Source organism: Mesorhizobium sp. RIZ17 (assembly GCF_051127865.1).
In the GTDB taxonomy this organism is placed as follows: domain Bacteria; phylum Pseudomonadota; class Alphaproteobacteria; order Rhizobiales; family Rhizobiaceae; genus Mesorhizobium; species Mesorhizobium humile.
Genome location: NZ_CP147861.1, coordinates 5,520,733 through 5,578,263 on the forward strand (window position 1 = coordinate 5,520,733; position 57,531 = coordinate 5,578,263).

Annotated in this window: 49 protein-coding genes, 2 tRNA genes and 1 pseudogene (2 of these 52 cut by a window edge); 22 read left to right on the plus strand and 30 right to left on the minus strand. The window is 63.3% G+C overall.

All coding sequences use genetic code 11. From position 1 onward, the window contains the following. On the minus strand, positions 1-151 hold the 5' portion of the coding sequence (locus WDX12_RS26890) for an NADP-dependent oxidoreductase (protein ID WP_434725716.1). Its footprint begins 767 nt before the window's first position; the window shows 151 of its 918 coding nt (coding positions 1-151); it begins with the start codon at positions 149-151; its stop codon lies beyond the left edge, outside the window. Positions 152-374: 223 nt separating this feature from the next. On the opposite strand from WDX12_RS26890, the gene WDX12_RS26895 reads away from it, so the two are divergent. Both WDX12_RS26895 and WDX12_RS26900 read left to right on the plus strand, forming a co-directional pair. Further along, entirely contained in the window at positions 375-1,250 is an 876-nt protein-coding gene (locus tag WDX12_RS26895; protein ID WP_434722619.1) for a LysR family transcriptional regulator, read from the plus strand. Between the two features lie 58 nt (positions 1,251-1,308). Then, the gene (locus tag WDX12_RS26900) at positions 1,309-1,701 is read left to right on the plus strand and encodes a Rid family hydrolase (RefSeq protein ID WP_320295599.1); all 393 of its coding nucleotides are present in this window, start codon (positions 1,309-1,311) and stop codon (positions 1,699-1,701) included. A 19-nt stretch (positions 1,702-1,720) separates the two neighbouring features. Here WDX12_RS26900 and WDX12_RS26905 read toward each other — a convergent pair whose 3' ends face one another. The 7 genes from WDX12_RS26905 to WDX12_RS26935 form a co-directional block, all read right to left on the minus strand. After that, positions 1,721-2,539 (minus strand): MBL fold metallo-hydrolase, encoded by an 819-nt coding sequence (locus WDX12_RS26905; RefSeq protein ID WP_434722620.1) that lies wholly within the window; start codon positions 2,537-2,539, stop codon positions 1,721-1,723. A gap of 3 nt (positions 2,540-2,542) precedes the next feature. Then, positions 2,543-3,337: a TatD family hydrolase gene (locus tag WDX12_RS26910; RefSeq protein ID WP_434722621.1), complete on the minus strand. Its 795-nt coding sequence runs from the start codon at positions 3,335-3,337 to the stop codon at positions 2,543-2,545. Next, entirely contained in the window at positions 3,337-4,884 is a 1,548-nt protein-coding gene (gene metG, locus WDX12_RS26915; protein ID WP_434722622.1) for a methionine--tRNA ligase, read from the minus strand. The genes WDX12_RS26910 and metG overlap by 1 nt, the downstream gene beginning before the upstream one ends. Before the next feature lie 90 nt (positions 4,885-4,974). Further along, positions 4,975-6,030, minus strand: a complete 1,056-nt coding sequence (locus tag WDX12_RS26920) for a DNA polymerase III subunit delta' (RefSeq protein WP_434722623.1) — start codon at positions 6,028-6,030, stop codon at positions 4,975-4,977. After that, positions 6,027-6,701, minus strand: a complete 675-nt coding sequence (tmk, locus tag WDX12_RS26925; RefSeq protein ID WP_320295604.1) for a dTMP kinase — start codon at positions 6,699-6,701, stop codon at positions 6,027-6,029. The genes WDX12_RS26920 and tmk overlap by 4 nt, the downstream gene beginning before the upstream one ends. Before the next feature lie 72 nt (positions 6,702-6,773). After that, positions 6,774-7,952, minus strand: coding sequence for a D-alanyl-D-alanine carboxypeptidase family protein (locus WDX12_RS26930; protein WP_434722624.1), 1,179 nt, complete (start codon positions 7,950-7,952; stop codon positions 6,774-6,776). Between the two features lie 128 nt (positions 7,953-8,080). Further along, positions 8,081-9,346 carry a septal ring lytic transglycosylase RlpA family protein gene (locus WDX12_RS26935; RefSeq protein ID WP_434722625.1) on the minus strand — a complete coding sequence of 422 codons (1,266 nt, stop codon included), beginning with the start codon at positions 9,344-9,346 and terminating at the stop codon, positions 8,081-8,083. 608 nt (positions 9,347-9,954) lie between these two features. Between WDX12_RS26935 and WDX12_RS26940 the strand changes: the two genes are divergently transcribed. Both WDX12_RS26940 and WDX12_RS26945 read left to right on the plus strand, forming a co-directional pair. Further along, positions 9,955-10,044 (plus strand) — tRNA-Ser (locus WDX12_RS26940). Positions 10,045-10,189: 145 nt separating this feature from the next. After that, positions 10,190-10,789 (plus strand): hypothetical protein, encoded by a 600-nt coding sequence (locus tag WDX12_RS26945; RefSeq protein ID WP_434722626.1) that lies wholly within the window; start codon positions 10,190-10,192, stop codon positions 10,787-10,789. 12 nt (positions 10,790-10,801) lie between these two features. Here WDX12_RS26945 and WDX12_RS26950 read toward each other — a convergent pair whose 3' ends face one another. After that, positions 10,802-11,362: an autotransporter domain-containing protein gene (locus WDX12_RS26950; protein ID WP_434722627.1), complete on the minus strand. Its 561-nt coding sequence runs from the start codon at positions 11,360-11,362 to the stop codon at positions 10,802-10,804. Between the two features lie 295 nt (positions 11,363-11,657). Between WDX12_RS26950 and WDX12_RS26955 the strand changes: the two genes are divergently transcribed. The 3 genes from WDX12_RS26955 (at position 11,658) to rimO (ending at position 14,415) form a co-directional block, all read left to right on the plus strand. Further along, positions 11,658-12,065, plus strand: coding sequence for a DUF930 domain-containing protein (locus tag WDX12_RS26955; protein ID WP_320295610.1), 408 nt, complete (start codon positions 11,658-11,660; stop codon positions 12,063-12,065). A 168-nt stretch (positions 12,066-12,233) separates the two neighbouring features. Then, complete coding sequence (locus tag WDX12_RS26960) at positions 12,234-12,920, plus strand: TerC family protein (RefSeq protein ID WP_320295611.1); 687 nt, start codon at positions 12,234-12,236, stop codon at positions 12,918-12,920. A 181-nt stretch (positions 12,921-13,101) separates the two neighbouring features. Continuing rightward, entirely contained in the window at positions 13,102-14,415 is a 1,314-nt protein-coding gene (gene rimO / locus WDX12_RS26965) for a 30S ribosomal protein S12 methylthiotransferase RimO (RefSeq protein ID WP_434722628.1), read from the plus strand. Between the two features lie 83 nt (positions 14,416-14,498). Here the strand turns inward: rimO and WDX12_RS26970 are convergent, their stop codons facing one another. The 8 genes from WDX12_RS26970 to WDX12_RS27005 all read right to left on the minus strand — a co-directional run bounded on the left by WDX12_RS26970 (position 14,499) and on the right by WDX12_RS27005 (position 22,924). Continuing rightward, positions 14,499-15,566 (minus strand): BMP family ABC transporter substrate-binding protein, encoded by a 1,068-nt coding sequence (locus WDX12_RS26970; protein WP_320295613.1) that lies wholly within the window; start codon positions 15,564-15,566, stop codon positions 14,499-14,501. A 51-nt stretch (positions 15,567-15,617) separates the two neighbouring features. Beyond that, positions 15,618-16,538, minus strand: coding sequence for an ABC transporter permease (locus tag WDX12_RS26975; protein WP_320295614.1), 921 nt, complete (start codon positions 16,536-16,538; stop codon positions 15,618-15,620). Next, complete coding sequence (locus WDX12_RS26980) at positions 16,538-17,668, minus strand: ABC transporter permease (protein ID WP_434722629.1); 1,131 nt, start codon at positions 17,666-17,668, stop codon at positions 16,538-16,540. Before WDX12_RS26980 ends, WDX12_RS26975 begins: the two co-directional genes overlap by 1 nt. Continuing rightward, positions 17,665-19,230 (minus strand): ABC transporter ATP-binding protein, encoded by a 1,566-nt coding sequence (locus WDX12_RS26985; protein WP_434722630.1) that lies wholly within the window; start codon positions 19,228-19,230, stop codon positions 17,665-17,667. Before WDX12_RS26985 ends, WDX12_RS26980 begins: the two co-directional genes overlap by 4 nt. 247 nt (positions 19,231-19,477) lie before the next feature. After that, positions 19,478-20,455 (minus strand): quinone oxidoreductase family protein, encoded by a 978-nt coding sequence (locus WDX12_RS26990; protein WP_434722631.1) that lies wholly within the window; start codon positions 20,453-20,455, stop codon positions 19,478-19,480. 135 nt (positions 20,456-20,590) lie between these two features. Next, on the minus strand, positions 20,591-21,409 hold the full coding sequence (gene pcsA, locus WDX12_RS26995) for a phosphatidylcholine synthase (RefSeq protein ID WP_434722632.1): 819 nt from the start codon (positions 21,407-21,409) through the stop codon (positions 20,591-20,593). Continuing rightward, positions 21,406-22,020 (minus strand): DUF1326 domain-containing protein, encoded by a 615-nt coding sequence (locus tag WDX12_RS27000; RefSeq protein WP_434722633.1) that lies wholly within the window; start codon positions 22,018-22,020, stop codon positions 21,406-21,408. Before WDX12_RS27000 ends, pcsA begins: the two co-directional genes overlap by 4 nt. A gap of 13 nt (positions 22,021-22,033) precedes the next feature. After that, positions 22,034-22,924 carry a DUF2182 domain-containing protein gene (locus tag WDX12_RS27005; RefSeq protein ID WP_434722634.1) on the minus strand — a complete coding sequence of 297 codons (891 nt, stop codon included), beginning with the start codon at positions 22,922-22,924 and terminating at the stop codon, positions 22,034-22,036. Positions 22,925-23,025: 101 nt separating this feature from the next. Between WDX12_RS27005 and WDX12_RS27010 the strand changes: the two genes are divergently transcribed. Next, positions 23,026-24,237, plus strand: coding sequence for a UbiH/UbiF family hydroxylase (locus WDX12_RS27010; protein ID WP_434722635.1), 1,212 nt, complete (start codon positions 23,026-23,028; stop codon positions 24,235-24,237). Here WDX12_RS27010 and WDX12_RS27015 read toward each other — a convergent pair. After that, a complete protein-coding gene (locus WDX12_RS27015) occupies positions 24,214-25,176 on the minus strand; it encodes an AEC family transporter (protein WP_434722636.1) in 963 nt (320 codons plus the stop codon). The genes WDX12_RS27010 and WDX12_RS27015 overlap by 24 nt on opposite strands. 310 nt (positions 25,177-25,486) lie before the next feature. Between WDX12_RS27015 and hspQ the strand changes: the two genes are divergently transcribed. Further along, a complete protein-coding gene (gene hspQ / locus WDX12_RS27020; protein ID WP_164772605.1) occupies positions 25,487-25,810 on the plus strand; it encodes a heat shock protein HspQ in 324 nt (107 codons plus the stop codon). A 94-nt stretch (positions 25,811-25,904) separates the two neighbouring features. On the opposite strand, the gene WDX12_RS27025 is transcribed toward hspQ, so the two are convergent. After that, the gene (locus tag WDX12_RS27025) at positions 25,905-26,525 is read right to left on the minus strand and encodes an invasion associated locus B family protein (RefSeq protein WP_320295623.1); all 621 of its coding nucleotides are present in this window, start codon (positions 26,523-26,525) and stop codon (positions 25,905-25,907) included. Positions 26,526-26,819: 294 nt separating this feature from the next. On the opposite strand from WDX12_RS27025, the gene WDX12_RS27030 reads away from it, so the two are divergent. Next, positions 26,820-28,640 (plus strand): extracellular solute-binding protein, encoded by a 1,821-nt coding sequence (locus WDX12_RS27030; protein ID WP_434722637.1) that lies wholly within the window; start codon positions 26,820-26,822, stop codon positions 28,638-28,640. 107 nt (positions 28,641-28,747) lie between these two features. Continuing rightward, positions 28,748-29,428 carry a DsbA family oxidoreductase gene (locus tag WDX12_RS27035; RefSeq protein ID WP_320295625.1) on the plus strand — a complete coding sequence of 227 codons (681 nt, stop codon included), beginning with the start codon at positions 28,748-28,750 and terminating at the stop codon, positions 29,426-29,428. Between the two features lie 379 nt (positions 29,429-29,807). Here the strand turns inward: WDX12_RS27035 and WDX12_RS27040 are convergent, their stop codons facing one another. Then, a complete protein-coding gene (locus tag WDX12_RS27040) occupies positions 29,808-29,945 on the minus strand; it encodes a hypothetical protein (RefSeq protein WP_434722638.1) in 138 nt (45 codons plus the stop codon). 253 nt (positions 29,946-30,198) lie between these two features. On the opposite strand from WDX12_RS27040, the gene WDX12_RS27045 reads away from it, so the two are divergent. The 3 genes from WDX12_RS27045 to mgtE all read left to right on the plus strand — a co-directional run bounded on the left by WDX12_RS27045 (position 30,199) and on the right by mgtE (position 34,580). Next, entirely contained in the window at positions 30,199-30,600 is a 402-nt protein-coding gene (locus WDX12_RS27045; protein ID WP_320295627.1) for a DUF6252 family protein, read from the plus strand. 356 nt (positions 30,601-30,956) lie between these two features. Then, complete coding sequence (locus tag WDX12_RS27050; protein WP_434722639.1) at positions 30,957-32,846, plus strand: ABC transporter ATP-binding protein/permease; 1,890 nt, start codon at positions 30,957-30,959, stop codon at positions 32,844-32,846. A 369-nt stretch (positions 32,847-33,215) separates the two neighbouring features. Beyond that, on the plus strand, positions 33,216-34,580 hold the full coding sequence (gene mgtE / locus WDX12_RS27055; RefSeq protein WP_434722640.1) for a magnesium transporter: 1,365 nt from the start codon (positions 33,216-33,218) through the stop codon (positions 34,578-34,580). A 175-nt stretch (positions 34,581-34,755) separates the two neighbouring features. Here the strand turns inward: mgtE and gor are convergent, their stop codons facing one another. The 3 genes from gor to rpiA form a co-directional block, all read right to left on the minus strand. Further along, the gene (gor, locus tag WDX12_RS27060) at positions 34,756-36,144 is read right to left on the minus strand and encodes a glutathione-disulfide reductase (RefSeq protein WP_434722641.1); all 1,389 of its coding nucleotides are present in this window, start codon (positions 36,142-36,144) and stop codon (positions 34,756-34,758) included. 117 nt (positions 36,145-36,261) lie between these two features. Continuing rightward, positions 36,262-36,879: a DUF2059 domain-containing protein gene (locus WDX12_RS27065; protein ID WP_320295631.1), complete on the minus strand. Its 618-nt coding sequence runs from the start codon at positions 36,877-36,879 to the stop codon at positions 36,262-36,264. A gap of 21 nt (positions 36,880-36,900) precedes the next feature. After that, positions 36,901-37,596, minus strand: coding sequence for a ribose-5-phosphate isomerase RpiA (rpiA, locus tag WDX12_RS27070; RefSeq protein ID WP_434722642.1), 696 nt, complete (start codon positions 37,594-37,596; stop codon positions 36,901-36,903). Between the two features lie 176 nt (positions 37,597-37,772). On the opposite strand from rpiA, the gene WDX12_RS27075 reads away from it, so the two are divergent. Together WDX12_RS27075 and WDX12_RS27080 are read left to right on the plus strand one after the other, a co-directional pair. Beyond that, a complete protein-coding gene (locus WDX12_RS27075; protein WP_434722643.1) occupies positions 37,773-38,453 on the plus strand; it encodes a phosphoglycolate phosphatase in 681 nt (226 codons plus the stop codon). Positions 38,454-38,581: 128 nt separating this feature from the next. Further along, positions 38,582-38,656: transfer RNA gene (locus tag WDX12_RS27080), tRNA-Val, on the plus strand. Positions 38,657-38,746: 90 nt separating this feature from the next. Here WDX12_RS27080 and WDX12_RS27085 read toward each other — a convergent pair. The 3 genes from WDX12_RS27085 to WDX12_RS27095 form a co-directional block, all read right to left on the minus strand. Then, positions 38,747-38,917: a hypothetical protein gene (locus WDX12_RS27085; protein ID WP_320295634.1), complete on the minus strand. Its 171-nt coding sequence runs from the start codon at positions 38,915-38,917 to the stop codon at positions 38,747-38,749. Between the two features lie 99 nt (positions 38,918-39,016). Continuing rightward, positions 39,017-40,540, minus strand: a complete 1,524-nt coding sequence (locus tag WDX12_RS27090) for an MBL fold metallo-hydrolase (RefSeq protein ID WP_434722644.1) — start codon at positions 40,538-40,540, stop codon at positions 39,017-39,019. Then, positions 40,533-44,123 carry a S8 family serine peptidase gene (locus WDX12_RS27095; RefSeq protein ID WP_434722645.1) on the minus strand — a complete coding sequence of 1,197 codons (3,591 nt, stop codon included), beginning with the start codon at positions 44,121-44,123 and terminating at the stop codon, positions 40,533-40,535. The genes WDX12_RS27090 and WDX12_RS27095 overlap by 8 nt, the downstream gene beginning before the upstream one ends. A 665-nt stretch (positions 44,124-44,788) precedes the next feature. On the opposite strand from WDX12_RS27095, the gene WDX12_RS27100 reads away from it, so the two are divergent. Then, the gene (locus tag WDX12_RS27100) at positions 44,789-45,472 is read left to right on the plus strand and encodes a Crp/Fnr family transcriptional regulator (RefSeq protein WP_320295637.1); all 684 of its coding nucleotides are present in this window, start codon (positions 44,789-44,791) and stop codon (positions 45,470-45,472) included. Between the two features lie 126 nt (positions 45,473-45,598). Here the strand turns inward: WDX12_RS27100 and WDX12_RS27105 are convergent, their stop codons facing one another. Both WDX12_RS27105 and WDX12_RS27110 read right to left on the minus strand, forming a co-directional pair. After that, the gene (locus WDX12_RS27105) at positions 45,599-49,825 is read right to left on the minus strand and encodes a cytochrome P450 (RefSeq protein ID WP_434722646.1); all 4,227 of its coding nucleotides are present in this window, start codon (positions 49,823-49,825) and stop codon (positions 45,599-45,601) included. Positions 49,826-49,945: 120 nt separating this feature from the next. Further along, entirely contained in the window at positions 49,946-51,727 is a 1,782-nt protein-coding gene (locus tag WDX12_RS27110) for an adenylate/guanylate cyclase domain-containing protein (protein ID WP_434722647.1), read from the minus strand. A gap of 420 nt (positions 51,728-52,147) precedes the next feature. Between WDX12_RS27110 and WDX12_RS27115 the strand changes: the two genes are divergently transcribed. The 3 genes from WDX12_RS27115 (at position 52,148) to WDX12_RS27125 (ending at position 53,811) form a co-directional block, all read left to right on the plus strand. Then, positions 52,148-52,405, plus strand: a complete 258-nt coding sequence (locus WDX12_RS27115; protein ID WP_320295640.1) for a PepSY domain-containing protein — start codon at positions 52,148-52,150, stop codon at positions 52,403-52,405. A gap of 91 nt (positions 52,406-52,496) precedes the next feature. Further along, a complete protein-coding gene (locus tag WDX12_RS27120; RefSeq protein WP_434722648.1) occupies positions 52,497-53,225 on the plus strand; it encodes a lysozyme inhibitor LprI family protein in 729 nt (242 codons plus the stop codon). A 106-nt stretch (positions 53,226-53,331) separates the two neighbouring features. Beyond that, complete coding sequence (locus WDX12_RS27125) at positions 53,332-53,811, plus strand: hypothetical protein (protein WP_434722649.1); 480 nt, start codon at positions 53,332-53,334, stop codon at positions 53,809-53,811. 64 nt (positions 53,812-53,875) lie between these two features. Here WDX12_RS27125 and WDX12_RS27130 read toward each other — a convergent pair whose 3' ends face one another. Further along, positions 53,876-55,759: a L,D-transpeptidase family protein gene (locus WDX12_RS27130; protein WP_434722650.1), complete on the minus strand. Its 1,884-nt coding sequence runs from the start codon at positions 55,757-55,759 to the stop codon at positions 53,876-53,878. Positions 55,760-55,980: 221 nt separating this feature from the next. Continuing rightward, positions 55,981-56,265 (minus strand): annotated as a pseudogene (locus tag WDX12_RS27135) (SDR family oxidoreductase); the annotation flags it as partial. Between the two features lie 232 nt (positions 56,266-56,497). On the opposite strand from WDX12_RS27135, the gene WDX12_RS27140 reads away from it, so the two are divergent. Both WDX12_RS27140 and plsY read left to right on the plus strand, forming a co-directional pair. Further along, positions 56,498-56,899, plus strand: coding sequence for a rhodanese-like domain-containing protein (locus tag WDX12_RS27140; RefSeq protein WP_434722651.1), 402 nt, complete (start codon positions 56,498-56,500; stop codon positions 56,897-56,899). A 37-nt stretch (positions 56,900-56,936) separates the two neighbouring features. Then, positions 56,937-57,531, plus strand: the 5' portion of a protein-coding gene (plsY, locus tag WDX12_RS27145) for a glycerol-3-phosphate 1-O-acyltransferase PlsY (RefSeq protein WP_434722652.1). It continues 95 nt past the right edge of the window; 595 of the gene's 690 nt are visible here — the first part of the coding sequence; its start codon is at positions 56,937-56,939; the stop codon falls past the right edge of the window.

Genomic DNA, 57,531 nt, shown 5'->3' on the forward strand with positions numbered 1-57,531 from the left:
AGGTCGAAGGCCACTCTAGTTCGGTGTTGACGAATCCCGCCGCATGAACCTGAACGACGACGTCGTTTATCGCGGCTTGCGGCTCGGGCCGCTCCACCAGTTTCATCCCGGCCGTTCCCGAAGCCTGCTCCGTGACAACGATTGCTTTCATCGGAATTGCCTTTTCTCTGGTCTGTCTCTTCGGTGGAAATGCTGCCCGCTGGCCGGTATGAATGGCATGCGGGTTGCGTTCATTGATGATTTCGACTGTCGCAGCACCGGATAGAAATTGCCAATAGCCGGCATGTATAGTTTCCATGCCGGTTGGTAATTGTTTCGCGCGATGGCGCTGGCTCGCTCGGAAGCGGCACAGGGAGAGCGGCGAGGGCAGAACAATGGAACTCAACCAGATTCGATATTTCCTGAACCTGGCGGACACTCTCAACTTCACCGAAGCCGCCATGCGCAGCGGGGTCTCCCAGCCCACGCTCACCCGCGCGATCCAGCGACTCGAACAAGAGCTGGGCGGAACATTGGTGTATCGCGATGGGAAAGACAGTCGACTGACAACGCTTGGCCGCGACATCCGATCCGAATTCGTTGCGATCGCGGACAGCGAACAGCGGATTCGTGCGATATCGCTGAACAGGGTTCGCGGCCGCCGCGAGACTTTGACGCTGGGCATCGTGAACACGATCGCGCCAGCGCTGATCACCGGGTTCGTCTCGCACGCGCTTCAACAGATGCCAATGCTGGAACTGATTCTCCAGCCGATCACGCGCGACGAGGGGCTGGAGCGTCTTCTTAGCGGCCAGATCGATGGCTGCTTCTGCACTGACCCAACCCTCGGAAACACAAAGATCGCCACCGTCGAAATGTTCAGCGAGCGGCTGCTGCTGGCAATGGCACAAGGGTACTGCCTGGCAAGTCGGACTTCGGTTTCGCTTTCGGACCTGTCGGAGCAACCGTACCTCGATCGGCTTCAATGCGAATTCCGCACGCGCGTGCAAAACCACCTGCATAAGCGCGCGATCGTCATGATCCCGCGGCTCCGATCCGAACGGGAGGATTTGATCCAACAGGCTGTGGCAGAGGGCGCAGGTGTCTGCATGTTGCCTGAGCGCTCGGCAATCGTGGGCGGTCTGACGCTACGTCCGGTCGATACGCTGGAGCTGTCTCGCACCGTCGCATTCCAGTCCATTTCGGGGTCGGGAACAGCATCGGCGTTGCAGCAATTCCGCATGCTGATCGAGCACCATGCGTGGACGTGAGAAAGTCGCATAAGATATATTATGGAACTGACGCATTGGCCGGAAGTGGCGGAAGCACATGGGAAAGAAGGCAATTATCCCATCAGGGATGGAACCGCTCTATCGCGACTGGAGAATGTCGCCCGGACTGGAGTGCAGTGGGTTCGTGTTTCTCACCGGGTTCAATGGAATACGGTTGGACGGCACTCTGTCAGCTGACCCCTCCGAGCAGATATGGGACGCTTTCATCCAGGTGCAGATGGTGCTCCAAGAAGGCGGGCTCACGTTCGGAGACGTTGTCGAAGTCACTTCGTATCACGTCGGGCTTCGCCATCATCTGGAGCAATTCAAGTCGATATGGGCGCAATTCGTGCGCGAACCTTACCCTGCATGGACGGCGATTGAGGTCGCGGGTTTTGCCTCCGATTCCGTGGTGATCGAGTTAAGGGTCGTGGCGCATCGCTCTGGCTGACCGCTTTCCGTCGACCGTCTCAATCTCGCTCGTAAGCGATTTCGATCATCATGCCATCATAGGCCGGTACCACATGCTCCGGCGTTTCTGCCATCACCACGGCGTAATCCAGCGGCACGTGCATGTGCGTCAGCACAGCGTTCCTGGGCGCCAGCCTTTCGATCCACTCCAGCGCCTGGCCGAGCGACAGATGGCTGGGATGCGTGCTGTACTGCAACGCGTCGATGACCAGCATGTCGAGGCCGTGCAAACGTTGCGCGGTAGCGGCCGGAAAGTCGCTGATGTCAGGGCAATAGGCGAGCCCGCCGACGCGAAAGCCCAGCGAAATGATGTCGCCATGGATCTGCGGCAGCGGCTCAAGGGTGAGGGGACCCCCCTCGCCTTCGATCACCACCGGCCTGGCGTGGTCGATAAGATGCGGCTTGACGATTGGCGGATAGGAACTGCCCGGCGGCGTCTCGAAGCAATAGCCGAACGCCTGGCGCAACCGCAGCATGGTCGGCTCGTCGGCATGGACATCGATGCGATGGCGTTGCTCAAGCACATAGCCGCGCAGATCGTCGATGCCGTGGATATGGTCGGCATGCGGATGCGTGTAGACGACCGCGTCGATGCGCTTGACGGAGGCCAACAGCATCTGCTCGCGGAAATCCGGCCCGGTGTCGATGACGACCGTGGTGCGCGCGCCGTTGCCGGCAATACGCTCGACCAGCGCGGCCGTGCGCATGCGCCGGTTCTTTGGATTCTTGGGATCGCAATTGCCCCAATCGCCGGTGATGCGTGGCGTGCCGGGCGATGAGCCGCAGCCAAGAACGGTAAAGCGCAGCCGATCGCCCATGCCTCAGCCCGCCGCTATGTCGGGACGCGGTATCTTGGTGAACAACCGAAAGAAGTTCCCGGTGGTGATATCGGCGATCTCGGTCTCGCTGACGCCAATGGTCTCGGCCAGCACCTTCGCCGTGTTCGTCACATAGGCCGGTTCGTTGCGTTTTCCCCGATACGGGATTGGCGCAAGGTAGGGCGCGTCGGTCTCGACCAACAGCCTCTCGCGCGGGACGTCGGCGGCGATGGCGCGCAGCTCGGCCGAGTTCTTGAAGGTCAGGATGCCGGAAAAGGAGACATAGCCGCCCAGCGCCACGCCGACTTCGGCCAACCTGCGTCCGGACGAAAAACAGTGCAGAATGAAGGGGAAGGCGCCCTTCCCTGTTTCGTCCTCGAGGATCGACGCCATGTCGTCGTCGGCATCGCGCGAATGGATGACCAGCGGCAGGCCGGTCCGGCGCGCGGCGGCGATATGGGTGCGAAAGCCTTGCGCCTGCGCATCGCGCGGCGCCTTGTCGTAATAGTAATCCAGCCCGGCTTCGCCGATCGCCACCACCTTTGGATGGCCGGAAAGCCGCACCAACTCGTCGGCGGTGACGTCCAGTTCTTCCGCGGCATTGTGCGGATGGGTGCCGACCGAGCAATAAACCTCGCTAAAAGCTTCAGCGATTTCAAGGATTTGCTGAAAGCGCTTCACGCGCGTCGAGATCGTGACCATACGGCCGATTCCGGCGGCGAGGGCGCGGGCGACGATAGCCGCCCGCTCCTCGGCGAAGTCCGGAAAGTCGAGATGGCAATGGCTGTCGACCAGCATCAGGCTTTGGCATCCTGCTCGACGTAACGGGGAAACACGCCCTCAGGCGCCGGCAAGGCGGTGCCAGGGACCAGCGCATGGTCGGCATGGACATGCTCGAAACTGCGCTTGTCCGCAGGCACGGCCAACAGATCGAGCAGTTTCGCAGCCGACCCGGGAACGAAGGGCTGGCAAAGCACCGTCACCCGGCGCACCACCTCCGCCGTCGTCCATAGCACGGTTTCCATGCGCTCCGGATTGGTCTTGCGCAGCGCCCACGGCTCCTGCGAAGCGAAATAGCGATCCGCTTCCGACACCACGCCAAAGATCGCCGCCAGCGCCAGGTGGATGCCCTGCTCCGCCATTGCCCTGCGCGCGACGGCAAGCGCTTCCACGGCCTGGTCGAGGATCGCCGTGTCGGCCTCGGTGAGGTCGCCACGCGCCGGCACCTTGCCGCCGCAGTTCTTGGCGATCATCGACAGCGAACGCTGCGCCAGATTGCCGAGGCCGTTGGCGAGATCCGCGTTGGTGCGGTTGACGATCGCTTCGTGGCTATAACTGCCATCCTGGCCGAACGGCACCTCGCGCAGGAAGAAATAGCGCACCTGGTCGAGACCGTAGTGTTCGACCATGGTGAACGGGTCGACGACATTGCCGACCGACTTCGACATCTTCTCGCCGCGGTTGAACAGGAAGCCGTGGGCAAAAACGCGCTTCGGCAGGGCGATCCCCGCCGACATCAGGAAGGCCGGCCAGTAGACGGCATGGAAGCGCACGATGTCCTTGCCGATGATATGCGTGGCCGGCCAGAAGCTCCATTTCTCTGACTTTGTATCGGGATAGCCGGCGGCGGTGATGTAGTTGGTCAATGCATCGACCCACACATACATCACATGCTTGTCGTCGCCGGGCACCGGCACGCCCCACTTGAAGGTGGTTCGTGAGATCGACAGATCCTTCAGGCCGGACTTGACGAAGCTGAGCACCTCGTTGCGGCGTTCCGCCGGGCCGACGAAATCCGGCTGGCTTTCATACAGCTCCAGCAACTTGTCCTGATAGGCAGACAGCCGGAAGAAATAGCTTTCCTCCTCGTTCCATTCGACCGGCGACCCAAGCGGCTCGCGGCGCACGCCATCCTCGCCAAGCGTGGTTTCGCTCTCGTCGAAATAGGCCTCCTGCCGCACCGAGTACCAGCCGCTGTAGCGATCCAGATAGATGTCGCCATTCGCGGCCATCGCCTTCCAGATCGCCTGGCAGGATGCGTAATGGCGTGGCTCGGTCGTGCGGATGAATTCGTCATTCGAGGCGCCGAGGGTCTCGGTCATCGAGCGGAAGATTGCCGAATTGCGGTCGGCAAGCGCCAAGGGCGTGATGCCTTCTTTCTCGGCCGTCTGCTGCATCTTGAGACCATGCTCGTCAGTGCCCGTGAGAAAGAACACGTCCTTGCCGTCCAGCCGCTGGAAGCGGGCCAGTGCGTCGCTGGCAATAACCGTATAGGCATGGCCGATATGCGGCTTGCCATTCGGATAAAAGATCGGAGTGGTCAGGTAGAATTTTTCGCGTGCCATGGATGAAATCGCCATGAATGTCTGAATGGGAAGTGTGGCGGTGGATATCTCATCGAGACGGCGATTGCCATCCCGAGGACAAGGACGCATTCACATTCGCATCGCAGAATTCAGGCGGTCGATCATGGTCAGGGCGTGCTGCTTCTTGTCGAGATTGTAGGTCTCTGCCTCAGATATCGTGTTCAGCGCCTCGTGCCAAGCCTCGGACAGTGTTTTGGCCCTGGCGAGATCGCCGGACAAAGCCGCCTCGCTGGCGGCGGCCGAAAGCAGGTCCAGCGCGCGGCGGTTGAAGATGTCGAACTGGATCGCCTGGTCGCGTCCGGCCACGGCTTCGGCAAGGCGATGGGCGCCGGCGATGTCAGGCTTCCTGGCCGCCACCAGCGTGTCGAGCGCGCCGGCGATCTCCAGCCCGCCATACTGGGTGAGCAGGATCGCGTTGCGGGCGCTGCCCCCTGCCCGCTCGGCAAGCGCCGCGCGCGCGGCCGGATCGTCCGGCGGCGGCGGCTCGACATTCTCCAGCACCGTCATCAGCTCGTCGGCGGCCAGCGGCGCCAGCCGCACCATCTGGCAGCGCGAGCGGATCGTCGGCAACAGGCTGCCCGGCGCGTGCACGATCAGAATGAACAATGTGCGCGCCGGCGGCTCTTCGAGATTCTTGAGCAAGGCATTGGCGGCGTTGGTGTTCATGTCGTCGGCCGGATCGACGATGACGACCCGGTAGCTGCCGTCATGCGAGGTCATCGACAGGAAGCGGCTGACCTTGCGGATCTCGTCGACGGTCAGCACCGTCTTGAAGCTCTTGGTCTTGTCGTTGGCCGGACGGGTGAGGTGCAGCACCGAAGGATGCGCGCCGGTGGCGATCTGGCGAAACAGCGAGGAGGCCGGATCGGGAACGGCAAGCATGTCGGGCGCCGTCTTGAAATCCGGATATCTCAGAAGATGGTGCGCCATGTGAAAGGCCATCGTCGCCTTGCCGATGCCTTGCGGCCCGGTGAAAATCAGCGCGTGCGGCAGCTTGCCGCCGCGGTAGGCGCTCGCAAGCATCCCGGCCGCCGTCGCGTGGCCAACCAGCCGCGCCGTTTCAGCCGGCTCGGGCACGCCGTCCAGCGTGTCATGCTGTTCCGGAGCGATGCGTTCGAAGATCATGCCGGCGCCGTCTCAATCCTTTGCGCCGGCATTCGCTCTTCCAGCGCCGTGAAGACGGCGGCGGTGACGACATTCTCCACCGTATCGGGATCGGCGGAAGCGTCGATGACGATGCAGCGCTCCGGCTCCGCCTCGGCAATGGCAAGGAAAGCCTCGCGCCGTCGCCGGTGAATGGCCAAGGTCTCCTTTTCGAAGCGATCGGCGGCGTCCCCTGCCCCGCGCCGCGCCGTGGCCCGCTTCAGGCCCTCGACCGGATCGATGTCGAAGATCAGCGTCATGTCCGGCATCATGCCGTTGATGGCCACTGCCTCCAGCGCTTTCATGAAATCAGCATCGAGGCCGCCCGTGACGCCTTGGTAGACGCGCGAGGAATCGATGAAGCGGTCGCACAGCACGATCGAGCCCCGCTCGACCGCCGGCCGGATCACCTGCTCGACATGGTCGGAGCGCGCGGCGGCGAACAGGATCGCCTCCATCTTTGGGCCGAACGGCTCGGCCGCGCCCGACAGAAGCACATGCCTTACGGCCTCGGCGCCGGGCGATCCGCCTGGTTCGCGGCTGACCAGCACTTCATATTTCTTGGCGCGCATGCGCCGCGCCAGCCGCTCGATCTGCGTCGACTTGCCTGCTCCTTCGCCGCCCTCGAAGGTGATGAAAAATCCGCTCGCCAATCGAGACTGCCTTTGCCCGTGCTGGCCGCTGTCATAGCTCCCGTCCGACAAAAGGTCCACGAACTTGCCCGATCACAAATGTTTCTGACGCAGCCAGCCGACAGCGAGTTCCTTGGCCGCGTCGAGCGCACGCTGCGGCAGCGTGCCCACTTTCACCGACTCGGCGGCATAGAGCGGCGTCTGCTGGCTCAGCGTATCGCCTATCCAAACGCGCAATTCTCCGACCGGTTGCCCCTCCTCGACCGGTGCCGATACCGGACCCTGGTAGACGATCCTGGCGGTCAGCTTGTCGCGATTGGCGATCGGCAGAAAGATGTCGACCGGACCTTTCGCTTTCAAGGCCAGGCCCGACTTGGCGCCGCCGAAAACCTGCGCTTCGCCGACCACCTCGTCCTGGGCGAATATCTCGGTCTTCTGGAATGACCGCGAGCCCCAGTCGAGCAGCTTGCGCGCCTCTTCGGAGCGTTCGCGGTCATTTGCCAGTCCGCTGAGAGCGGCGATCACCCGCGTGCCGTTGTGGCTGACGGTGCCGACCAGGCCGAAGCCCGCCTGCTCGCTGGCGCCGGCCACGAAGCCGTCGGCTTCGATGCCCATGGCGATCAGCGGATTGCGGTTTCTTTGCGCGATTTTGTTCCAGGTGAAGTCCGGCTGGCTGTAATAGTGGAAGAATTCCGGATAGTCGCGCCACAGATGCAGCGCCAGCATCGTCAACTCCCGCACCGTCGTCTGCTGGCCGTCAGCCGGCAGGCCGGTTGAATTGACGAAGCTCGATTTCTGAAGACCGATCTGGCGGGCGCGATCGGTCATCTGCGCGGCGAAATTCGCTTCCGAGCCGGCCATGCCCTCGGCGAGCACGATACAGCCGTCATTGGCGGCCTGCACGGTGACGCCCTGGATCAGATCCCCGACGCGGACCTCGGATTTGAGCTTGGCGAACATGGTCGAGGTTCCGGACGGCGCGCCGCCGGTGCGCCAGGCGTTTTCGCTGACGACGAAAGTATCGTCGAGCGTGATGCGCTTCGACTTGATGGCGTTGAAGACCATTTCCATCGTCATCAGCTTGGCCATCGAGGCCGGCGGGATCGGCTTGTCGGGATCCTTGGCGAAGAGCACGGTGCCGGTGTCGGCATCGATCATGAACGCCTGCGTCGCCTTGGTCTCGAAAAGCTGCGCGCTTGCCGGGACCGCGCAAAGCAGCGCCAGCACCAATCCCAGAAGGCTGGTGAAAGGCGGAAAAATGCGCAGTTGCATGAAATGTCGACCCAATCTGAGCAACACCGGAGACGTTGAACGGTTTTCGCCCGGAATTGCGCAAAGACTACCCCGCGGCCAAGCTATCAGGGTTTTTTCGGCCGGATCAACGGGCAGCGCGAATTTGATCAGTTACGCACAACCAGCGCGTCCGGCGCGCCATGCGACCAGGCCGCCTGAAGCAGGTCGTCGACGCTACCATGGCCGTCCGGATAGACATTGACCGCATACCAGTCATTGCCGTCGAGTTCGGTGCGCTGGATCTCGGTCCGGCCGAATGGCTCGAGCGCCGTAGCAACGCGCTTTGCCTCCGCGGCTTCGTCGAAGGAACCGGCGGCGACATAGTCGGATGCCGGCGCCTGTTCCTGGCGGTTCGATTTCCGCCACGACTGCAGGACATCGGCAGGCGACATGCCGCCGGCATCGAGCGCGGCAAAGACGTCGGCACGCTGCACCCGCTCATCCGCATAGGACAGCGAAGCCACGGCGAAGGGTGAGTTCGGTGGCAGGGCGAGGTCCGGCCGTACCGGCACGATCGGTCCAAAATCGGGCAGCACGACATCGCTCGCGCCCTGTGTCGAGAACGCCGCTGGTTGCACGGTCGGCTGGTCCGACAGGCCCGGCTGCGCGGCAAAAGCCTGCCCCGAATTGGTCAACTGTCCAGGGAACGGCACGGCGGCCGGCGGCACGCCTGCCGACAAGCTCGGCGACGGGCCGTTCATGGCCACCATCACGCCGGTCGGCAGACCGTCCGACGGATCCGGCCGGTTGTTGCCAGGGTGATAGGAGGCCACCAGATACTGATCGTCGTCACCGTCGAGCGGCGCGCGGCCGACATATTCGACTTTGACCCTGGCCGTGCCGACCTTGTCGTAGTCGAGCATCTGCGCCGCGCGTTCGGAGACGTCGATGATGCGGCCTTCATGGTAGGGACCGCGATCGTTGACGCGCACGATCACCGAGCTGCCGGTCTCCAGATTGGTGACGCGGGCATAGCTCGGCAGCGGCATCGTCGGGTGCGCCGCGGTAAGATGCGTCATGTCGTAGACTTCGCCATTGGCGGTCAAACGGCCATGGAAGGCGTCACCATACCAGGACGCCAGCCCGACCTTGGTGAAGCCCTTCTTATCTTCCTTCGGATAATACCACTTGCCGCGCACCTGGTAGGGCTTGCCGAGCTGGTCTCGACCGCCGCCCCGCCGCATGAACTGCACGCGCGGGCTCGCCTTCACACCATATTCGGACTCGGCGAAATATTCCTTGGAGCGAGCCTTCTTGTAGACCATGCCCTTCGGTTCGGGCTGCGAGGCGCAGGCAGCCAAAATGAGGCCCGAAAGGGCGCACAGAGCGAAAGCAGAAGCGCGACGAAGACGCGGGCGCGCCGGAGTCTGCATGTTCTCGATTATCCCCTACCGTGCTGCCACCCGACGGGGCCAGAAGTCGCCCACCAGGCCAACACCTTGATCCCCAATCCCTTTTGCACCGGAATTGCTTATCACGATGTTAATCGATTATGGCAGCAACAGGGCGAGATTATGGCGAGAATGCCGGGCCATACCCCCGGCAAGCCGCCTGCCCCGATTCCGAGAGGCTACGCCGGCAATATCCGCACCGCCAGGAAGGATCATCGGCGAGCCAAAACCTGCAGGCGAACAGACGCTTGTCCGTTATTGTGGCAGTGCGGACGAAGCCTGCTGAGCAGTCGCGCGCGACAGCATCTCGCGCTTCGTTAGGACCGGCTTCTCGTAGTCTTTCTTCACAGCTTCCCCCTGCTTGAAATATTAGCAAGTCGACATTGGCCGACCTTGCGCCGAATTGTCAATGCAGCCGATTCGATGGAATGCCTCGCGGCTCGACGGTGGCCCGCCTGATTGCTTCTTGCGCATGATTGGCTCCTTGCGATTGACAGGTCTTTGCGCGACGCACTAGAGCATGGCGCGCAGTCCTATCGACACAGCCCCTGTGGCCAACGAGACGGAAGCGCCCTCGTGGAAATCACGATGGAGGGATGGCCGAGCGGTTTAAGGCACCGGTCTTGAAAACCGGCGTGGGCGCAAGTTCACCGTGGGTTCGAATCCCACTCCCTCCGCCAGCAAAGCGCCAAAGGCAGCGCTCATGGAAACGCGTCAAAAACAGCGCAAATTACAGCTTACAGACCAATTTCAAATCAGAGCATGAACCGATTGCTCAGGCGCTGCGACCAATGCTCTGAGATGAGAAACGTCTGGAGGCCTGTCATGCAATCGTCGATGGAAAGAACGAGCTTCGGTCGTCCGCTCGTTTTGGCAGCCGGCCTGGCCGTCATGCTCGGCGGACCAGCCGCCGCGAAAGAACTGAGCGATCCGCTTTCACCGCTCACCACAACCAAAGGCTCAGTCCTCTGCTTTGAGCGCGACTACTCCGCCGCGCATCTCGCACAGCACCCCAGGCAGACGACCAAGTCCATTTTCCTGGCCTTCGAGCAGGGCTTCGTCACCATCGTGCTGCGGCCGCGCACGGGCCCGGAAAAACGCATCTATGCGGCCTGCGACTGGCGGCAGGGTGCCGGGATCGACACTTCGGATCACAAGATGATCCCCAACTTCAACGGGCCGGCGGGATTCGACTGCATCGTGACGGAAGACGAGTCCGCCGAGGAAGCCGGCTACGGCCTGATCGACCCGGCGCAGGACGGCCAATCGCTCACGCTTTTCCTGCAGAGCCCGATCTATGTCGAGGGCAACAGCGCCGACGAGGAAAGCCACAGCATGACGCTCGGCAAGGAGGACCGGACGTTTGCGCTGACCCGAACCGACCCAAAGGCATGCGAAACTTACAAGCCGGTCTCGGAGGAGTAGCGCCAATCCGGACTAGGATGACGTTTCGTTGGGTGCCCTGGCCCGAAGGAAATTAAACTTTCCAAGGAGCGATCCGTGATGGCCAGGCAAACACAAGCCTTCGCCTTGGCAATCTTCCTGGGTTCGGCGGCCTTCGCGCACGCCGCCGACTCCGGCGACGCGGGTTGCGCCGCGGGGCCGAAGATGAAGCCTAAATCTGTCATGTGCCTGCCACGCGCCCCGCGCAACTGGATCGTCTGCAGCGGCGTCCCCAATGCCCAGGGCGAAGGATTGTGAAAGGATACGGGCGTTCCCTGCGAACAACCGCCGCCTCGCGATCCGGCGGACTATCGGCCGGTGGCCGCCATAGCTCTGCAAGCCGTCGCCGACTTTGCCGTCGAAAGCGGCGAACATCGAAGTGTTCGAGCTCCAGTTCATTTTCAGGCCCGCATTGACGGCAACCGCATCCTCGGCGGCCGAGGCGCCCTGGATGACGAAGGAGGTGCCCGGAGCCGCCTGGAAACTTGGCTTCACCGAGCGGTCCGGCTCGAACTCGTGCACCCACGCTGCGCCGCCCCATGCCTGCGCATTCACCGGATCGATGTCCCGGTCAGCCCCGCCATGCGAGGCGCGCCACGCACGCGGTCGAATGCGTCCTGGAGCGGCTGACTTTTCTGGGCATATCGCGACCCGATTGAAGGAAGACGCATGAACGCGGCACCTCACATAGACCCGAGTGTTTTCGCGAACATTGGCGATTCTGCAAGCCTAGCCACCGAGAGTTGTACGCCGGGTGCAACGATTGAAGGACCGAATTGTTTTGCGGCGCGCATTGGCGCGCCGGTCAACGGTTGGTGAAGCAGCGTTCATTTGATTTCTCAGACAAAATATGCTGCTTGTCGCGCCCATGAAAAAGCTCTGCCTGATGGTTCTGGCGTCGCTGACGCTGGTCTTGCCGGCCAAGGCGATGGACAATGCGTTGCGCGCCGGCCTGATGAAACTCGACCCGCAGACTCGCCTCGAGCAGCGGTGTGACGCCGAAGTCCTCGACCGGATCAGTCACGACGATCACAACTACAAGGCCGACCGCGTCGTGGCCTACGCCTTCGCCACGCCGCAGATGAGCGCCGATGCCATCAAGAGCTCGGGTGCGGCCTTCCGCAGCAAGGGCCAATGGTACCGGCTGAAGTTCAAATGCCAGACCGGGCCGGACCACATGGAAGTGCTGCAGTTCCGCTACAAGATCGGTGACGAAATCCCGGAATCCGACTGGGCCAAATATAATCTCTACGATTAGTTTTCCGCCCTGCCCGCCTTGCCGACGACTACCCGAAATCCTTGAGGGCTTGCGCCGCCGGCGTTGTTTTCCGGCGATGTCCAAGCCTGTGCCTTGACGCCGATGGACCATGCCTTTAGGGCCGTCTGGATAAGGGCTACGCTCATTTCAGGCAAGGATTTCTAGTCGATGGAAATATTCACTGCCGCAGGCCTTTCAGCTCTCCTCCAGGTCGTTGCAATCGATCTCGCGCTGGCCGGCGACAACGCGATTGTGATCGGCCTCGCGGCAGCCGGCCTTCCTGCGGATCAGCGCAAGCGCGCCATCCTTGTCGGCATCGCGGCGGCCACGGTCCTGCGCATAATCTTTGCCCTGATCACGCAATGGCTGCTGACCATCGGCCCGATGCTGCTGATCGCCGGCGGGCTTCTGCTTCTGTGGGTGTGCTGGAAGATGTGGCGCGAATTGCGCGTCAGCCACGACGACGAGCGCGACGCCACCGAAGCGCTGTCGAACAGCGATTACAACAAGGATGGATCGGTCTCCGGCAAGAGCAAGCGCAAGACCTTCTCGCAAGCCGCTTGGCAGATCGTCATCGCCGACGTTTCGATGTCGCTCGACAACGTGCTCGCCGTCGCCGGCGCGGCCATGAAGCACCCCACTGTGTTGATCATCGGGCTGGCCCTTTCGATCGCGCTGATGGGCTTCGCCGCATCCTTTGTCGCACGCCTTCTGCACAAGTATCGCTGGATCGCCTATATCGGCCTGCTGATCATTCTTTACGTCGCGGTGAACATGCTTCTCGGAGGCGCCGTGCAGCAGTTTCCCGACCATTTTGCCTTCCTGGCACCATGGTTCGGGCCGGGCGGCCACTGACGCTCTTTCTGGCGAGCGTCCGCGCAGCGCCTCTCGTCCTGGCCGGCTGGCAGGTTTGCTTCTGTGCCGAAGCGTGCTATTGCGCCCGCGCGAAATGGCTCAAAGCCGCGCACGTAGATCGATCTTCGGAGCCTGTGGCTCAATCCTCGATCTCGCTCTCATCTCTTGGAAAACAAAGTTTATGTCCGCCCCACGCGTCAGTTTCGTCAGTCTTGGATGCCCGAAGGCGCTCGTCGATTCCGAGCGCATCATCACGCGGCTCCGCGCCGAAGGCTATGAGATCTCACGCAAGCATGACGGCGCCGACCTCGTCGTCGTCAATACCTGCGGCTTCCTCGATTCCGCGCGCGACGAGTCGCTCAACGCCATCGGCTCCGCCCTTTCCGAAAACGGCCGCGTCATCGTCACCGGCTGCCTCGGCGCCGAGCCGGAGGTCATCCGCGAAAAGCACCCCAACGTGCTGGCGATCACCGGCCCGCAGGCCTATGAGAGCGTGATGGCGGCGGTCCACGAAGCGGCTCCGCCCAGCCATGATCCCTATGTCGACCTGTTGCCGCCGCAGGGCGTGAAGCTCACGCCGCGCCACTACGCCTATCTGAAGATTTCCGAGGGCTGCAACAACCGCTGCACCTTCTGCATCATCCCTGCATTGCGCGGCGATCTCGTCTCGCGCCCGGCCGCGGATGTGCTGCGCGAAGCCGAAAAGCTCGCCAAGGCCGGCGTCAAGGAGATCCTCGTCATCTCGCAGGATACCAGCGCCTACGGCATCGACATCAAATACCAGACATCGATGTTTGGCGATCGCGAGGTGCGGGCGAAATTCCTCGACCTCGCCGAGGAGCTCGGCAAGCTCGGCATCTGGATACGCATGCATTACGTGTATCCCTACCCGCATGTCGCCGACGTCATTCCGCTGATGGCGGAAGGAAAGGTCCTTCCCTATCTCGACATCCCCTTCCAGCACGCCTCGCCGCAGGTGCTGAAGAACATGCGGCGCCCCGCGCATGGCGAAAAGACGCTGGACCGCATCCGCGGCTGGCGCGAGGTCTGCCCCGACCTCGCCATCCGCTCGACCTTCATCGTCGGTTTCCCCGGCGAGACCGAAGATGATTTTCAGATGCTGCTCGACTGGCTGGACGAAGCCAGGATCGACCGCGCCGGCTGTTTCAAATACGAGCCGGTGAAGGGCGCCCGCTCCAACGACCTCGGGCTGGAGCAGGTGCCGCAGGAGATCAAGGAAGCGCGCTGGCACCGCTTCATGCAGCGCCAGCAGAAGATCTCGGCAGCGCAGTTGGCAAAAAAGGTCGGCAAGCGCCTGCCGGTGCTGATCGACGAGGCGCATGGCACATCGGCCAAGGGCCGCACCAAATACGACGCGCCGGAGATCGATGGCTCGGTGCACATCCAGTCGCGGCGGCCGCTGCGCGCCGGCGAGATCGTCACAGTCAAGATCGACCGCGCCGACGCCTACGATCTCTACGGTTCGGCGGTCTGACAGCCCACACGAACAAGGCAGCTTCAAAGAAAAAAGGGCGCCCCGGAGGCGCCCTTTTCCGTTTCGGTTCAGCTGCTTGCTGCTTACTGCGGCAGCTTGTCGTCGATGCCTTTGACGTAGAAATTCATGCCGAGCAGCGTACCGTCGTCGGCGACCTCGCCGTCCTTCAGCCAGGGCGAGCCGTCCTGCTTGGACACAGGGCCGGTGAAGGGGTTCCAGCCACCGGCGATCTTCTTCTCGGTCGCTTCCGCCATCGCCTTCACGTCGTCGGGCATGTTGGTGTAGGGCGCAAGCTTGACGGCGCCGTCCTTGATGCCGAGCCAGACATTGTCCGGCTTCCAGGTGCCGTCGAGAGCAGCCTGGACGCGGCTGATGTAGTACGGCCCCCACTCGTCGGTCAGCGAGGTCAGCTGCGCGTTCGGCGCGAACTTGATCATGTCGGACGACTGGCCGAAACCATGCAGCTTGCGCTCTTCGGCGACCTGCAGCGCGGCGGTCGAATCGGTGTGCTGGACGATGATGTCGGCGCCTTGGTCGAACAGCGCCTTGGCGGCGTCGGCTTCCTTGCCCGGATCGAACCAGGAATTCACCCACACGATCTTGACCTTGAAGTCGGGATTGACCGACTGCGCGCCGAGCATGAAGGAGTTGATGCCCATCACCACTTCCGGGATCGGGAAGGAGACGATGTAGCCGGCGAGGCCCTTCTTCGATTCCTTGGCCGCGATCTGGCCGAGCACATAGCGGCCTTCATAGAAGCGCGCATTGTAGATGCCGAGATTGTCGCCGGTCTTGAAGCCGGTGGCATGCTCGAACATCACCTTTGGGAACTTCTTGGCGACCTTCACTTCGGCGTCCATGAAGCCGAAGGATGTGCCGAAGATGATCTTGCACTTCTCGCGCGCCAGGCGCTCGAAAGCGCGGTCGGCGTCCGGACCTTCCGATACGTTTTCGAGATAGGCGGTCTCGACCTTGTCGCCGAGCGCCTTCTCGACCTCGAGGCGGCCCTGGTCGTGCTGGTAGGAATAGCCGAAGTCGCCGATCGGACCCGTATAGACCCAGCACGCCTTGAGCTTGTCGGCAGCTTCAGCGGTTGCCGCCAGCGACAGGGCCGCAGCCGTGGTCATCAACGCTATAAGCAGTTTTTTCATTGTGTTACCTCTCTGAGTTAAGCCTTGGAGCTTCCCGTCTTTTTGTTGTCGTCAACGATCCGGAACAAATGGCTGCCCCAACGAAGCCGGCGTGTTCATCATCGTCAGCCGCTTGTTGCGGGAGATTAGAACGAGAACCACGACGGTTGCCAGATAGGGCAGCGAAGAAAGAAACTGCGAAGGTACCGGAATGCCAAAAGCCTGTGCATGAAGCTGGCCGATCCACACCGCGCCGAAGATGTAGGCGCCGGCCAGCACCCGCCACGGACGCCAGGAAGCGAACACCACCAGCGCCAGCGCGATCCAGCCGCGGCCCGCGCTCATATTCTCCACCCATTGCGGCGTGTAGACCAGCGACAGGTGGCCGCCGGCAAGGCCTGCGCAGGCGCCACCGAACATCACGGCGAGATAGCGGTAGCGGATGACCTTGATGCCGAGCGCATGCGCCGACGTGTGGCTGTCGCCGATCGAGCGCAGCGTCAGGCCGGTGCGCGTCTTGAACAGAAACCACATCACCGCCGCGGTCAGCGCGATCGAGATATAGAAGACCGGATCCTGGCCGAAGATCAGCTTGCCCACAACCGGGATCGAGCTGATCACCGGGATGTCGAGATTTGGCAATCTCACGCCCGGCTGGCCGACGAAGCTGGTGCCGATCATGCCCGAGAGGCCAAGGCCGAGCAGCGTCAGCGACAGGCCGGTCGCCACCTGGTTGGTGGCGAGCGACAGCGTCATGACGGCGAACAGCAGCGAGAACAGCGCGCCGACGATGATCGCGGCAAGCAGGCCGATCCATGGCGACCCGGTGAGGTAGCCGGCGCCGAAGCCGCCGACGGCGCCCATGATCATCATGCCTTCGACGCCCAGATTGAGCACGCCGGAGCGCTCGACCACCAGCTCGCCGATCGCCGCGATCAGAAGCGGCGTTGCAGCGGTCGCGATGGTCAAAAGGATGTTGACGGTGATGTCCATCAGCGGGCCTCCTCGAGCTTGGGCGCTGCTTCGAGTTTCGTCGCGCCATTCGGCTTCGTCAGCGCCATGCCGATCAGGCGAATGCGGTAGTGGATGAGCGTGTCGCAGCCGAGCACGAAGAACAAAAGCATGCCCTGGAACACACGCGCCACCTTGTCGGAGATGCCGAGCGCGCTCTGCACCGCCTCACCGCCGAGATAGGTCAGCGCCAGCACCAGGCCCGCGGCGACGATGCCCAGCGGATTGAGCCTGCCGAGGAAGGCGACGATGATGGCGGTGAAGCCGTAGCCGGGCGAGATCACCGGCTGCAATTGGCCGATGGCGCCGGAAACCTCCGAGATGCCCGCAAGGCCGGCCAGTGCGCCAGACAGAAGGAAGGTGAAGAACACCATCCGGTTGAAGCCGAAGCCGGCGAAGCGGCCTGCCCTTGGGCTTGAACCCAGCACGCGGACCTCGAAACCCTTGAGCATGCGGCTCATCATCAGCCAGACCAGAACGGCGGCCACCAGGGCGAAGACGAAGCCCCAATTGGCGCGGCCGGCATCGGGCATCAGCTCGGGCAGCACAGCGGAATCGCCGAACTGGATGGTCTGCGGGAAGCCGTGGCCTTGCGGATCGCGCCACGGACCGCGCACCAGCCAGTCGAGGAAGAGCTGCGCGACATAGACCAGCATCAGGCTGGTCAGGATCTCGTTGGTGCTGAAGCGCGTCTTGAGCAGCGCCGGAATGGATGCGTAGAACGCGCCGCCGACCATGCCGAGCAGAAGCATCAGCGGGATCACCAGCGGACCTTCGAATTGCGGGAACAGCACCGGGATGATCGAGCCGAAGATTGCGCCGAATATGAATTGGCCTTCGGCGCCGATGTTCCAGATGTTGGCCTTGTAGCAGACCGACAGGCCGACCGCGATCAGGATGAGGGGCGCTGCCTTGATCGCCAGCTCGTGCAGCTGCCAGACCTGGCTGATCGGCTCGACGAAGTAGATCTCGAAGGCGTTGAGCGGATTGACGCCGAGCAAGGCGAACATGATGGCGCCGGCGATGATCGTCAGCGCGAAGGCGATGAAGGGCGACAGCATGGAGAACAGCACCGAGCGCTGCGGGCGTTTGACCAGTTCGATGCGCATCATGCCATCTCCAGGCTGTGTTCGGCGTGCCCGGGCTCGGCGCCGCCCATCAAGAGGCCGATCTTCTCGAAAGTCGCCTCGGCGATCGCCAGCGGCTTGGACAATTCGCCATTGTGCATGACGGCGATCGCGTCCGACAGTTCGAACAATTCGTCGAGGTCCTGGCTGATGACCAGCACCGCCGATCCGCTGCGCGCCAACTCGATCAGCGCCTGGCGGATATGGGCGGCGGCGCCGGCATCCACGCCCCAGGTCGGCTGGTTGACGATCATGACGCTCGGCTTGCGGTCGAGCTCGCGGCCGACGATGAATTTCTGCAGATTGCCGCCCGACAGCGCCGCCGCTTCCGGATCCGGCGCGCTCTTGCGCACGTCCATGGCGGTGATGATGCGCTGGGCGGCGCTGTAGACGGCGCCGTTCTTGACCATGCCGCCCGAGCCGACGAAGGCCTTGCCGTCGGTGGCGTGGCGCGACAGAAGCAGGTTCTCCGAAAGCTTCATGCGCGGCGCCGCGCCATGACCCAGGCGCTCTTCGGGCACGAAAGCGGCCCCCATCAGGCGGCGGCCGGTGATCGCCAGGCCTCCGGCATCCTTGCCGCGAATGCGCACGGAACCGGCATCCTGCTGCAGCACTTCGCCGGAAACGGATTCGAAGAACTCGCCCTGGCCGTTGCCGGCCACACCCGCGATGCCGATCACTTCGCCGGCGCGCACGCTGAGATTGATGTTCTTGAGTGGTATTGCGAAGGGCGTCGCCGGCTTGCGGCTGAGGTTGCGGATTTCCAGCAGTGCCGGCGCCGTTTCGATGCCTTCCGCCGGCGCGCGCACTACCGCCTTCACCTCGCTGCCCACCATCATGCGGGCAAGCGACGCGGCGGTCTCCTGGCGCGGGTTGCAATGGCCGACAACCTTGCCGTGGCGCAGCACCGTGGCGCGGTCGCAGATGCGTTTGACCTCTTCCAGCCGGTGCGAGATGTAGAGGATCGACTTGCCTTCCGAGCGCAAGCGCTCCAGCGTTTCGAACAGCTTGTCGGCCTCCTGCGGCGTCAGCACCGAGGTCGGCTCGTCGAGGATGATGAGCCGCGGTGTCTGCAAGAGGCAGCGGATAATCTCGATGCGCTGGCGTTCGCCGACCGAAAGGTCTCCGACCAGCGAATCCGGATCGAGCGGCAAGCCGTAGCTGTAGGACAGCGCCCTCGCCTTCGCGGCGATGCTGCCGATCGGCGAACCGTCATTGAGCGAAAGCGCGATGTTCTCGGCCGCGGTGAGCGCTTCGAACAGCGAGAAATGCTGGAACACCATGCCGATGCCGAGCTTCTTGGCCACGCCCGGGCTGGTGATCTTGACCGGCTTGCCGTCCCAGAAGATTTCGCCCGAGTTTGGTTCGAGCGATCCGAACAGCATCTTGACCAGCGTCGACTTGCCGGCGCCGTTCTCGCCGAGCAACGCGTGGATCTCGCCCTTTGCGATATTGAGATCGATGTGATCGCACGCAGTCAGCGTGCCGAAAATCTTGGTAAGGCCACGAACCTCGAGCAGGTTCGCCCCGTCATGATTTGCACTCACAGTGCCTCCCACCCGGTTTCCCGGATATGTTCTGTGTTCCCGAAAGCATGGTATGCGCGGCCGGCTCCCATCGGAAAGCAGCACCCTACTTGAAAGAGCTTCAAGAATTTCAGCGGAAACTCAAGGGCTAAGATAGGCCTGTAGAGAACGCAGGCAAATCCGCAGCGCTTTTCAGGCAAGCCGTGCCTTCGGGCACGGCAAGTCGCTGAAAAACAGGGCAGTCGGCTAAGGCGTGATGCCGAAAGCTCTAAGGAATGAGGACAGTCGTTCCCGTCGTCTTGCGGGCCTCGAGATCCGCTTGCGCCTTTGCCGCATCCTTCAGCGCATAGCGCTGGTTGATCTTGATCTCGACGGCGCCGCTCATGACCACGTCGAAAAGCGCTTCGGCCGACTTCACCAGATCCTCGCGGCTGGCGTTGTAGACGAACAGCGTCGGCCGGGTTGCGAAGATCGAGCCCTTCTGCGCCAGGAGCGACATCGAGAAAGGCGGGATCGGCCCGGACGACTGGCCGAAACTCACGAACATGCCCAGCGGCCGCAGGCAATCGAGCGATGCCGGGAAGGTGTCGGCGCCGACGGAATCGTAGACGACGTCGCATTTCTTCCCGGCCGTAAGCGCCGTGACGCCGGCCACGAAATCCTGCTCCTTGTAGTTGATGACGTGATCGAAGCCGTGCGCCCGCGCGAGTACGATCTTGTCGGCGGAACTCGCGGTGCCGATCACGGTCGCGCCGAGATGCTTTGCCCATTGGCCGAGGATCAGGCCGACGCCGCCGGCGGCCGCGTGGTAGAGGATCGTATCGCCGGCCTTGACCGGAAAGGTGCGGCGCAAGAGGTATTCGGCGGTCATGCCCTTCAGCATCATCGCCGCCGCTTGTTCGTCGCTGATGCCGTCCGGCACTTTGACCACACGATCGGCGGCGATCACCCGCTTCTCGCAATAGGCGCCGACATTGACGGCATAGGCGATGCGGTCGCCGGGCTTCAGCCAGTCGATGCCGGTGCCGAGCGCCAGCACGACACCCGCCGCCTCGCCGCCCGGAATCAGCGGAAAACCCCCGGGTGGCGGGTAGAGCCCGGAGCGGTAGTAGACGTCGATGAAGTTGAGGCCGATCGCGGTGTGCCGGATCAGGATCTGGCCTTCTCCCGGCTGGCCGGGATCGGCGTCTTCATAGGCCAGGACTTCGGGACCGCCATTGGCGTGGATACGGATTGCCTTGGACATCGCTCAACTCTCTGAAAGGTACGTACAAAATCCGGAAACTTGATCCCGAAACGGAGAATCGGTTTCCGGAAGGCCGTGCGCCGATGGACAGCCAGGCCAGGATGACCATTCGACCAAAAATATCCTGATCCAGGATCAGGGCTTCTTGGCGCCCAGATTGGGAAACATCTGCATGATGCCTCCGATGCAGGCGAGATAGAGGCCGGTGATCGTGATGCCGATCTTGGTGAAGTCGCTGACCTGCTCTCCCAGCACGCCGATCTTGTCATAGAAGGTGGCAAGTGCCGCCTGCGCCAGCGCCAGCGCGCCGAAGGCGCACCACAAAAGCGTCATGCCGAGATTGAGCGGTCGCAACCGCACGACGCGCACAGGATGGATGAAATTGATCGGCAGGAAGGTCAGGATGCCGGCGACCACCACGACAGCGAAAGACACCCACTGCCCGGGCTCTATGACGAAGAGCGTGAACACCACCATGTTCCAGACGACGGGAAACCCTTTGAAGAAGTTCTCCTTCGTTTTCATGCCGGTGTCGGCGTAGTAGATCGCGCTGGAGACCACGATGATGGCCGCGGACAGGAAGGACAGGTTCTCGCCCATGAAACCGCGCTGATAGAGCGCGAAGGCCGGTATGAGCACGTAAGTGACATAGTCGATGATGTTGTCGAGGAGCTCGCCCGACCATGTCGGCAGGATGTCCTTGACCTCGAGCCTCCTGGCGATCGGGCCGTCGATGCCGTCGACGAACAGCGCCAGTCCCAGCCACCAGAACATCGCCGTCCAGCGTTCCTCGCTCGCCGCAACCAGCGACAGGAAGGCAAGGAACGACCCTGATGCGGTGAGCAGATGGACGGAGAACGCGCGCGTCTGCGGCCACGTCACCTTCTTCTTCGGCAGCGGAATCCGCTCCGCGATCTTCTTGGCTGCTTTTCTGGCCGCTGTGTTCTTGCTCACGGTCCCCGCCAGTCCAGCTTGCAGATTTCGGCCGAGCGGCCCGCGAAATTCCAGTTGCGGCCGAAGGCGCGCATCTTGCTCTTGTCGGACTTCGCCACGATGATTTCAGGCGCAATCCAATATTCCGAATTGGTGATCACCGTATCCTTCTCGCGATCCTTGCCGGGAATTGGCGTCACCGCGCCGTCGATGATCTTCGGTATCTGGAAGACGCGCGTCTTGTCGCGCGTCTCGTAGGTGATCGGCACCTGCTCGACGCCGAGGAATTTCCCGACCAGGATCGACAGCAGCGATGTCGTGCCGCCGGCCTTGCCGGTGAAGATCTTGGTCAGCGCCTTCACCGCATAGACCGAAGCGCGCTTGTCGATGAACAGGCCGGCCGTCCAGTTGCCGCGGCTCATATAGCCGGGGATTTCCATGATCAGGCCGAGATTGAGGCCCGACAGGTCGACGTCGCCGAAATGGCCCGCGTCGATGCGGAACCCGGCCCAGGTCTGGCAATAGCCCTCGGTCGGCGGATGGCTACCGAGCGACAGCACGCAGGGACAGAAAACCGTGCAATTGCAAGAGAGTACCAACTCCCCTTTCATTGCCCAGCTTTGGTCGGTCATCGAATTCTCCCCCTCACGCCGAAACTAATAGCAGGGCAGCCGCCCACACAAGCAGTATCGTACCGGCAACCCGGCTGGCCACCCTGCCGCCGGTCTGTTTTTCGATCAGGGTGAACAGGCCGATCAGCGCCATCCAGAAGACGTTCATGGCGCCTACGGCAACCATCACCAGCATCAGCGCCCAGCAGCAACCGAGGCACCAGACGCCCTGCTCCAGTCCCAAACGGAAGATGCGGGCCGGCTTCGCGCTCCAGTTGGCGAACAGGATCGAGAACGGGTTGCGGCACTTTTCCAGGCATGCCTGTTTCAGGCCGCTGAACTGATAGAGGCCGGCCACGAGCAGCGCGGCGGCGCCGGCAATGCCGATGGCGGGATCGAGTATCCGGCCGGAACCGGCAAACGCGTAGACCGCGAGTGTCAACAGCGTAAAGCCCACTGATGCGCCAAGCCATGTGGCAAGGTATCCGGCAACAAGCACCAGCGGATGAGCGACGAGTTCGCCCTTGATCCTCGCCGTATCGGCGATTTCACAATAGGTGCGGATCAAGGGCGCCGCCGAAGGCAGCATCGTCGCCACGGCCATCAGGAACCACATCATCACCAGCGCCGGCGCTTGCAGGCCGGCCAGTCCGGCAAGCGGTGCCGGAGCGAGGCAAAGAGCGAAGAACCGGTCCAGGAAACCCGGCAACGGCAGGCTCGGCAGATTCTTCAGCAGCATGTCGCCGGGGCCGCCGACGGGGCTGTTTTCAGCGCCGCGGATCGCCATCGCGCCAAGCAGGAGCCAGGCAAGGCCTATCCCGACGCCGATCGTGAGCATGACCGTAAGGCGCGGGCTGCGCGCCACGCCTGCCGTCGCTCGGCCCGCCCGGTCGAGATGGCTGAAATCGTGCTGCTCACCACTCATGGCAATCGAATGGGCTGAATCGCCGCGTTGATCAAGCCGGCTGATCTGCCCTATATCCAGACAAAGGCCCGAAGGGTCGCCTCGCATTGTGGAAGCCTGGCGTGGAGCACAACGACAAAGCCCGCATCCTGGTTGCCGGCAGCGGTCCGGCCGGCTTGATCGCGGCGCTCGGCTTCGCCGAGGCCGGTTTCGGCGTGACGCTGGTCGGCCCCGAAGCCAACAGCGCCGACGGCCGCACCACCGCCCTCATGAATCCGGCGCTGAAGGTCCTTGAACGGCTGGGCGTCCTTGCCGAGCTGAAGCCGCAGGCCGCGCCGCTCAAGGTGATGCGCATCGTCGACGCCACCCGCCGGCTGATCCGAAGCCCGACCGTGACCTTTCGCGCCAGCGAGATCGGCGAGGAACAATTCGGGCTCAATTTGCCGAACAAGGATCTGATACCGATCCTCGCCAATGCCGTTTCGGCCCATCGCGGCGTCGAATGGCTGAAATCCACCGTCGAGTCATGGCGCCTCGACGCCGATCAGGCCCACGCCCGGCTGGCCGACGGCAGCGAAATCTCCGCGTCCCTGGCGGTTGCCGCCGACGGACGCCTGTCCCCGGCACGGGAAGCCGCCGGCATTCGCGCCTTTGCGCGGCCCTATCCGCAGTCGGCGCTCGTGCTCAATTTCGGCCACCGCAGCGAGCACGGCTTCGTTTCGACCGAGTTCCACACCGAGACAGGGCCGTTCACGCAGGTGCCGCTACCCGGCAGGCGTTCAAGCCTTGTCTGGGTGGTCAAGCCGGAAACGGCGCTGGAGCTTGCCGCGCTCGACGATGCAACCCTGTCGGAGCGTGTTGAGCAGCAGATGCAATCGATGCTTGGCCGCGTCTCGGTCGAGCCGGGTCGCCAGGTCTATCCCTTGTCGGCGGCCTCGCCCGGCCGTTTCGCGCAAAACCGCGTGGCGCTGGTTGGCGAGGCGGCGCACGTGTTTCCGCCGATCGGCGCCCAAGGCCTCAACCTCGGCATCAGGGATATCGACGATCTGATTGGAATCGCGAGTGAAAACAGCGCGGACCCCGGATCGCGAGGGAGCCTCGCCGTCTATGACACCAGGCGCCGGCCCGACATATGGGCGCGTAGCGGCGCGGTGAACCTGCTCAACATGTCGCTCCTGTCCGACATGCTGCCGGCGCAACTGGCGCGCAGCGCCGGCCTCAATGCGCTTGGCGGCTTCGCGCCGCTGCGCGCCTTCTTCATGCGCGAGGGACTGCGGCCCGGCAGCGGTTTTCGCGCGATTGCCGGCGGGTTAAGGAAAGAGGTCGGCCGCTAGGATTCCGTGCCGGATCGCGTAGAGCAGCGCGGTCACCGTCACCACTGAAAGGCATGTCGTGATCAGCACGCTGGCCGAAGCCCGCTGCACCCATACGTCATATTGCTGCGCGATCACGAAGACGTTGGTCGCCGTCGGCAGTGCCGCCAGCAGCATGGCGGAAAAGACCCAGGTCGGCGAGAAATTGCCGATCCAGCTCAGCACGACATAGCAAAGCAGCGGGTGGACGATAAGCTTCAGCCCGGCGATCAACGCCAGTTCATGCGGCACGCGGTTGAGCGGTCGGAGCGCCAGCGTCACCCCCATGGCAAACAGGGCGCAGGGCGCGGCCGCGCGGGCGAGATAGTCCAGGAAGCGATCGACAGGCAGCGGCGGGCGGAACTCCACATAGGCGGCGGCGACGCCAAGCGCCGTCGCGATGATGAAGGGATGCAGCGCGATCTTCTTCACGACGCCGAGCACCAGCTGGAGCGGCGGCGCCTTCTCCTTGCCCGACAACGCCATCATCATCGGCGCCACGGTGAAATGCACGATGTTCTCGAAGCAGAAGATCAGCGCCACCGGCACCGCCGCCTGCTCGCCGAACGCCAGCAAGGCAAGCCCCGGGCCCATATAGCCGATGTTGCCGTAAGCCGCGGCAAGGGCGGTGATCGTCGCCGGCGCGATCCCGCCGCGGGAAACGAAGACCGACCAGGCGAACATCAGTGTGAAGATCCCATAGGTGGCGATCAGCGAGCCAAGGATGAAGCTCCACTCCGTCAACTGCTCGAACGGTGTCTTGGCGAGCAACTGGAAGAACAGGGCCGGCAGCGCGACATAGACGATGAAAATGTTCATCCAGCCGAGCGCTTCCAGCGGCTGCCTGGTGATGCGCGCCACCAGGAAACCGACAAAGATCATGCCGAAGAATGGAAGGACGAGACCGATGACGTCAGACATTTTCGCTCGGGCAGAAAACTCCCGTGCGGGCTAACCCGTTGCTTCGGCTGAGGTCAAGGCGTTGGCTATTGAATTGCCGCCGCGCCTGCGCCAAATAGGCACCAAGCCGAAAGTCGGGGTCGATTTCTGGCCGGGTGACGTGTAAATTCAAGATCTTAGGCGCCTTGCGCGCAGCCACGACAGGCGCCTCGGAACAGCGCATGGCCCGAAAATCGGATCGATTTTCGAAGAGGATCATGCGCAAAACTAAAGTGCTGCAGCGTCCTTTGCGCGTCCGAGAGGACGCGCGGCGCTGCAGGTGGTGAACGTGATGAAAACGGCCAAATTCTCGATCGGACAAGTGGTTCGCCATAGGCTGTTTCCGTTCCGCGGCGTGATCTTCGACGTCGATCCCGAATTCGCCAACACCGAGGAATGGTACGAGGCCATTCCCGCCGACGTGCGTCCACGCAGGGACCAGCCTTTCTACCATCTCCTGGCGGAAAATTCGGAGACCGAGTACATCGCCTATGTGTCCGAGCAGAACCTGCTCGAGGACCGGTCGGGCGAACCGGTACGGCATCCGCAGATCGGCGAGATGTTCGACAAGCTGCCGGACGGCCGCTACGAGCCGAAACGCCAGTCGAAGCACTGAAGCCAACGAATGTCGCCCAACGCGCGCGGCGCGGCGACAACAAAAAAGCGGGGCATGTGCCCCGCTTTTTGTTCCGAGAAACGCGCTGACGCGATCAGTTCGCGGTCTTGGCCTTGTCCTGCTCGTCCTTGAGCTTCTTGGCGAAGTCCTGGTTGTTCTTGGCGACGAAGTCCTGCAGCTTCTTCTGCCGGTCCTCGATGTCCGACTGCTGCAGCGGCGGGCCGTCATAGGCGCCGCTGAAGCCGCTGAGCGCGATCTTGATTGGGTTCGGCTGGTTCTGGAAGTTGATCGAGGTGAGCGTGATGCCCTGCCCCTTCTTGAAGGAAGCGACGAGCTGGTCGCTCAGCGGCACTTCCGCCACGCAACGGTCCGGGAAGCAGATCACATAGTCGAGCTTCTGCGCCTTGCCGGCATCGATCTGCAGCGCAATGCCGGGAGGCACGAGGCGGCCGGTCGGGACCGTGACCTGGAAGACCTTGCGGTTCACCTTGCCCTTGAGCTCGATCAGGCTGACGCCGGTGACGAGCTGGCCGTTGCCGGCCGTGACGATGTTCTGCACATTGCAGATGTCGACGTCTTCCTGCTTGGTGCAGGCCTTGAACCAGCCCTGAGGAATCTGCGGCTGCTGTTGGGCCGAGGCGGTGACAAGCCCGGCGCCCAGAACGCCGACCACGCCTGCGGCCAGCACCGAAAGGCGGTACGCGTTGATCGTCATATGGTGCACTTTCCTCTCAAATGATCCCGGGGACCGGCTTCTTCGCGCCGTGTGGTCCAGCTACCTGTTGCCCAAATGAGGCAACAGGATGACTTCGGAGCGCGTGTTACACTGCCAGCGGCGCCGAATCCAGCCCGGTTTCCGCGATTTCTTCGCGGTTCCTCTCCCAATGGCGAGCGTCGGTCAGCGCGGGAGCGGCTGAACCCGATTCCCATTCGGGCACCGATTCAATCGGGTAAGGAAATGCTCTACGGTGCATGGCGAATCACAAAGCCGCCCGGCAAGGAGACGGTCATGGACCGCGTTCTCGTTCGGCTGATCGCCGCGACCTCGTTTCTGGCTCTTTCGCTCCTTCCGTCACAGTCGGAGCCGAAGCACGGCATAGCCATGCAAGGCGAGCCGGCACTGCCGCCCGACTATCAGCATTTCGACTACGTCAATCCGGACGCGCCGAAAGGCGGAAGCGTCACTTATTGCGTCGTCGGCTCCTTCGACAACCTCAACCCCTTCATCCTGAAAAGCCTGCGCACCACGGCGCGCGGCATGATCGACACCGTTTACGGCAATCTCGTCTTCGAGCCGCTGATGCAGCGCAGCTATGACGAGCCTTTCAGCCTCTATGGGCTGCTTGCCGACAGCGCCGACATGGATCCGGAGCGCAAGAGCATCGAGTTCCATCTCAACCCCAACGCAAAATGGTCGGACGGGCAGCCGGTGACGCCGGAGGACGTGCTGTTCACCTATGACGTCTTCACCGACAAGGGCCGCCCGCCCTACAGCGACCGCATGAGCATGATCGCCAAGCTGGAGAAGACCGGCGACCACAGCGTGAAATTCACCTTCAACGACAAGGCCAACCGAGAATTCCCGCTGATCGTCGCGCTGACGCCGATCGTCCCGAAGCATGCCTTCGACAAGGACACGTTCGACAAGACCACGCTGAAGCCGCTGATCGGCAGCGGGCCCTACACCGTGGACAAGGTGCTGCCGGGGCAGCGCATCGTCTTCAAGCGCAACCCGGGTTATTGGGGCAAGGACACTCCGTCGAAACGCGGCTTCGACAATTTCGACCAGATCACCATCGAGTATTTTCTGAACGCCAACGCCAAGACGGAAGCGTTCAAGAAAGGAATCTGCGCCCTCGACGACGAGACCGATCCGGTCAAGCGTGAGCGCGACATCGACTTTCCGGCCTTCCGAAGGGGCGACGTTAAGGAAGAATATTTCAACACCGGCATCCCCCCGGTGGTGACCGGCTTCCTGTTCAACACCAGGCTGCCGAAGTTCGCCAACCCGGTCGTGCGCCGCGCCCTCGGCATGCTCTTCGACTTCGAATGGGCGAACAAGAACCTGTTCGGCGGCAAGTTCAACCGCACCATGAGCTACTGGCAGAATTCCGAGCTGTCCGCGCTCGGCCACCCGGCCGACGACCGCGAAAAGGCGCTGCTTGCCCCCTATCCAGGCCGCGTGCCGCCAGATGTGATGGACGGCACCTGGCACCCACCCGTGACCGATGGTTCGGGTCAGGATCGCAAGGTGCTCAAAGCCGCCTTCGAATTGTTGAGGAGCGCCGGCTTCCGCGTGCAGGACGGCAAGATGCTCGACCCGCAGGGAAACCCCTTCAGCTTCGAGATCCTGACCTCGTCGCAGGATGAGGAGCGGCTGGCTTCCATCTACCAACGCACCCTGGAGAAGATCGGCATAGGCGTCGGCATCCGCACCCTCGACGGCGACCAGATCCAGTCGCGCAAGCAACGCTATGACTTCGAGGTACTGATCGGCACCAGCGGCTTCAGCAATTCGCTGTCGCCCGGCAGCGAGCAGCTCGGTCGCTGGGGATCGGTCGCCGCGAAGACGGAAGGATCGTTCAATCTCGCCGGCGTCGCCGATCCGGCGATCGACGCCGCGATCGACGCCATGTTGAACGCCCGCGCCAAGGAAGACTATGTCGCGGCGGTGCGCGTGCTCGACCGGCTGCTGATCTCAGGCAACTACATCGTGCCGATGCAATACAACACGCAGCAATGGCTCGCCTACTGGAGCTATCTGGAACATCCGCAAAAGACCCCCATATTCGGCTATCAGCTGCCGACCTGGTGGCGAAAGCCCAACTGATGCCAGAGCGTGATGCCGAAAAGTGTGAAGCGGTTTTCGGACGACATCATGCTTTATATCTCTTTGATTGAGAGCCGAACCCAATCGGGACCGAACAGGAGACGAGCATGAGCGCCGAGACCTCCATCACCGTCGATGTCGTGTCCGATGTCGTCTGCCCCTGGTGCTTCATCGGCCAGAAGCGGCTGGACAAGGCCATTGCTTCCGCAAGCGATATCGAGGTGCATGTCCGCTGGCGGCCGTTCCAGCTCGATCCGACCATCCCGCCTCAGGGCATGGATCGCCGCCAATACATGCTCGGCAAGTTCGGCAGCGAGGAACGCATCCAACAGATCCACGCGCGCATCGAGCCGCTCGGCGAGGCCGAGGGCATCCATTTTGCCTTTGGCGCCATCAAGGTCGCTGCCAACACGCTGGACGCTCATCGCGTCATCCGCTGGGCGGGCGCCGCGGGTGAAGATGTGCAGAACCGGCTGGTGCGCCGCCTCTTCCAGCTGAATTTCGAGGAAGGCGTGAACATCGGCGACCATGCCGTGCTGGTGAAGGCTGCTGGCGAGGCCGGCATGGATGCGTCGGTGGTCGAGACGCTGCTGCCGACCGATGCCGATGTCGAGGCAGTCCGCAACGAGATCGCCACCGCTTCGCGCATGGGCATCACCGGCGTGCCCTGCTTCCTGCTCGAAGGCAAATACGCGGTGATGGGCGCGCAGGATGCCGACACGCTTGCCGACGCCATCCGCCAGGTGGCTCAGGCCAAGGCGCGTGGCGAGCTGGAAACCGCGAGCTGAATAATCCGTCAGCGCAATCGGGACGGAAGGTTACGGCGAAGCCGCCGTACCTGACGCCATGCGCTTTCCTGGAATCGTGCTCCTACTTCGCGGTCGCTTTGGCCTTGCTCAGGAAGAACCCATGACCATCGCCGCCCGTGCAGCTTAGCCCCTTTGTCGACGACTGGCAGGAAAACGGCCCCCTGCTCCAGCTGTTGCCGTAGCCAAGCTTGGTTACGTCGCCGCAACAGCCCTGCTCGCCGGGATTCTTGATCAGTGTCGCTGGGCCTTTAGGCCCCAATATCACGGTCACGTAGCTCGGCTCGACGCGCGAGCAGGAAAGCTCCGGCCCGCCATCCCGCGGCTGGTAGGTGCTGGTGCCGCCCTTCGGCGTATAGATTCAGCCAATATTGCCGGACGGGGTGTTGAACTCGATCTGGCCCCCGGCGCTTGCCGGAATGCTCTGGCTGGCGGCATGTGCCGCGGACATCCAGGTGAAAACGGTGAGCAGCGCGGCCGCAACTGAACGTGCAGGCATGTCATCCCCCTCCGACATAGACCAACATCTGGCAGGTTCGGCCCGCTGGGCCACGTTGTCAAACCCCGTTCCGTCTCGAAACACGATCTGGTGAATCGCCTTCTACGCCGCGCCGAGCTAGAATCGCGTGGGTTTAGCTGATTTGAGGGGGCACTGAATGGCCGTCAGGCGTCGCGCATTGTTGCTATTGTGCTTGCCTTTCGCCCTCGGGCTTCCGCTGGCATTGCAGCGCGTGTCCGCCGAGGAGGCCGTCATGTCGGCCACCTTCGAAGGCAAACCCTGGACAGCGTCCTTTACCTTGGCCCAGACGATGCAGATGGGCGGCAAGCCGATGCTGAACCTGTCGGGGACGGAACAGGGCTCGCCGACCATGACCTTCAATTCGATGCTGGTCTTGAAGGATCCGAACGACCTTGCCGGCAGCTATGCGCTCAAGGCCGGCTCAGCCGCGAATAGCGCCAACTTCAACATCCTCGATTCCGGCGCCATGGTCGGCCATGTCCGTTTCGGCAGCGGCGAGATCGTCATCGACAGATACGACGCTGCCAGCAAGACCATTTCCGGCCATTTCAACGCCTCCGGAAAAGACGAATCGGGAAAACCTGAAGAGCTCACTGACGGTAAGTTTTCGGGCATTCCGGTCACCGCGCAGTAGCCATTTCGGCTGATCGGCGCCTCTTTTTCGTTCACAAACCCGTGTTTTTCGCTTCCGTAAGGGAAGCTTTTCGCCACTTGGCGCAATCACTGTTAACGCGCTGGAATAAAAGACGAAATCGGCGCGATTGATGGTCAATCGGCGCTGCCCGCCTGTTGCCATCGCGCCACGGCGGGTAACCCTGTTCACATTCCCCGGCAGAAAATTAATGGAAAATGATCAATTGGTGTTACCCTGTGTAACAAAACTAGAAAGGTTTGGGCGGGATCGTGACTGGGGTCGGTAGACCGCGACGTACAGTACCGGAGCAAACATCCAACGAGGCAAGGACCTCGTCCCTGACGCCGGTATCGTCGATGCGTACATTCTGGGGGCTGATGCGAGCCTACTGGTTCTCTGACCGGTGGAAGGAAGCCTGGACCCTCACCATCGTCATCGCGCTGCTGACGGCATTGTCCAGCAAGGCTGGCGTCTGGTTTGCCGTGGCGCTGGGCGAGCTGGGCAATTCGATCGCCTTCCTCCACGACGCCGCCAACACCCATCCGTTGCAGACCATCCTGACCAATGCCGGCATATTGGTGCTGCTGGTCGTGCTGAAGGATGCCGTCTTCACCGGCGTGCGCAATCTCGTTTCAACGACCTTGCACCGCAAATGGCGGGGTTGGCTGAACAATCAGTTCAACCAGGCCCTGCTCGACGGGAACCACACCCATTTCCATGCCCAGCACGGTTCGGCCGCCGGCGGCATCGTCGCTCCGGACAACATCGACCAGCGCATCCAGGAATCGATCAAGGATATGACCGGCGGCGCGATCGGGCTTGCCATGGGTGTGCTGGGTGTAGCGACTTCGCTCTATTTCATCGGCGAAAACCTGATCGGGTCCTCGGTGGAGGTCAAGGGCCTGGAATTCCTGGGCAGCTACGGCACCGCCGTGCTGGCTTTCCTCGCCGTCGCTACCTACGTGCCGCTGAACACCTGGATCGCGGTCAAGCTCGGCCGCCTGCTCGAGCGGCTCAATGTGCGCATGCAGCAGGCCGAGGGCAGCTACCGCAGCGAGCTGACGACATTCCTGCGCCGCAGCTTCCACGTCGCCGCCTCGCATGGCGAGGGCGTGCAGAAGTCGATGCATGACCGGCTCTATGTCGACATCGACAAGACATGGGGGCGGCTCAACGTCGTCAACACCAGCTACACGTCGTTCGAGCTGATCTACAATTTCGTCGGCGCCCGCATCGTTGCCTACGCGCCGGGCCTCGTGTCGTTCATCCACAACCGCCTTGACTACAAGGGCTACATCACCGGCTCCGAAATGGTCGCCCAGTTGATCAGCCAATGCTCGTGGTTCATCCATGTGATGCCGGCGATCGCGACGCTCAGGGCCAACAGCCAGCGCGTCACCGAACTCGCCAACGCCATCGAGAGCGTCCAGCATCCGCGCGAATTCTATCAGCAGACCGGCCGCTCCGACTTCGGCTACGCCGCCCAGAACCCGGTGTTCGGCTTGACCATCCAGAAGCTCGAACTGGCGCATCAGGGCGAGGACGCGACGCCGTTCCTCAGCGCCGCCAATTTGCGTTTCCGCCGCGGCGAATGGACCTTCCTCAAGGGCGAGTCCGGCTGCGGCAAGACTTCGCTGATCAAGGCGATCAACGGCCTGTGGCCATATGGCCGCGGCACCATCGTGTTCCCTGAGGGCGTGACGAGCTTCTACGCTGCCCAGGAGGTCAAGCTGCAGCAGGTCTCGCTGAAGCAGCTCGTCTGCCTGCCGGGTTCCGAGCACGACCATGGCGACATGCAGGTCGCGGCGGCCCTGCACAAGGCCGGCCTCGGCGACTTCATCGAACATCTGGCCGACGAGAGCCGCGAGGGCAAGATCTGGGATCAGGTGCTTTCGGGCGGCCAGAAGCAGAAGCTGGTGGTCGCGCGCATCATCCTGCAGCAGCCCGGGCTTCTGTTCCTCGACGAGGCGACCGGCGCGCTCGATCCCGAAGGCAAGGTCGCTTTCCACCAGGCGATCAAGGACAATTGCCCGAATGTCACCGTCATCAGCGTCATGCACGAGGCGGTGGCGCCGCGCTCGCTTTCCGGCGAGGAATTCTATCACAGCGTGGTTTCGATCGCCGACGGCGTCGCCACCAAGAAGCCGCTTGCGCCCAGCCTGCCGCGCGAGCTCACCACCATTCTCGCGCAGCCGCGGCCTGTCGAGGACAAGTGGCTTCGCTTCCGCCGGCTGAAGCAGAAATAGCAATCATACCAAGTCTTTGGGCGAGACGATGTCTACGCCGATCACAGTCTCGCGATCCAGCGCTATCCGCGTGCGTTTTCCAATGTTCCGCGATTGACTCGGCAAAAACCGCTCCTATGTTGCGCCCGCTTGCAGAATTCAACCTACAGCCCCGCGCGTCACTTGGACGCGCAAAGGACGCTGTAGAAACTTAGAATTTGCGCATGATCCTTTCCGAAAATCGAAAGCCGATTTTCGGGATCATGCGCGAAGCCCGCGAGCAGAAAGGTCAACCCGCCATGCCTGGCGACAGTCACAGTCGAACGCAACCGCCGTCCGCCCTGACGTGACCTGACGGCTCACGTCCTGCCGGACGGCAAGGAGTGAGCCATGAACGAATTCGCACCCGTATCGGACGACGAAGCCGTCGCCGTCGCGCGTGTTCTTGCCAACGATCACGTCGCCGACGTCGTCGAAGCCCTCAACCGTGAGCCCCGCGAGACAGCCATCGAGCTGCTCTGCGCCGTGCCGTTCGAGCGGCTGGTCGAGATTTTCGACCAGCCGGAGCTCGAAGCAGCGCCGGAACTCGCCGAAGCCCTGCCCCGCCCGAGGGCAAGCAAGCTTCTGACCGCGATGTCAGTCGACCGTGCCGCCGACATTCTGCGCGAGCTGGACGAGCCGGCCCGCTCGGAACTGCTCGGCGCCTTGGCGCCGCCGCTGCGCGCGACGCTGCTGTCCATCCTGGGATATCCCGAAGGCAGCGCCGCCTCGATCATGACGACGGAATTCGTCAGCGTGCCCTCGGACTGGACGGTCGGGCGCACGCTCGACTACATCCGCAAGGTCGAGCGCACGCGCGAAACCATCTACGCCATCTACATCGTCGATCCGGAGACGCAGCTCCTGCTGCGGGCGACCGGATTGCGCCGGTTGATCACCGGCAATCCGGAAGATCCGATCCTGTCGGTGGCGCCCGATCGTGTGCCGGTGACGGTGACGCCGCTCACCGATCGCGAGAACCTGGCGCAGACCATCTCGAAATACGACCTGCTCGCCTTGCCGGTGGTCGACCATGGCAGGATCCTCGGCATCGTCACCGTCGACGACATCATCGACACGATGATCGAGGAGACGACCGAGGACGTGCATCGCTTCGGCGGCATGGAGGCGCTGGACGAGCCCTATATGCAGATGAGCTTCCTCGCCATGATCCAGAAGCGCGGCGGCTGGCTCTGCGCGTTGTTCCTCAGCGAGATGCTGACGGCCAACGCCATGCAGAGCTACGAGGGCGAGCTGGAGAAGGCGATTGTGCTGACGCTGTTCATCCCGCTGATCATGAGTTCCGGCGGCAACTCCGGCTCGCAGGCGACGTCGCTCGTCATCCGCGCGCTGGCGCTACGCGAGATCGGGCTGCGCGACTGGTGGCGGGTGGCCTTGCGCGAGTTGCCGACCGGGGTGGTGCTCGGCTCGATCCTCGGCATCGTCGGCATCTGCCGCATCGCGCTCTGGCAGTATTTCGGCTTCTACGACTACGGCCCGCACTGGATGCTGATCGCGGCAACGGTGGGCGCGGCGCTTGTCGGCATCGTCACCTTCGGCTCGCTGTCGGGATCGATGCTGCCCTTCGCGCTGAAGCGCATCGGCTTCGACCCGGCGAACGCCTCGGCGCCGTTCGTCGCCACGCTGGTCGATGTCACCGGGCTGGTGATCTACTTCTCGGTGGCGCTGGTGATCCTGCGCGGCACGCTGCTTTAGAGCAATCCGAGGGAAAGTGTGAGCGGTTAAGTTCGGCGGCTTCGCCGTAACCTTCCGTCCGGAATTGCGTAAAAACAAAGAGATCGAGCGGTTCGCCGTTTCCGTGAAACGGTGAAACGCTCTGGACTTGGGTACCGTCGCCGGCTTTGCCGGCGGCGGCTTCCTGATCCGCGGCTTAGACCCGTTCGCCGTTCTTCACGCGATAGGTCGGCTTGTACATCGTCACCAGTTCCTCGGCCGCCGTCGGATGCACGGCCATGGTGCGGTCGAAATCGTCCTTGGTCAGACCCGCCTTCAGCGGAATGCCGAGAAGCTGCGCCATCTCACCGGCATCGGGACCCAGAATATGGGCGCCGATCACTTTCCTGGACGCACTGTCGACCACCAGCTTCATCAGCATCTTCTCGTCGCGGCCGGACAGCGTGTGCCGCATCGGACGGAACGATGCGCGATAGATCTCGACATCGGGGTAGCGCTTGATCGCGTCGTCCTCCGAGAGGCCGACGGTGCCGATCTCCGGCTGCGAGAACACCGCCGTCGGAATGGTATCGTGGTCCGGCGCGGTCGGATTGTTCTTGAAGGCGGTCTCGATGAAGCACATCGCCTCATGAATCGCGACCGGCGTCAGTTGCACGCGATGGGTGACGTCGCCGATCGCCCAGATGTGGTCGACATTGGTGCGCGAATATTTGTCGACCATGATCGCGCCCGTCTTACCGAGCTCCACGCCAACGCCTTCCAGGCCCATATTCTCGGTGTTGGGAATACGACCGATCGCCAGCATCACCTGGTCGACCGTCAGGGTTTGGCCGGAAGACAGCAACACGTCGAGTCTACCCTCCGGCGTCTTGCGCACCCATTCCGAAACCGCGGGGCAGAGGATCTTGATCCCCTTCTTCTCCATGGTCTCGTGCAGCGAACGGCGCAGATCCATGTCGAAGCGGCTCAGGATCTCCTGGCCGCGATAGACCAGCGTGGTGTCGACGCCTAGGCCATGGAAGATGTTGGCGAATTCGACGGCGATGTAGCCGCCGCCCTCGATCATGATCGCTTTCGGCAATTGCTTCAGATCGAAGGCCTCGTTGGAGAAGATGCAGTATTCATGGCCTGACAGCGCCGGATGCGGCGCCGGACGTCCGCCGGTCGCGATCAGGATCTGGTCGGCGCTGACCGTGCGGTCCTCGGCAACCAGATAGATGCTGTGGTGGTCGACGAGCACGGCGCGCGAGTGAAAGGTCTCGCCGCCGGAGCCCTCGACATTCCTCTTGTAGATCGCCTCGAGCCGCGCGATCTCCTTGTCCTTGTTGGCGACCAGCGTTTGCCAGTCGAAGCTCGCCTCGGGCACGGTCCAGCCATAGCCGGCGGCGTCGGCAAAATGCTCGGGAAATTGCGAGGCATAGACATAGAGCTTCTTCGGCACGCAGCCGCGGATGACGCAGGTGCCGCCGAAGCGGTATTCCTCGGCGATGGCGACGCGCTTGCCGAGAGCGGCCGCCACCCGGGCCGCCCTCACCCCGCCCGAGCCGCCGCCGATGACGAACAGATCATAGTCATAACCAGCCATCGCGTAAGCTCCTGCGGATGAGAAAGACGGGTCACAGGTAGGCTGCAAAGCGGCAAAAGAAAAGCCCGGGCAAGCCCGGGCTTTGTGGTCCAGCAGTCGTCGGCCGGCAGACGCGGATCAGTTCTGCGAGTCGTCAGCAGGGGCAGAATTGTCGGCGGGCGCCGAATTGTCCGCCGGAGCGGAACCGTCGGCGGGCGCAGTGGCGTCCGGAGCCGGCGCTGCCGGCGCCGCGGCCTTGGCTGCCGCGGCAAGCGTCTCTCCGACCTGCTGCGCGAGATCGCGGGCAACGCCATTCTGCCAGATGTCGGCCGCCTTCACGAGATCACGCGTCACCGCGGGGCCGCTGTCCAGCAGCTTCTTGCCGGCATCGGAACTATAGAAGGTGGCGATATCGTTGAGGTCCTTCTCGGAGAACACCTTGGCATAGGCGAGCGCCGCCTCCTTTTCGAGGTCGGCACGCCGCGAAGCCATGCCGAGCGCCTTCTCGGTCACGGTCTTGCCGATCAGCTCCTGCATGTCGGGGTTCTTCTGGATGAGCTGCGATTCCAGCGCAGCCGCCGCCTGCGGCAGGATATTGTCGAACGAGTCCGTAGCGTGGATCGCGGCGACAGCCGCGCGGGCGGCCTTCAGATGCGATTCGCTGACGTCCTGCGCAAACACCGGCGAGGACAGCGCAAGGACGGCCGAGGCCGCCAGAAGTGTCGAAAGGCGGCGAACTCGTTTAGGCAACATCATAGTCGGTAGAACTCCCTGGTTTCAGGCTGCATGGACGGTTTCGATACCGTCGCCGCCGGCGATGATGGCCGTTGACGCCAGCCCGATGAATAGACCGTGCTCGACAACGCCAGGAATGGCGAAGAGAGCATTCGAAAGCGCTCTTGTATCCGGAATGCGGCCAAAAGATGCATCGAGGATAAAGTGGCCGCCGTCTGTAACAAATGGCTGGCCCCCCGTCATCCTCAATGTAACCGGGCCGGAAAGCCCGAGCTCTGCCGCCGCGGCGCCGATCGCGATCTCGGTGGCGCGCAGGCCGAATTTGTTGACCTCGATCGGCAGCGGGAACCGGCCGAGGGTTGCGACCATCTTGGACTTGTCGGCAATGACGATCATGCGCCCGGACGCCGCCGCGACGATCTTCTCGCGCAGCAGCGCGCCGCCGCCGCCCTTGATCAGTGTCAGGTCCGGATCGACCTCGTCGGCGCCGTCGACGGTGAGGTCGAGCTCCGGCGTTTCTTCCAGTGTAGACAGCGGCACGCCGAGCTGGCGGCAGAGTGCCGCGGTTCGCTCCGAAGTCGGCACGCCGATGACTTCGAGGCCGGTCGCAACCTTCTCGGCCAAGAGCCGCACGAATTCTTCCGCCGTGGTGCCGGTGCCGATGCCGAGCCGCATGCCGCTGCCGACATGGGCCAGCGCTGCCCGCGCGGCTTCGACCTTCAACTGCCTTGCATCCATAAGGAGCCCCGATTTTGCCGGTTTCGCGCGCCTCCTAGCATTTTTGCCTGTCGCGTCAAAGGTTCGCCCTCAAAGGCCCCCATCAAATGCCGCGCTGTGGACCGATCGAGGCTTCTTGCTTGAACCCGGCCCAACCTGTATCGGCTGCGGCAATTCAATCGCTACAGGAACTACCCATGCCGCGCCCGATCATCGTCTTCGACCTGGATGGAACACTGGTCGATACGGCGCCGGACCTGCTCGACAGCCTCAACCACAGCCTGGCGGCAAGCGACCTCGCCGCTGTCGACGAGACCGGTTTCAGGCGCTTCGTCGGCCATGGCGGACGCGTCATGATCGAACGCGCGCATGCCGCGCAGAACAAGGCGCTGGTGGCGGAAGAGCACGACCGGCTGCTGACGCTGTTTCTCGACCATTACACGCTGAACATTCCAGGCAAATCCCAGCCCTACCCTGGCGTCGTTGCCGCGCTCGACCGTTTTCAGGCCGCCGGCTACCTGATGGCGGTCTGCACCAACAAATACGAAGCCAATTCCGTGGCGCTGATCGGCGCGCTCGGCCTGTCGAACTATTTTGCCGCGATCTGCGGCCAGGACACGTTCGCCTTCCGCAAGCCCGATCCGCGCCATCTCACCGAGACGATCCGCCTGGCCGGCGGCGATCCGCACAGCGCCGTGATGGTCGGCGATTCGCAGACCGACATCGACACCGCCAAGGCGGCCGGCATTCCCGTGGTCGCGGTCGATTTCGGCTACACCGATCGCCATGTGCGCGAATTCGAACCCACGCTGGTGATCTCGCATTTCGACACGCTGACGCCGGACCTGGCGGAGCGGTTAATCGCGGCGGCACGCTGAGCCGGCGCTAAATCGCACCGGCAGAAAGTCGGGCAAATCAAACCGAGGAATAACCTCGGCGCATCGCCTTGACTTCGCGCATCCGCCTACCTTATATCGCGGCTCGCTTCGGCCTTCGGGCCGCAGGCGGGCGATTAGCTCAGCGGGAGAGCACACCCTTCACACGGGTGGGGTCGCAGGTTCAATCCCTGCATCGCCCACCATCCAACTCCCTGTATATGTTGGATGATCCGGCCCAAAGAGTTTCTCAAGCATTGCTGCATACATGCTTGGGCATGGATGCATGCCAACGCCTAAATCAGCCCTCTTCGCACATTCATACTCGTCACGGCCGTCACCAGAACGGCGCCGGTCATGAAATAGAGCGTGGCTATGATGTGGCCTTGGTGGAAATGCAGCCCGGCGAATAGCAGGGCGGTGACCACGGCAAGGAAGGCGATGACGCGCGAGAATGCATCGGGCATGGGACGACCTTGTGCAATGTGTTGAGTGGCCGCCCTCATTCAGCCGCATGCTCCATAGAGCGGTTTTCGATTTTTCGCAATCGGCTCGCTGGCGAGCACTCAAACCAGGTCCACCTCGACCCACAACCCGCCCGGCCCCCGGGCAGCATCGCGCGGTGCGCTGCGCACCGCCTGGATCGAGCCGGACGGCGCGGCAAAGGCCGGTTTGCCGTTCTTGTCGGCCAGCCATGGATCATCGGCGCGGATGACGCGGCCCTTTGTCTTCGTCTCCAGCGCGGTCAGGATGCCGTCATAGGGCATCTCGCCCCAATGCACTTTCACCGCATCGACCTTGTTGGTCGGGATGAAAGCCGAAAGGTCCGCGCTCGTCAGCAGATCGAAACCCTGTTTCTGCGGTGTCGCGTTCTGGCTGCCGTGATGGGCCACCTTGAGATAGATGGTGCGCGCCAGAAGATCGGCCGATGTGACGGTGCCTTGCCCCACCGGCCATTTCAGCTCCTTCCAGCTCAGCCAGTTGCCGATCTGGGCGTCGCCCGGGAACAGCAGCACGCGGCCACTGTCGATGAACTCGAAGGCAAGCACCAGGCTGGTGTTGTTGACGCCGCGGTCGAGCTGCAGGGCAAGGTCGGCGGCGATCCCCATCCAGTCGGCGTCGATGCGCCGCCAGGACTGGTCGCGGTCTTCCATGGCCGCCACGCCCGGGACCGGCCCGGAATAATGCTTGCGGACAAAGGTGGCGATATCGACGGCCGGGTCGCTGCCCTTGTCGCCGTTGAGCGCGGCGGAAAGCGGTGTACCGACATTGCGTTCGAACGGACTGAGCTCGTCGACGTAATTGGCGTCGGCCGCCTCGTTCATCTTGAGGCCGCTCACCAGCGCCCGCGCAAACGGTCCGCCGCTGGCCAGTGGAAACATCTCGCTCGCCTTCTCCTCCAGCCGCAGCGCCGCCTTGTCGCGCGGCGGGCCCAACACATAGACGCGCAGGTTGGGCAACCCGTCGATCGACACCGGCGGCCCGCCGGGCTCGAAATAGGTCGGTGACGTTTTTTGCGACAGCCGCGCCGCCGCGTCGCGGGCCGAGCGCACCCGCTCGCCGGCGGCGCCGAACTGGAAGCCGAGCACGGACTGCAGGCCGTCGCGAACGCCGGCCATGTAGGAACTGAGCCCTTGCATCCCGTCTAGCTTCTGGCCCACGCCCTGCAGCGCGGCGATCGCCTGGCCCTTGAACTTGTCGAGTTCCGCGGCCTCGGCATCGACGGGGTTCTCGGTCCATGCCATCCAGACGTCGGCGACGACAAAGTCCTTGAAGAGGTCCTGCGCGGTTAGGAACCCGGAGACATGGTCCCAGTGCTCGTGCGTGACGACAAGGATGTCGATCTTGCCGCCGGTCTCTTTCCTGATGTCGGCGACGATGTCGCCGACCAGCGCCGGGCCGCCGGCGATCGAGACATGGATGCCGCAATCGATGAGCATGCGGAACGGCATGCCGTCCGCCTTTTTGAAGGTAAGCAGATGGCAATCGCCGATGCCTTGGCAGTAATGCCGCACAGTGACGCCCGCTGCCTGCGTCGCCGTGGCAGCCGTTCTCGCCGGCCTTGTCCTCGTCGCCGGCTTTCTAGACATGGTCGTCGTCTCCATCGCTGGCATGCAGCAAGGCGAATGGCTCCGACACCTCGCCGCCGAAATAGAGTGCTCGCAGCGGCGACAGGTAATTAGCCGCCATCGTCCCGGCCTGGCGCCTCTGCCGGTCCGCGCTGCCGGTGTTCTTGATGATCGAGTAGCGGATCTCCTCGAACCCCTCGCGCGGGTCGATGATGATCGTCGCGCCGCCACGGAACCAGAAGAAGCCGTCGCCCTTGGTCATGCCTTGCGGCATCGCCGTGCCGTCGAGCGCGACCGGAATGCGCTGCTGGATGACCGCCACGACCTCGACGCGGAACGAGCCGTCCGGCTCGACGCGTCGCGTCGGGCGCACGCTATAGATGTCGAAGGTCGTCTCGCCTTTCTTCGGCGGGTGCATGACCGTGCCGTCCTCATTGTAGCGCGGCAGATCGGGTAGCAGGCCGAACTGGATGTAGAGGTCCGGATTGTAGGCGAAGGCCTTGTGCATCGCCTTCCACAGCGCGTAGCGGTTCTTGTCGTTGAGCGCGAAGATCTCGGCCCGCTTCAATTTCTGGTTCCAGCCAAGGTCGATCCTGCTGAGCAGGCCCTTCAGCCAGGCCGGCGACGGATCCTCCGGCGCGCTCCAGGCGAGCGTCTCTTCCGAGATGGTGCGAACGTCGCGCGGCAGAAGCTTCCATTTGCGGAACGATTCCTGGAAGGCCAGGCGGTAGTGCAGCGGATCGTCGGGATAAGCGTCGCGGTCCGCGGTGATCAGCGCGCGCAGATATTCGCCGAAGGTGATGTCGACGGCAGGGCAATAGTCGAGTGCGCGGATGCACATGGTCAGCATCTGCCTGGCGGTCTTGGCGACCTCGTCGGTCAGGCGTTCGACCAGGCTCGGATGCAGGGTTCCCGCCGGCAGGATGCCGGAGCCGCCAGTGGCCAGCTGGATCAGGTCGTCGGTCCGCCGATCGGCTATCGCCAGGAAGGCCTGGTAGACGGCAAAGACCAGGATCGAGCCGCGGTCATGCGCCTCGAAAGTCTTGTCGTAGTCGAGATCGGCCATGCCGGCGCTGCCATATTCGCGCAACGGCCCGGCCCTGCCGCTGCCTTCGCCGAACTGCCTGGCGATACCGGAAAGCAGCGAGGCGGCAGACAATTCGCCCCTCGCCTTGCCGATTTCGAAGCTGACCAGTTCCTCCAGCGTGAAATGCTGGAACAGCGCGACGATGTCGGCGAAAGCCTCATGGAAGGCCGGCACGTCCGGGTTGGACGCCTCCTGGAAGCGGCGATGCAGCCCGTCGAGCAATGCGTGCGACATCTCATGCGCGACGATATCGCTGGAAAGGCATGAGAACACCGTCGTTCCGGGCGTGGTGACGTCGCCCTCACTGCTGGTCGCCGGGAAATAGCCGAACAGCAGCGCCTTCTTTTCCGGGCTGTAATAGGCGTTCTCGGCGCGCAGCGCATGCGGATAGATGCGCAGGCGCGGCACGTAGTGCGCCTTCACGGTCATGTCGCCGGTCCGGCCGGGAGCCTCGGCATAGTGCGGCGCCCACAACGCCCGCCGGCCAAGCGCGCGCTCGAAATGGCCGATCGTGGTCATGGCGACGGCGTAGGCCATCTGCTGGTGGAATTTCGGATTGCCCTCAGAAGGCGGCAGGCCGTCCTGCGCCAGAAGCACCTTGTCGTTGAGGTCGACCGGATCGTAGACGCGGTCGGACGCGGGGTCGACATCGACCACCTCGAGATATTCGCCGATCGGGCCCGGCAGCAGCGGCCTGTCGGTCGACGGCTCGTCGTCCCACGGCACCGAAAGCGTCGCCTGGTAGACCGAAACCGAGTCCAGCCGTTTCGCCACGGAAGGATCGAGCGCGTAGATGCGCAGGCGCCGTTGCGGCGGCGGCAGCGGCCGCGGCTTGCGCCTGATGGCTGGCGCGGGGCCCATGACCGGCACGGGAACCGCCGCGCTGGCGCCTGGACGGCCGAGCAAACCTTCCAGAAAGGCCTTCAGCGGCTTTGATGGATTGCCCTGGTCGAGCGCCGCTTCGAGATAGCGGTTGCGCGCCGCGGCCGAAATATTGCCGGGATCGCCGTCCGGGTCGGCGATCGCCTGTTCGACTGCCGCGGCGCCTTGCGCCATCTGCGTCAATTCAAGCGCAAACATCATCCGCTGCCGAAGCGTCGCCGGCGGGGGCGCCGCCAAAGAGTTGCCACCGGTCAAAAGGTCCAGCCAACTCCATGTGTAGGTAGCTCGAGCGAGCTTCGTCAGGCTGTTCGCCGCCGGCGGCGGGACGTCCAGCGCATCGAAGGCCCGCAAGACGCCCTGCCCGATCTTCTGCTTCGTCTCGGTCGCATTCATCTTCGCCGTCGATTTCGAGGCCTTCGCGAACAGCGCCTTGCGTACCGCCTCGATCCGCATCCACGGCTCGGGATAATCCTTCACCACGTCCCAATGCTCAGCCAGCCACAGAGCGGCCGCGGCAGCGACCTGCGGCGTCGCGGCCGAGGTGCCGCTGCCGTCCATGTCGACCACCTTGCGGCAATCGATCTCGGCCCAGGGCACGTTCGGCGTGTAGGCTCCCAGCGCCGTATCCATCTTCGAAGGCGGCCCGTAATTGCCCTGCATGGTACCGAGGGCGAGCCCGGCATAGGCACGCCCGTCGCCCATCACGCCACAGGCCGCGAGCACCCGGTTGTAGCGCGCGGGATAGACGATGCTGCTGGGCGTGATGGTGAAATTGTTGCCGGCCGCCGTGACCATGACCAAGCCGTGGTCGTAGGCAAGGTTGACGGCGTCGACCAGAGCCTGCGAGGCGAAGCCGCCCATGCTCATCGACAGTACTTGCGCGCCCTGCTGGCGCGCATAGTCGATGCCTTGCACCATGGTGCCGGTGGTCAGCCGCACCACCCAGTCGGCGATGCGCACCGGCAGGATCTTCGCCAGCGGTGCGCCGCCGACGAAATCGGTGAAGCCCGGCCAGTGCGGCGACGTGCCGTCGAGCTTGTTGCCGGCGAGCAGGCTGAGCGTGCCGGTTCCGTGGCCGCGATTGCTGGTCAGCGTGCCGGCTGGCGCGCGGTCCGTCGCATCGTTCGGACGGGTTTTATCAACGAAATTGCGCTGCTGTGCCGTGAGAAGCTCGGGCGGAAGGGTCTGGTGCCTGGGGTCGAAGCCGGTGTCCAGATGGGCGATGGTGATGTTGGCCTGCTTGGCGCCGACCCTTTCGCGCGCCGCCTTGAACTGGCTGAAGTCCGGCGCGGCATTCCAGGCGATCCGGCCCGACACCGTCGCCTGTCCACCGCTCGGATCCTGGTCGTCGAAAGTGCATGTCGGAGCCGCGCTCGCCGCCATGCCGCGATCGCCGGCGCTGTCCTTGTAGTCCCATTGCTGCAGGATATCGGGCTCGACCGCGAGCACCTCGGCGCCTGCGGCCGCCAGCGCCGGAGTCCGTGCGACAAGGTCGTGGGCGTGGTCCCAGGGATTGTCGCTATCGGCGGCATCCGTGGCCAACCGCAACCAGGTGGCGCCGCGATCCGCGGCCGCGGCCGTACCGGCGCTTACAGGGCTGGGTGGGAGAGTAAGGATCGGCTCGGCTTCGATCACGCCAATCCGCGGTGGCCCGCCTCGCACCGAGAGTCCCGCGCCGTCGCCACGAACCTTTACAAGGAGTCCCTTCGCGGCTGCCACGGCGTGCCCTCCCCCAAAATGAACCATGGCGCCCGACCGTCCGCTGCGGTCAAGCCAAGGTTCCGTCTACGCTTCGACTGATCTTTTTGCCGACTAGGCAATCATGCCGGCTGCGACGAAAAGATCGGTCGAGGCGTGGGCCATGCATTTCTAACATAACCATCGGTCCGCCCGACGCGCATATCTGTGAGCACCTTCACATACGTCGAACACCGCTTGCGCTCAGATGTTGTAACGGCGGCGTCGACGACTCCTACCAAGTACGGCGTCCGAAGCTGCTGCCGGATATGCGGTTCTCGAGGAGAAATTTCGATCACCTAGCCATTTTCAGGTTTGCTGTCTGCGCGCTGGGCACCTCCCACCCAAGCGCGCGGACGGCGTCCAAGGATCGGCCCGCAACCGCCAGTGCGCCCGGTCTCCTTACAGTTTGCCGGCTTGTCCGTTTTCGGCGTGTCGGGCGTGACATTGAAACTCTGTCCGCCGCCTGCCGAGTTCGTTCAGCCACCATAGAAGGAGACGACGCTTTGATCGAGCACGCACTTATCCTACAATTTCCGTCTAACGAGAGGCGGAATCGTATCATGGCTACAAACGGCGCGGACGACAGGAACCTGCCGCGCCTGGCGCGCATCGACCCGCGCCAGTTCGACCTGCTGTTCGGCGGCTGCAAGCTGGAGCGCTATGCCGCCGGCCAGCATTTGTTCGTCCAGGAAGATACATCAGACCGCATCTATGGCGTGATGAGCGGCACCGTCGAGATTTCGATCTACTCGCCCGGCGGGCAGAAGCTGGTGGCCAATATCGAGCTGTCGCGCAGTCTCGTCGGAGAGATCGGAGCGCTGGATGGACGCCCACGCACGGCGACAGCCATCTGCCTCACGGCATGCGAGCTGGTGTCGCTGAGCCGGTCGCAACTCTTTGATCGCATTGAGAAAAATCCGCCTCTGGCACGCGGGATGATCGAATTGCTATGCGCGCGGCTGCGCTGGGTCAGCGGCGAGCTGGGCGACCAGGCCTTTTTCGGCATCGAGGCCAGGCTGGCAAAGCGGCTGGTGTTCCTGAGCGGCGTCATGGCCGACAGCGCCGGCTGGATTCCGATTTCGCAGTCGGAGCTCGGCGAATTCCTCGGCGCGACGCGTGAATCCGTCAACAAGACGCTGAACGACTGGCGCAGCCGGCAGATGATCGCCATCCGGCGCGGTGGCCTGCGCATCACCAACGCCGCCGCCCTGAACCAGATCGCCGAATCGCAAGACGACGACTGAGCAGTCAGGCTCGGCGTTTTCGCCGTAGCCGGCTCGGCGATTCGGCCGTAGCCTTCTCGGCAGTTTCGCCGCAGCTCCGTCGGCTCACCGCATCCGGAAGCGACGAACGGCTTTCAACGCACCCCGTCAGAGCCGCGAGATCAGGTAGCGCAGCGCCGCGCGGCTTGGCATGAAGAAGTAGCCGCCGCCCTTGGTGGAGACGAAATGCGGCACATCCTTGAGCACGGTGACCTTTTCCCAGGAAGGGATCGAGAACCGGCCGCCGCCGCCTCGCGCGCCGATCGTCGGGTCCGTCTCGCCGACCAGGCCCTGGAACGAGTTCGATGAGACCCAGGTCTGCTGGATGAACTCGTATTGGCGTTCGATATCCGCGTTGAGGCACATGAAGAGCAGGCCCTTCTCGGTCTTGCCGCCCTTATCCTTCTTCTCGTAGGTGCGGCCGACGCGCAGGATGCGGTGGCGCTTGCCGATCCTGATCTGCGTCTCGCGGTCCTCGCCAAGCGAATCGCGCGGGTTGGACCGGCGTATGTGCGAGCCGAGCGGACAGGCATGCCCCTGCGGGTCCTCGGCGCCGAGCGCGAAATCATTGTCGATGCCGCGGCCCGGACGTCCGTTCGGATTGCGCACCAGCGAGCTGCCGTCCTGCCAACGGCCCAGCATCTTTGCCGCCACCCAGCGTTGATCGATGGCGGCGTCGCCAGTCTCCTCGGCTGCCTGCGTCGCGGCTTTCCTGCAGTAATCGTCGAACAATTCGACATGCTGCTCGAACTGGCGCACGACGAGGAAGGTGCCGTTGCGGCCGAAATCGCGCGGCGGAGGCGGCTGCCCCGGTATTTGACGGTTGCGCCGCACCTGCGAAAGGATGCCGGTCCGATCCAGCGCCGCGTCCACCGACGGCGAAGCCGGGTAGAAGCCATGCTCGTCGCGATAGCCGAACAGGAACTCGCCCGGTGCCAGCAAATGCATGGGCGCGGCTCCCTTGGCGGCGCGCTGCGTGCCCCGGACGATCGGCTGCGAGACGCCGTCGACGAAGCCGAAATGCTCGACCGCCCGCTTGCCGTCGCGCCGCACCATCAGCGGCAGCTCGGCGGCCACGGACATGCCGGCGCCCGTCGTCTGTCGCTTCATGGCCGAGATCTCGGCCTTCAACGTGGCCGGTGTCTCGGCGTAGCAGACGATGACGATGTCGACGGGCTTGTCGGCCGAACCCCACTGCCATTTGTCGGGCGCGTCGGGGCCGGTGTCGTTGAGGATGCGGCTGCGCTCGGGCGTTCCCATGCCTTGCCGGAAGGCGACGGGAAACGTGTCCAGCGGCTCGTCGTCGACGCCGCCTTCCAGCCCAAGCCGGCGCAGCCCGTTGGGGCCGAACGCCACGGTCATGGCGCGGCCGGCAGGCACGCCGTCGCCGAAGCTGGTTTTGTCGATGACGGAATCGAGCCAGGCCTTGCGCCTCGCCGCCGTCAACCCTTCCGGCACCTGGATCGCAAGCATATGCGCATAGCCGAGCGCGCCGAAGGGTCCGAAGAAAATGGACTGGATTTCCCCGGATTCCAGCTCCTCGAGCGGCGCAGCCGGTGGTTCGGGCAGGCTGGGCGCGTCCGCCGGCTGTGCTTGCGGCCGCGGCAGCGAACCGAACAGGCTCAGCCAGTCGCGCGCCTCGTTGCCGGTGGCCGAAGCGATGCCGCGCCTGATCCTGGAGTTGATGCGGATGCGCGGTGTGTTGAGGTGCGGATAGGCGCTGTACCAGAACAACGTCGGCACCTGCTGGCGTCGCGCCCAGCGCTTGAAACGATCGCCGTCGCGCGCGCCGTCCAGGAACAGCCAGCGCGTGCGCGGATAGCCTTCGGTGTTGCTCCATACCCCAGTCAGGCCGGCCGAGGCCTTGGCAATGAAATCCTCCAGGTAGCTTTCCCAGCTGCCGCCATAGTTGGAGAAGAACACCAGCCTATCGGTGCCGGGCAAAAGCACCCAGCGGGCGAAATGAATGGTGTTGATGGTGGCGAGAAAGCCCGGCCTGAACACTTTCTGCGCCGATATCGAGATCAGGTAGAATGACAACCGCAGCGCCAGGCGTCGCAAGATGCCCGCCTTCATGGTCGAGATCGCCGTCAGGTTGTTCTGCGCGGCATGGTCCTCATTGGCGAGGATCTTTTCCAGAGCACCGATGTCGACGGGCGTGTTCGCCGGCTGGTCCTTGTCCTCGAGCCGCCGCAACGCCAGGAAGCAAAGGCCCACGAACAGGGCGAGAATGGCCAGCAGACCGAGCACCGTAAGCAGGAGCGCGGCACTGGCGATCGCGATGTTGGCGAAGGTGACGCCATGCGGGTTGCCGAACACGAGCACATAAGTCAGGCGCCAAAAGGCAAGAACGACGATCGCGACAGTGGCGAACATCGTCGGCGTCAGCAGCGTCGTCGTCAGCGCCCGCGACCAGTGGCCTGGCGGTCTTTCCAGCAGGCTTTCGGCGGGCTCGAACGCCCAACCGAATTGCCCGAGGCAGCGGACATGCCGGCGCGCCTCGGCCAGCACGTCCATCGCGTTGCCGGCCCCAGCGCGCGGCTTTTCGGCGATCTCGCGCACGCTGTCGGCAAGCTTGGCCTCTGCAAGGATGCGGCGCACGGAATGGCCGGGCGTGCCAGCGAAAACCAGCCCCGCGGCGCTGCCGAAGGACGGCGATATCTCGATATGGTTCTTCTTCAGGAAGTCCTCCAGCGAGCCGCCGTCCGGCAGGCCGCAGACATCCCTGAAGATCGGCCGTAGCCGGTGCCCGATCGATTGCGCGATGGCGGTTATGACATCGTCGGTGCTGCCGTCGCCGGAGATTTCGAACACCAGCGCGCCGGTCTCGATCCCCGTTTTTTCATCCTTGCCGGTCGGAGCGACGGCCAGGCTGGTGAAATGTATGGTGCCGACCTTGTCGAGCGCGGCACTGAGCTCGCCGATCGCGGGATTGCCGAGATCGGCGACCTTGTCGCGCACCGCATCGAGCGGCAAGGAGCGGGTGATCGGGCAGACCACCGTCACCATCGACTGGTCGGCTGTGCGGCAAAGCGGCGAGCGCTCGAAATCGACCTTGAGGCTTGCCGGATAGGCGCCGACATTGACCATCTTGCCGGCCCTGCCCCGCGCGCGGCCAAGCTTCGGTTTGCTGAACAGGGCGCGGATGCATTCGCCGATCTGGATGCGTGCGATCTCGGCGCCGATGCACAGATGGATGCCGTAGCCAAAAACCATGTAGTCGCGATGCGGGCGCGACGTATCGAAGTCGTTCGGCCGCTGCACGATCTCCGGATCGAACATCGCCGAAAGCGTCGCCGGCATCACCACGGTTCCGGCCTTCACCAGCCGCTCGCGACGCGTGCCCTTGCCGATAACCGCGTCACGCCTGGTATAGCGCCAGGGCCCGATCCAGATCGGTTTGAACCGCATGGCTTCCATGATCGCCCGGTCGAGTTTGCCGGTATCGCCGGCAGCAATTGCCCGATCGACGGCTTGCCGTGCGTCGGTTCGCGACAGGATCACATCCAGGCAATTGCTGCCGGCAAGCACATTGGTCGGCACAAAGCCGGCGACCATGCCGAGCATGATGGAATGAATGTCGGGCAGCGACAGGCGCCCCTGGTCCATCAACGCGACGAGGCGGGCAAGCGGCCGGTCGTCCCTGCCCGCCTTTTCCCTTACAGCCGTGATCGAGCGGTCTATGATTTTGATCAGCCGATCGCCGCCGACCACGGCGAGCTGACGCGTGGTGGGATTGGCCGTCGGGTCGGAAAAGAACAGCGCGCTGAGCGCGATCGACCAGTCGGCGAACTTCGTTTCGTCGTCGATCTCAAGGCCGAAATAATCGCGGCAGATGCGCACCGGCACGATCTTCATCAATCCGGCGATGGCATCGAAGCCCGGGCTGGCGCGGGTCATGATGTCACGCGAATGGCGCTCGGCGATCGGCCTGACGGTGGCTTCGACCTCCGCCGGCGGGAAAGCGCTCAGCACTGCCGATTTCATCTGCCGGTACGCGGCGCCGTCCTGCATGCCGAGAATGAAATTCGAGCCCCGGGCGAGCTCGGTCATCTCCGGCCCGTAGGGCGTCTCGAACTCGTCGCCCCGCTCCAATATGTCGCGAACATCCGCGCCCTTGGTGACGAGCAGGAAATTGCCGAAGCCGAGATTCGGCCAGAAACGGCGCAGAAGCGCCAGCAGCCAGCGCGGATCGCCAAGAAGAAAACCGGTGATGCGCGAAGCAACGCTGCTCTTGGAACGCAGCCGGTCGATGTCGAACGGCGGCATTTCCGCAACCGGACGCTGGCTCTTCTGAGCGGCTCGGACTGCGGCAAAGTACTTCAACATGATCATGCGCGTTCAAGCCCCCCGGCTGTCCACGTCAATGCGATGCCGGCATCCTGTTTGGCCTAGGTTTGCATCGGTCCGGCGTATGTGAATTCGGTCACAGTCATTTGCTGTCGGCCCCGGCGATCATGCTGCGGACTTGGCCAGATCAAAATTGCCGATCAGGAAATTGTTCTTGGCCGGATCCACGAACGGTATCCAGCGTATCCTCTGCTCCGAAAAGTCGGGGTGCCTGGTCATGAAGATCGCAAGCTCACGCGCCGCCTCGTCGCATCGGCCACTTCTCATCAGGGCGCCTATCTTGAGGAACCTCGCGTAAAAGTAACCCGGCGAAAGGTTGAGCGAGCGCTCGGCGGTCGCGATCGCGGCCGGCCAGTCTTCGACGAAGCAATAGGCGGCGGCCAGTTCCCCCAGATTGTGGAAGCGATAGAGGTCGAACGGGCTCAACCGCTCGGTGTCGAGGAAGAACGATATCGCGCCCTTGGCATCGCCAAGCAAAAGGTGCGCGCTGCCCATGGCCGAGCGGGCGAAGGCGAAGCTCGGATTGATGTGGATCGCCTCGGCAAGATGCTCGGCTGCCAATGCCGGAAGGCCGCGCATGATGTCGGCCGCGCCGAGATAGGCATGCGGACGCGCATCGAGGCTGTCCATCAGAAGCGCCTTGCGCGCAAGCGTCTCGACTTTCTCCAGATCGTCACTGTCGCCGAAACGCAGCCAGGCCCGCCAGAAGTACCACCACGCGAGCTCGTTGAGCACGGCGCTCGAATTCGGATCTTCCCGGTAGCCCTTGTCGAAGAAGTCGAGGGCGATTTCGGTGTCGCGCCGCGTGCGCCTGTTCATATGCCAACGGCCGCGCCTGACCAGTTGCCAGGTTTCGAGGCTTTCCCACGGCACCTGGAACGTGCGCGCCTGCTCGGCGCGATCGACCTCCTTGTCGAGGATGGAAACGATCTCGCTGCCGATCTGGTCGCGCAGGCTGAAGATATCGACGAGATCGCGGTCGAAGCGTTGCGACCAGACCAGGCGTCCGTTCGAGGTGTCGGTGAGCGATGCGTTGAGGCGAATCTGCCTGTCGGAGCGCGCCAACGTGCCGCTGACGATGTAGCGGGCGCCCAGCGCGTTGCCGATCAGCCTTGTGCCGAGGCTGTCGTCGCGAAACTGGAAGCTCGAGCCCTTGGCGATGACCGAAAGCCAGCGCGTGTTGGAAAGGCCGTAGATGATGTCCTCGGCGATACCGTCGGCCATATAGCCGACATCGGGTTCGCTTCCGTTGCCCTGGAACGGCAGCACGGCGATTGCCGGTGGACCTTTGGTGATCGGCCTATAGTGACCGGACGCGGCGGGGATAGAGGCGAACGAAGCCGCCGCGATGGGGCCGTTGCCGCCACGACCGGCGATCAGGACGTGCACCGGCAGGGCGATGTTCTTCAGGCTGAATTCGCCGAGATCGGTGAAGACCGCCGCCGTCTTGTCCCTCACATGGTGCCATGTCGTCGCCGAGATGGCGACGCCGTCATGCGGCGCGAATTCCTGAAGCCTGGCGGCGATATTCACGTCGTCGCCGTAGAGCCGACCCTCCCGGACGATGACGTCGCCCGTGTTGATCCCGGCGCGAAACTGCATGCGCATGTTCTCGGCGACCGCCGCATTCAGCGCCACGATCCGGGCCTGGAAGTCGAAGGCCGCCCGCAAGGCTTCGATCGGATTGCCGAATTCGGCCATGATGCTGTCGCCGGCATCGCCGAACGTGCGCCCGCCAAATGCGCCGCAACTGCCGGCGATGATGTCGCGCCTTTCCTCGAAGGCGGCGACAGCCAACTCGTCGTCGATGCCCATAAGCCTCGAGAACCCTACGGCGTCGATCGAAATGATTGTCGCAAGCTGACGGGTATAGTTCCGTTCAGCCATGGTCGAGCCCCCAGTCCCCTGCTTCCAGTCCAGAACAGGCGACCTGCGCTCAAAAGAAACGCGTCGCCGTCTGCCGACGGATATCCCGGCAGGTCCGGCGCGCCGTTGCCACCCTGTTATGACCAGAATTCTATCAGGGTCTTGCCGAAAGCTCTACCACGAACAGCTAATATGACGAACTCTCCATCCGGCGCATGGTTAGTCGCTCGTTACGTCGGGTGACACACTCGCATCGCGTCGTTACAATCTGAAATTATTAGCTTTTTCACCCGCAACTAATGCTCCCCTTGCTCCTCTTGCCAAGGATCCATCGCATCGACGCAAGTGCTGCAAAAATGCGTTATTGCGGCCTTTGCGGAACCAACCCGCCTGGGTGCGAGTTTCTGACGGCACTTACGCCGACGAGATTTGAGGGCTCTCATGCGCACGTTCGTTTTGGCAACCGGTATCGCTTTATTCCTGATCAGTGGACAAGCCTTCGCGGCGGACAACCAGACGCTGCCGCCGCAAAATGCCAAGAAACTCTCGGAGATCGTCGCCAAGGTCGAGCACCGCGCCGACTTCCACTATGTGAAGGAGGTCGCCTGGGATAGCGACGGCTACACCATCACCTACTACACGACGGACAAGGCCAAGGTCCAAATCACCTACGATCCCGTGACCGGCGAACCCAAATAGACCTCGGTCGGTTGCTTGGCTCCGCCATTCCCCGGGGCCTGCGTTCGGCATAGACTCGATCGCCGAAACAGGCCGGACCGGGAGGACAGACATGCGGCTTCACATCTGCGCAACCGCCTTGCTGCTAGCCGCATCGATGCTTGGGACATCGGGCCAGGCACGAGCGGATGGCCCCTCCTTCGATTGCCGAAAGGCGCGGTTGCCCGCCGAGAAGGCGATCTGCGCCGATCCGCAAATGTCGGCCATCGATGCTTTGGTCACCAAGGCCTATGCCGGTTTTGAGCCCGCCTTCGGCGGCGACAAACGCGGGATCGCCCGCGGACTGGTCGCCGATCGGAATGCCTGCAAGACGGACGCAGCCTGCATCGTCAGCGCGCAGAACAATGCGCTGCAGACTTACGGCAATGCACCGCCTTGGGTGCAGGACTACAATATAGCGCTGATCGGCAAGAAGGCGCTCGACCTTGCGGCAAGGACGCCGAAGCCGGCAGATCAGCCCCTGCCCGCGTCGATCGGACAATGCGGCTTCACCCACATCAAGGCGCTGACGACGAGGCTGGGCGACGACCCGCTGGAAACCGCCAGCCCGGAAGCCGGCAGCGCGGCGAGATTTACCAATGGCGGCACGGCGGTTTCCTATGACCGCGAGCCGGGACTGGCGAGCTCCAAGGTCGGTGATCCGGTCGTCATGTGCCTGATCGCGATCCCGCGCGACTGTCCGAAAAACGATCTACGCGGCAGGGTTTATTATGCAGTCGATCTCGCCGCCAAAGGCACATGGGCCCTGCCCGACTCCCAGCATCTGTGCGGCGGCGCCTGAAGACCCTGACCACTCGTTGCGGAACCGGCGCGACGGACCGCCTTGCATCGTCACAACTTTGGTGGCTGACTGCCCGCCATGATTGCGGGCACGGGGGTGCATGGCAATGATTGGCTACGTCCTGAAGCGCATCCTGATGGTGCTCGTCGGCTATCTGGTCGCGGTGCTTGTCGGGTTGATCGCGGTGGTGGTGATCTACGCGATATTGAGGGCGCTGCCCAACGCGCCGGGCTACTTCGAGCTCATGGAGTTCACGCCCGTCGCCGTGTTGGTGGTGCCGCCGCTCGCCATGTTCGTCTACTTCCTGACGATCATCCTGACCGGAATGCAGACGCTGGTTTTCGCCCTGATCGCCGAGTTCTTTTCGTTGCGAAGCTTTTGGCTGCACATGCTGTTCGGCGCTGCTGCCGCCGCTGCCGGTTTCATGCTGATCTGGCCCGACGCGGCCGATGACCCGGAACGTTGGGCCGACACAGGCATCATCGCCGCCGCCGGCCTCGTGGCCGGCCTGGTCTACTGGCTTATCGCCGGGCGCGACGCCGGCTTCCGCCGACCGCTTATCAAAGCACTTCCAAGAAACGTGTGAAGCGGTCAGGTTCGTCGGCTTCGCCGTGGCCTTCCGTCAGGAATCGCTTGAAACCAGACCGCCCTCAGCTTGACGGCGTGCGCACCGCTTCGGTCGCGTCGAGCGCCTGCATCAGCTTGGAATCGCGGTCATAGACGTCATCGAAATACTCGACCTTGCCCGACGTGTCCGGCCAAGCGGTGAAATAGGCGACATAGACCGGGATGACACGCGTGACATTCTCGGTCGAATGGCCGTGCTTCAACTTTTCGGCGACATCGTCGACCGTGGTGCCGAGCACAGCGGCGGCCATGCCGCGCGGATCCTGCAACCGCACGCAGCCATGGCTGAGCGCGCGCATGTCGCGGGCGAAGAACGACTTCTGCGGCGTGTCGTGCATGTAGATGGCGTGCTTGTTGGGGAAGAGGATCTTCAATTCGCCCAAGGCATTGGCCTCGCTCGGCTGCTGCCGCACGCTGAAGGGGATATTGGCGCCATACGCACCCCAATCGACCGCCGAGGACGGGATCTTCTTGCCGCGCGAATCCGTCACCTCGTAGCCGGCGCGGTCGAGATAGCCTGGATCGCTGCGCAGCCGCGGCAGCATCTCGTTGACGATGATCGACTGCGGCACGCCCCAATAGGGATGGAAGTCGACCTGCTTGATCTGGTTGTAGAAGAAGGCGGTCTGATTGGTGACCCGACCGATGACGACGCGGGTCTTCAGCTTCTCCGCGCCATTGTCGATATAGCTCGCGGTAAAGGCCGGCTGGTTGATGAAGACGCGCGGGCTGCCGAGATCCGACGGCATCCAGCGCAGTTCCTCGAGCGCCACCTTGACCTTCTCGATCCTGTCGGCCTTCGACGTGCCGGCCAGCGAAGCCACCGTGCGCGGGCCGATGACGCCGTCGCCCTTCATCCCGGCGCGCTGCTGCACGGCCTTGATCACCGGCACCAGCTCGGGGTCGTAGAGTTCGCTCTTGCCCAGCCTGCCGAGCACCTCGCCGTAGCTGCCGCCCATCTCGTCATCGAGATTGCGGGAAATCAGCGTCAGCAACTTCGGCAGCTCCGGGCTGCTTTCGCCGGGCTTGAGCAGGAGCTTGGGATCGACGACGATCTCGTTTTCCTCGCTCGCCTCGAGCGCTTCCAGTTCGACGCGCAGCGCCTGGTACTCGGGATTCTGCGGGTGGCGCGATTCGAGATAGGTGCGGACCTCCTGGGTATGCGCCAGGGTCTTCAGCGCGCCTTCGAGATCGAACGGCTTGGCGGGGAAATCATAGTAACCGGTCATCCGGTTGGGATCGACGCGGCCGTTCTGGGCATCCTGCGCATAGCGCAGCACGCGTGCCGACAGCGCCATCTCGAAGCGAACCAGTTCCTTGGTCCGCTCTTCCGGCGTAGCGGCAGTCGCGGCGGCCGGAATATCGACAGAATAGTCGGCCGGCGTCAGGCCGTAGCTCGCCGCCTCGCCCAACACGCGCACCGCATCCTGCGCCCTGCTGTTGGCGGCGTTGTCGCTCACCCAGATGAAATCCGGATTGGCCGAATAATAGGCGATCAGCGCCTTGGCGATATCGGGCTCCGCAAACAGCTCGTAATCGCTCAATCCTGCGACGGCATCGCGGAAGCTGTTGCCCGTCACCGACGGGACAAAGGCGGCGTCCTGCGCGGTCGCCGGTTGCGGTGCCGGCAGAAGCGACTTGAAATCGACACGCACGAGCTTGTCGGCCCTGTAGGTGTTGTAGGTTGGGCTGCTGATCCTGACACTGCCGCCACCCTCTCCGTCAGGCGAGGGTCGTATCTTGCGTGGCTTGGGCGGTGGCGGAAATTCGCCTTGCGGATTGTGCCGGATGCCGCCGCCGAACAGCATGTCGAACAGCCCTTGCGCGCTTGCCGGCTGCTGTCCGAAGGCCAGTGTCGCCGCGATGGCGATCGGCAGGACGGTTTTCTTGTTCACAAGGATTTTCATGCTTCACCCGCACCGGTTGTAACCGGTTCCCGTTCCGCGCCGCTGGACGGTCCCGCCCTCCGCATGGCGGATGTATGACGTGACTATACCGATTCATACCGATTTCGTTAAGCTTCCATAAATTTTCGCGGCCGTGTTGCAGAACAGTTTCACATCGTTGTGAGGCCCGGAGCAGCGATTTGCTCCGGGCCTCACGCGCCCGCCAAGGCGCGGAAAAACAATCAGGCGTTGGCGCCGCCATCTATGGTCAACGAGGCTCCCGTGACGAAACGGCCCTGCGGGCTCGCCAGCCAGGCCACCATTCCCGCGATCTCCTCGGCCTCGCCGAAACGCGGCGTCGCCATCTTCCGGCGCTGGTGCTCCGCATGCGGCCCATTGGCAGGGTTCATGTCGGTGTCGGTGGAGCCTGGATGCACGATGTTGACGGTGATGCCGCGTGGGCCGAGGTCGCGCGCCAGCGCCTTCGTCAGCCCGAACAGCGCCGCCTTGCTGGTCGAATAGGCGCTGGCGACCGTCGCCGGCGCCATGGCGGCGTGGACGACGATGGCCGGTGCTAGAGCACGATCCCGAAAAGCGGGAAACGGTCTTCGGAGAAAGATCATGCTCCAACAAAGAGCTAGGTCGTGATGGCGATTCAACGAAACGCCATCACGATCTAGCGCCCGCCCCCGTGACAAACGCCGGGCTTTGTGATCGAAATTTCGGCGGCCGCAGCAAGCGCGGCCGGAAGGATTTGCCGTGAAGAAAGGTTATCGCCAGCTTCTCGACGAGGCGAACGCCGAGATCGAAGTGGTTTCGCCGGAGGAGGCAGCGGGGCTGCTGGAGCACGACGACACCATCTTCGTCGATCTGCGCGATCCGCGCGAGGTCGAGCGCGATGGCAAGATCCCCGGCGCCAAGCATGTGACGCGCGGCATGCTGGAATTCTGGATCGATCCCGAAAGCCCGTATCACAAACCGTTCTTCGCCAGCGGAAAGACCTTCGTGTTCTTCTGCGCCGGCGGCTGGCGCTCGGCTTTGGCCACCAAGACGGCGCAGGACATGGGCCTGACGCCGGTCAAGCACATCCTCGGCGGCTATACCGCCTGGAAAGCGGCCGGCCTGCCGATCGAGCCCGGCCAGAAGAAAAAGGCCGACTGACAAAAGTTTTCCGCAACGTCCGGGATCGATCGACCCAATGGTTTTCTGGATAGCGAGTGCGTTTGGATTTGCGGTCGCCTATCTGCTCGGTTCCACGCCCACCGGCTACGTGGCCGGCAGACTGCTCAAGGGCATCGACATCCGCGAGCACGGCTCCAAATCGACCGGCGCGACCAACGTACTCAGAACCTTGGGCAAATGGCCGGCATTGGCGGTGCTGATTGCCGATGTGCTGAAAGGCGTGGCGGCGATCGTCTTTGTTCACTGGTTTTATCCCTGGTGCTACGCGATATCGTCCGCCACGCCGCCGACGACGCTTGAACTACAGACCTTGGTGCCCTGGCTCGTTTGCCTGGCCGGACTTGCCGTGCTGCTGGGGCATGGCCGGTCGATCTGGCTGAATTTCACGGGCGGAAAATCCGCCGCGACGGGACTTGGCGTGCTGCTGGCGATGTCATGGCCGGCAGGGTTGGGCGCCGCCACGGCATTTGCCGTCACGCTGTCTCTTTTCCGGATCGTTTCCCTCAGCTCGATGCTGGCGGCGCTGACGGCGGTCGCGCTTGTCTGCGGGCTGGAGCAGCCATTGCCCTATCGGTTGCTGGTGATCGCGGGCAGCCTCTACGTGATCCTGC

Coding starts and splice junctions, on each gene's coding strand:
- WDX12_RS27120 (WP_434722648.1), top strand. CDS start 52,497: ATGCGGCTTCACATCTGCGCAACCGCCTTGCTGCTAGCCGCATCGATG.
- WDX12_RS27125 (WP_434722649.1), top strand. CDS start 53,332: ATGATTGGCTACGTCCTGAAGCGCATCCTGATGGTGCTCGTCGGCTAT.
- WDX12_RS27130 (WP_434722650.1), bottom strand. CDS start 55,759: ATGAAAATCCTTGTGAACAAGAAAACCGTCCTGCCGATCGCCATCGCG.
- hspQ (WP_164772605.1), top strand. CDS start 25,487: ATGAAAACGGCCAAATTCTCGATCGGACAAGTGGTTCGCCATAGGCTG.
- WDX12_RS26920 (WP_434722623.1), bottom strand. CDS start 6,030: ATGATCTTCGAACGCATCGCTCCGGAACAGCATGACACGCTGGACGGC.
- WDX12_RS26960 (WP_320295611.1), top strand. CDS start 12,234: ATGGAAATATTCACTGCCGCAGGCCTTTCAGCTCTCCTCCAGGTCGTT.
- WDX12_RS27005 (WP_434722634.1), bottom strand. CDS start 22,924: ATGAGTGGTGAGCAGCACGATTTCAGCCATCTCGACCGGGCGGGCCGA.
- mgtE (WP_434722640.1), top strand. CDS start 33,216: ATGAACGAATTCGCACCCGTATCGGACGACGAAGCCGTCGCCGTCGCG.
- WDX12_RS26945 (WP_434722626.1), top strand. CDS start 10,190: ATGCAATCGTCGATGGAAAGAACGAGCTTCGGTCGTCCGCTCGTTTTG.
- WDX12_RS27035 (WP_320295625.1), top strand. CDS start 28,748: ATGAGCGCCGAGACCTCCATCACCGTCGATGTCGTGTCCGATGTCGTC.
- WDX12_RS27075 (WP_434722643.1), top strand. CDS start 37,773: ATGCCGCGCCCGATCATCGTCTTCGACCTGGATGGAACACTGGTCGAT.
- WDX12_RS26970 (WP_320295613.1), bottom strand. CDS start 15,566: ATGAAAAAACTGCTTATAGCGTTGATGACCACGGCTGCGGCCCTGTCG.
- WDX12_RS27100 (WP_320295637.1), top strand. CDS start 44,789: ATGGCTACAAACGGCGCGGACGACAGGAACCTGCCGCGCCTGGCGCGC.
- WDX12_RS27025 (WP_320295623.1), bottom strand. CDS start 26,525: ATGACGATCAACGCGTACCGCCTTTCGGTGCTGGCCGCAGGCGTGGTC.
- WDX12_RS27045 (WP_320295627.1), top strand. CDS start 30,199: ATGTCGGCCACCTTCGAAGGCAAACCCTGGACAGCGTCCTTTACCTTG.
- WDX12_RS26895 (WP_434722619.1), top strand. CDS start 375: ATGGAACTCAACCAGATTCGATATTTCCTGAACCTGGCGGACACTCTC.
- gor (WP_434722641.1), bottom strand. CDS start 36,144: ATGGCTGGTTATGACTATGATCTGTTCGTCATCGGCGGCGGCTCGGGC.
- WDX12_RS26975 (WP_320295614.1), bottom strand. CDS start 16,538: ATGGACATCACCGTCAACATCCTTTTGACCATCGCGACCGCTGCAACG.
- WDX12_RS27090 (WP_434722644.1), bottom strand. CDS start 40,540: ATGTCTAGAAAGCCGGCGACGAGGACAAGGCCGGCGAGAACGGCTGCC.
- rpiA (WP_434722642.1), bottom strand. CDS start 37,596: ATGGATGCAAGGCAGTTGAAGGTCGAAGCCGCGCGGGCAGCGCTGGCC.
- WDX12_RS27050 (WP_434722639.1), top strand. CDS start 30,957: ATGCGTACATTCTGGGGGCTGATGCGAGCCTACTGGTTCTCTGACCGG.
- WDX12_RS27015 (WP_434722636.1), bottom strand. CDS start 25,176: ATGTCTGACGTCATCGGTCTCGTCCTTCCATTCTTCGGCATGATCTTT.
- WDX12_RS27110 (WP_434722647.1), bottom strand. CDS start 51,727: ATGGCTGAACGGAACTATACCCGTCAGCTTGCGACAATCATTTCGATC.
- WDX12_RS26900 (WP_320295599.1), top strand. CDS start 1,309: ATGGGAAAGAAGGCAATTATCCCATCAGGGATGGAACCGCTCTATCGC.
- WDX12_RS26935 (WP_434722625.1), bottom strand. CDS start 9,346: ATGCAGACTCCGGCGCGCCCGCGTCTTCGTCGCGCTTCTGCTTTCGCT.
- WDX12_RS27000 (WP_434722633.1), bottom strand. CDS start 22,020: ATGACCGACCAAAGCTGGGCAATGAAAGGGGAGTTGGTACTCTCTTGC.
- WDX12_RS27040 (WP_434722638.1), bottom strand. CDS start 29,945: ATGCCTGCACGTTCAGTTGCGGCCGCGCTGCTCACCGTTTTCACCTGG.
- WDX12_RS26990 (WP_434722631.1), bottom strand. CDS start 20,455: ATGTCCAAGGCAATCCGTATCCACGCCAATGGCGGTCCCGAAGTCCTG.
- WDX12_RS26930 (WP_434722624.1), bottom strand. CDS start 7,952: ATGCAACTGCGCATTTTTCCGCCTTTCACCAGCCTTCTGGGATTGGTG.
- rimO (WP_434722628.1), top strand. CDS start 13,102: ATGTCCGCCCCACGCGTCAGTTTCGTCAGTCTTGGATGCCCGAAGGCG.
- metG (WP_434722622.1), bottom strand. CDS start 4,884: ATGGCACGCGAAAAATTCTACCTGACCACTCCGATCTTTTATCCGAAT.
- WDX12_RS27030 (WP_434722637.1), top strand. CDS start 26,820: ATGGACCGCGTTCTCGTTCGGCTGATCGCCGCGACCTCGTTTCTGGCT.
- WDX12_RS27085 (WP_320295634.1), bottom strand. CDS start 38,917: ATGCCCGATGCATTCTCGCGCGTCATCGCCTTCCTTGCCGTGGTCACC.
- WDX12_RS27065 (WP_320295631.1), bottom strand. CDS start 36,879: ATGATGTTGCCTAAACGAGTTCGCCGCCTTTCGACACTTCTGGCGGCC.
- WDX12_RS27115 (WP_320295640.1), top strand. CDS start 52,148: ATGCGCACGTTCGTTTTGGCAACCGGTATCGCTTTATTCCTGATCAGT.
- WDX12_RS26905 (WP_434722620.1), bottom strand. CDS start 2,539: ATGGGCGATCGGCTGCGCTTTACCGTTCTTGGCTGCGGCTCATCGCCC.
- WDX12_RS26955 (WP_320295610.1), top strand. CDS start 11,658: ATGCTGCTTGTCGCGCCCATGAAAAAGCTCTGCCTGATGGTTCTGGCG.
- WDX12_RS26910 (WP_434722621.1), bottom strand. CDS start 3,337: ATGCTGGTCGACAGCCATTGCCATCTCGACTTTCCGGACTTCGCCGAG.
- WDX12_RS27105 (WP_434722646.1), bottom strand. CDS start 49,825: ATGATCATGTTGAAGTACTTTGCCGCAGTCCGAGCCGCTCAGAAGAGC.
- WDX12_RS26980 (WP_434722629.1), bottom strand. CDS start 17,668: ATGATGCGCATCGAACTGGTCAAACGCCCGCAGCGCTCGGTGCTGTTC.